We start from the raw sequence: 56,244 nt of genomic DNA, 5'->3' as shown, positions 1-56,244 counted from the left end.
GGCACCGCGAAGCGGGCGCGGAACGACTGTGGACTGCCGAGCACCTTCGGCATCGCGAAATCCATGATCGAGCGCAGTTCTTCCAACCGGTTCTCCACCGGAGTGCCGGTGAGCGCCAACCGATGCCGCGCCCGCAGCGACCGCGCCGCCCGCGCCTGCCGCGTTCCGGCGTTCTTGATGTGCTGCGCTTCGTCCAAGACGACGCGGTTCCACTGCTGCTTGCCGAGTTCCTCGGCGTCGCGGACGAGCAGCGCGTAGGTGGTGATCACCAGATCCGCGGCGGCGACCGTCTCGTCGAGTTCGGCGCCGGTCCGCCGTCCCGCGCCGTGGTGCACCCACACCCGCAGGTCGGGGGCGAAGCGTTCCGCCTCGCGCTGCCAGTTGCCGACCACCGACATCGGGCACACGAGCAAGGTGGGGCCCGGCTCAGCAGCATCGGGCGTAACGGTCGGCGACGAGTTCTCGCGCTCGTGTACCAGCAACGCGAGCACCTGAACGGTTTTGCCGAGTCCCATGTCGTCGGCCAGGATTCCACCGCACCCCATCCGGCTCATCGTGACCAGCCAGGACAGGCCGCGTTCCTGGTACGGGCGCAGCTCGGCCTTCAGGCCGACGGGCGGGGCGACCGCCGCCGGCTCGTGCGTGCGGTCGAGCAGGTCGGCCGCCCACCCCGAGGCCGTGACGTCGGTGATCGGCACCTGCGGCACGCGCGAGACCGCGATCTCGCCGAGCATGTCCGCGAAGGTGACCGGCGAGTCGTCGGCATGCGCGGCGACATACCGGGCCGCCGCGGCCAGCGCCTTGTGATCGGCCTGCACCCACTGACCGCGCAGCTGGACCAGATCGGATTTGCCGCGCACCAGGCGTTGCATCTCGGCCGCGGTCAACACCATGTCGCCGAGCGCGAGCTCCCACCGGTAGGAGACCAGGCCACGCAGACCGACCGCGCTCTCCGCCGCGGGCACCGCACTGTCCACGCGCAGCCGCATACTCGGTTCGGCGACGCTCCACGCGCGCGGCAGCAGCAACTGGACTCCGGCGGCGTGCAGGGCGTGCGCGCCGTGCGCCACCAGGTCCAGCACCACCTCGGTGGGCAACAGCAGATCCAGGCTGCGCGGATCGCTCGGCAGGTCGCGCAGCCTCGGATACGCGCGCTGCGCCGCGCCGAGCTTGTCCACGGCGATCCGTATCAGATTCGGATCTTCCTGCAAGACAACCGTTTTCGGCGCCTCACCGGTGACCCGCAGGCAGACCTCCAGTCGCCACAGCGCCACCCCATCGTCGGCCACGCCGATCTCGCCGTCCGGTTCCAGCAGGCGCAGCACCAGCTCCGGCTCGTCACCGGTCAGACTGGCCCGCCAGCGCTCCAGCACCTCCGCGACCTGGTAGCTGCCGTTGTCCAGCGCGGTGTCGCCCACCAGCGCGGCCAGCAACGGATGCGACGCGCCCGGCGGGTCGGCCAGCGCCCGCGCGATCGGATCGGTGAGTTCGGTGACCATATCGTCGAGCAGCGCGCCCGGACGCCCGGCCACCCGCAGGGCCTGCGGCATGGCGACCGCCAGTTCGGCCAGCCACGCACGTTGCCGCTCCCCGCCGACCAGCCGCCAGCGCACCCACCACTGCCCGTCCTCCCTGCGCAGCTCCGGCACGACCCGCCCGGCGCGCACCCAGCGTTCGATGCCATGGGCGACGTGCGCGAGGAAACGCAGATCGCCCGACACCAGCTCGGCGGGAAGCCGCTGCCGAAGGGCCTCGGCCGCCGCCACGGGGGCCAGGGCGTGCGCACGCACCCGCTCGGTAGCGGTGACGCCGCCCGCGACGACCAAGACTTCGGCCCGGTGCCGGAATTTCGACGCCCGCAGCACGCGGCCCAGCGGATCGGGAAGCTCGGCGGACGCGGCAGCGACCGGCGAGTCGTGCCAGAGCAGCAACCCGGATCCCGGCGACCACAGTCCGTGCAGCATCAACCCATCCAAGCAGGCGGCCCCGACACGCCCGCGCACCCCGTGGTCGGCAGGATCGTCGAGCAGTTCGATCGGGGTGGCCGGAACGCGCCGAACGTGACCACCGCACCGAGCCGTCACACCGCGCCGACGTCCGGGTTTCCACGCCGAGAACACCCGACCGGCGCGCCTTCGGCCCGGTCGAACCGACTCCGCTGCCGTGGCACGAGCACCGGATGTCACCCGAGGCGGCACGAGCGGGACTCGCCGCCTGCCGTCAGCCGGGACGGTGCAGGTCCTTCGGGATGTCGTACCGATGATCCATGCGAAACCCCCAGTTCAGGAGCAGTATGGACGGTACCGACAGTGTGCTGGACCACGCGAATTCGAGGTGGACCACGTGTACCGGGAAGACATCGCAATGTCGCGGCCGGACGAATGGACGTGTCACTACCGATCGGCGCCGGTTCGGCACATACTGGGTTATTCGCAGGTCATCGCAGAGAAACCGCAGCTTGGTGTCGAGGAAGCGGAGGAAGCAGCATGACGATCCTGCTCCAGGTTCTCGAGCAGAGCTTCACACCGACGACCGCGTGGGAACGGCGCAAGTGGACCTTCGTGCACGCCGACAAGATCGTCGGCATGCGGCTCGACGGGCAGTGCGGCGTATGGCTGGACCTGTCGCGGCCCGGGGAATCCCAGTGCCTGGCCCGCACCACCCACCCGAGCGAGGCGATCACGTTCCTGCTCACCACGTTCGCCAAGATCGCCGAATGCGAGGAGCAGGGCGGCTCGTGGCTGATCGGGCACGACGGCACGCATATCGAGTCGATCGCGGCCACTCGGTTCCCGCCCCGGGCGAGCGAGGTCACCGACGACGATCTCCTGGCCCGCGCCTGGCTGTAGGTCCCCCGCTGGTCAGCTACCTGTCGCGACCGGTCGTTTCGGATCGTTCGACCATTGCGACCACGACCCGGGATACAAGGCCGCCTCCACTCCCACGATGGCGAGGGCCGCGACCTGGTGCGCCGCTGTCACGCCGGAACCGCAGTACACGGCCACCGGCCCGGACCCGAAACCGGCGAAACGATCGCGCAATTGCTCCACTGCGCGGAAGCGGCCCTTGGCATCGAGATTGTCGGCGGTCGGCGCGCTCAGTGCGCCGGGTATGTGGCCGGCGCGGGGGTCGATCGGCTCCACGTCACCGCGGAAACGCTCCGCGGCCCGGGCATCCAGGAGTACGCCCTTCCAGCGAGCCGCCGCGTCGGCATCGATCACCGGCAGATGGCCGGGGCTCAGGTCGACGTCGCCGGGCTCGGGATCGGGTTCGGCGCCGGTCGCGACGGGTTCACCCGCCTCGATCCAGCCGGGCAGCCCGCCGTCGAGAATGCGCACGTCCGCGACACCCGCCCAGCGCAGCAGCCACCAGGCTCGGGCGGCGGCCATGCCACCGGTGGCGTCGTAGACGACCACGGGATCGCCGTTGCGCAGACCCCAACTGCGCGCGCACTTCTCCAACTGCGCGAGGTCCGGCAAGGGATGCCTGCCGCGCGCGGGTGAGGGCGGCGCGGCCAGTTCGATCTCCAGGTCGACGAACACCGCACCCGGGATGTGGCCTGCGAGATAGTGCTGCGGCCCGTCCGGGTCGCCCAGCGCCCATCGGACATCCAGTAGGTGAAGCCGCTTGTCCGCCAAGGCGTCCCGAAGCTCTCCCGGTGAGATCAGTACCGCGCTCAACTCAGCTCCTCGTCCCGAATCGCGTCCTCGCGCACCGACTCCCCTACCCTACGCATCCGGATGTGCCGATGTCGCCATACTCTCGTGTCCCATGTCACCCGCCGGTCCAAGTCAGGCCAGTTTCCGGGCACTGGCAGGCGACACGCCCGCGTGACCAGGGGCAATATCCGACCGGTGTCGAATGTTTCCACCGACCCCACCCCCGTGACGCGGGAACCCGAACGGTCGAAGACCGGGCTACTGCCCCCGCTGGGCGCGGGCGCGGTGACGGCGCTCGTCGGTTTCACCAGCTCGTTCGCGGTGGTGCTGAGCGGATTGACCGCGGTGGGAGCGAGTCCCGCCCAAGCCGCGTCGGGCCTGCTCGCGCTGTGCCTCACGCAGGCGGTCGGCATGATGGCGCTGAGTTACCGCTACCGGATGCCGATCACGCTGGCCTGGTCCACGCCCGGCGCGGCGCTGCTGGCCGGGACCGGCGCGGTGGCGGGCGGCTGGCCCGCCGCGATCGGGGCGTTCGTGGTCGCGGGGGCGCTGATCGTGGTCACCGGACTGTGGCAGCGGCTGGGCACGCTGGTCGCCGCGATCCCGGTGGAGATAGCACAGGCCATGCTGGCCGGTGTGCTACTGCCGTTGTGCCTGGCTCCGGTCCGGGCCGTGCAGACCAGTCCGGCGGTGGTGGTGCCGGTGATCCTGGTCTGGCTCGTGCTGCAACGGTATGCCCAGCGCTGGGCCGTGATCGCCGCGTTCGCGACCGCGGCGCTCGGCGCCGCGATCAGCATCATGGCGCAGCACCGGCACCTCGACGTGGCCGCGATGGCCCCGCGGCTGGAACTGACGCTGCCGCACTGGAGCTGGCAAGCGCTGATCGGCGTCGCGATCCCGCTCTACGTCGTGACCATGGCGTCGCAGAACATCCCGGGGACCGCGGTACTGGCCTCGTTCGACTACCGGGTGCCCTGGCGCGCGGCGATGACCGTCACCGGTCTCGGCACCGTCGCCGGGGCGCCCGCGGGCGGGCACGCGATCAACCTCGCCGCCATCAGCGCCGCGCTCTCGGCAGCCCCCGCCGCGCATCCGGACCCGAAGCGGCGCTGGATCGCGGCGTTCACCACGGGCGTGATGTATCTGGCCCTAGCGCTGGGTTCGGCCGCCCTGGTGACGTTGATCGCGACCGCTCCGGCGGGAACGCTGGAAACCGTCGCCGGCCTGGCCCTGCTGGCGACCCTGGCGGCGGCGCTCGGCGCGGCACTGCGCTCCGAGCACCGCGAGGCAGGCGTCGTGACCTTCGTGATCGCCGCCTCCGGGGTCGGGTTCGCCGGCATCGGCGCCGCTTTCTGGGCGCTGCTCGCCGGGCTCGTGGTGCGCAAAGTGCTGCCTCGGTCGCAATGAGCCCGGCCGAGGAAGTGCGTCCACGGCTCACCGGGTCGAGCGAAGGCTCGGCAGCCGCCTACGCCTGCAGTGCGGCCTGGAAGCGGCGCATTCCGTCGAGCCAGCGATCGTAGTCGGAGCCCTTGTGGCGGTACATCTTCAGCACCTCGGGGTGCGGAAGGATCAAGAAGCGCTCGTCGGCCACCCCGGTCAGCACGACCTCGGCGACCTCCTCCGGGGACAGCACCGCACCCGCGCTGGTGACGGCCTTCACCGCGAGTTCCGCCTCGGCGGCGTGCTCCGGCGGAACCAGGCCGCCCTGCAGCAACCGCGTGTCCACGCCCATCGGGCACACGCAGCTCACCCGGACCCCACGGTCGCCGTAGGTGACCGACAGCCATTCCGCGAACCCGACGGCCGCGTGCTTGGACACCGCGTAGGGCGCCGAACCGAGCTGGGTGAGCAGCCCCGCCGCCGACGCCGTGCCGACGAAGTAGCCGCCGCCGCGCGCCAGCCATCCGGGCACCAGCATCCGCGCGGCGCGGACGTGCGCCATCACGTTGACCTCGAGCGCGGCTGCCCACTGCTGGTCGGTGCTGTCCAGGCCCGCGCCGCCGCCGATGCCCGCGTTGGCGAAATACAGGTCCACCGGCCCGAATTCGGCCTCGGCGCGGTCGATCGACTCGCGGATGACCGCCTCGTCGGCCACATCACCACCCACCGCGACCGCACCCGGCCCCAGAGACTCCGCCACCCTGGCCGCACTCGCACCGTCCAGATCGGCCAGCACCACGCGCGCGCCTGCCGCGACGAGCCGGGCGGCCAACGCCGCCCCGATCCCCGCGCCCGCCCCCGTCACAATGGCCACTTTGCCCGAAATCTCCATTCCCGCACCCTAGCGGGACATCGCGCTGTCCCGGAGCCATCGCGGCCGCCGCGAGCCGCGTCGGGGAATCGGTCGCGCGGTGTAACCGGGCGGCCCGGAAGTTCGAGCCGACGCGCACAACCCCCGCTATCCCACTCGTCTACTTGGCGAACGGCGACGACTCGAACCTCAGCACAGTCGAGGTCAGGGGCGTTCACCCCGAGTTCGCCAGGCGATCGAGCAGCGGTGCGGTGCGCGGACCGACCAGCTCGCGCATCACCAGCGCCATGTTGGTGCGCTCGACGCCGGGGATCTTGAGGATCTGCCCGGCGATGCGATACAGGTCGTCGGCGTCGCGCGCGACCACTCGCACCGTCAGATCGGTGAGTCCGGTCATGCCGCACACCTCGGTCACCTCGGGCACCTCGGCGAGTTCGTCGACCACCGAATCCAGCCGGTGCTGGTCGACGACGACTGCCACGAACGCGGCGAGCGGATAACCGAGCGCGCGCGGCTCGACTCGACGCTCGAAGCTGCCGAGCACGCCACCGGCCTCCCAGCGGGACAACCGAGCCTGCACGGTATTGCGGGACAGGCCGAGCCGCGCGGCCAGCTCGACACCCGTTGCCCTGGGATTGGCGACCAGCTCCAGGAGCAGCCTGGCGTCGGTGGCATCCAGGCTCACGGCGACGTTTTCTCTGGTCATACCACGCAGTATGACATCAGCCCGCCAGTCGCAATTGAGCATTCTGCCCATCCATCGGCCGACCGCTTGCGCAGTTCGCATTGAGGTGGATGCTGTGAAGTAGGGCACATTCCGGTGTGTCGCTACGGCCTGGTGAGGAGGCGATCGTCCATGCCCGGCAAGTCCGAGTATCCGGTTCAGTTGGTGCAGCCGGATGGTCGCCGTGTCCTCGATCCAGCGCATGCCGCGCTGGTCACCGACATCGGGCCGCAGCAGCTGCGGGCGTTGTACGCGGACATGGTGGTCACCCGGCGGATCGACGTCGAGGCCACCGCGCTGCAGCGGCAAGGCCAGCTCGGCCTGTGGGCGCCCCTACTCGGACAGGAGGCCGCCCAGGTCGGCTCGGCGCACGCGTTGCGTCCCGACGACTACGTGTTCTGCAGCTACCGCGAAACGGCGGTCGCCTACTGCCGCGGGGTGCCGCCCACCGATCTCACCCGGCTCTGGCGCGGAGCCGCCCACCATTGCTGGGACCCGCGTCCGGTGAACATGACCAACCCGAACATCGTCGTCGGTTCCCAGGGCCTGCACGCGACCGGTTACGCGTTCGCCGCGCACTTGGACGGCGCCGAGATCGCCACCATCGCCTATTTCGGCGACGGCGCCAGCAGTCAGGGCGATCTGGCCGAGGCGCTCGGATTCGCCGCGAGCTGGAGCGCGCCCGTGGTGTTCTTCTGCCAGAACAACCATTGGGCGATCAGCGAACCGGTGCGGGTCCAGAGCGCGACACCGATCGCCCACCGCGCGTACGGATACGGCATGCCGGGCACGCAGGTCGACGGCAACGATGTGCTCGCCGTGCTCGCCGTGACCAGACAGGCGGCGGCCAGGGCGCGCTCCGGCGGCGGCCCGTCGTTCATCGAAGCGCTCACCTACCGGATGGGTCCGCACACCACCGCGGACGATCCCACCCGCTACCGCTCGGCCGCCGAGACCGAGCAGTGGGCGCGGCGCGATCCGATCGACCGTGTCCGCAGGCTGCTCGAGCACGAAGGGCACTGGGACGACGCGTTCGCCGCCCAGGTCGCCGAGCGTTCGGACGCGGTCGCCCGAGCGGTGCGCGGCGCGACCATCGGCATGCCCGATCCGGCGCCGAGCGAGCTGTTCGACCACGTCTACACCGCTCCGCACCCGCTGATCACCGAACAGCGGAGGGCATACGCGCAATACCTGGCCGGTGATCCCGGCGGGCACCGCGCACCAGCAGAAGGAGTCCCGCGATGATCACCACCTTCGCCGCCGCGCTCAACACCGGCTTACGCCGCGCGCTGGAGGACGATCCGAAGGTCTTGCTGATGGGCGAGGACATCGGCCGCCTCGGCGGCGTATTCCGGGTGACCGACACGTTGCAGAAGGACTTCGGCGACAACCGCGTCATCGATACGCCGCTGGCCGAATCCGGCATCATCGGAACGGCTTTCGGCATGGCGCTGCGGGGCTACCGGCCGGTGTGCGAGATCCAGTTCGACGGCTTCGTCTATCCCGCCTTCGATCAGATCGTCTCGCACGTCGCCAAGATCAACTATCGCACGCAGGGAAAGGTCAACGCGCCGTTGACCATTCGCATCCCTTTCGGTGGCGGAATCGGTTCGGTCGAGCACCACTCCGAATCACCCGAAGTCTATTTCGCGCACACCGCCGGGCTGCGCGTCGTGACACCGAGCAACCCCTCGGACGCGTACTCGATGATCCGCCGGGCGATCGCGTTGAACGACCCGGTGATCTTCTTCGAGCCCAAGCGCAGGTACTGGGACAAAGCCGACGTCGACTTCGTCGCGCTCGACCGCGACGGCGGCCTGGCACTGGACCGCGCGCGCGTGTGCACCACGGGTTCGGACGCGACCGTCGTCGCCTACGGCGGCACCGTGGCGACCGCGCTGTCGGCCGCGCGGATCGCCGCGCGGGAGGGACGCGCACTCGAGGTGATCGACCTGCGCAGCCTGTCTCCGATCGATTTCGACACCATCGAGGAGTCGGTCGCGAAGACCGGACGGCTGGTCGTCACGCACGAGGCGCCGGTATTCGCCGGGCTCGGCGCCGAGATCGCCGCGCGAATCACCGAGCGCTGCTTCTACCACTTGGAGGCGCCGGTGCTGCGCGTCGGCGGATTCGACATCCCCTACCCCCCGGCTAAGCTCGAGAAACACCACCTGCCCGACCCCGACCGCATTCTCGACGCGGTCGACCGTTCCCTCGCCGCGTGAGGCGGGCTCGCCGTAGTGAGAGGTGCTCCCGTGGACAACTCGGCCCGTCAAGACTTTTCGGCGTCCGTGTTGGAATTCCGGTTGCCGGACCTCGGGGAGGGCCTCGCCGACGCCGAACTGGTGGCGTGGGAGGTGGCCGTCGGCGACACGGTCGAGTTGAATCAGGCCATCGCCGAAGTGGAGACCGCCAAAGCGGTCGTGTCGTTGCCGTCGCCGTTCGCGGGCCGGGTGGTGGAATTGCTCGCGCGGCCGGGCGACACCGTCGCGGTGGGGGCGCCGCTCATCCGCGTGGAGCAGGCGGCCCGGCCGGAAGAGACCACGAGGGAAACGGGCCGTGCGTCGGTCTTGGTGGGTTATGGCCCCGAAGAAGAGGCCACATCCCGGCGGCGGCCTCCCTCGGAACAACACCGCGTCTCGCCGCCCGCCGAGGCGGATACCGAACTGCGGGAACCGGAACGGCCGGGCAAAGCGCTCGGCGAAACCCGCCCGGCGGCTACACCCGCCGCACGAAAACTCGCTCGTGAACTCGGCATTGACCTGTGGTTCATCGCGGGCTCAGGTCCGGGTGGCGCGGTTACCCTCGATGACGTCCGCGGCGCGGTGCCCGTCTCCCAGCCGCGTCCGGTCGGACCGGCCGACGCGCCCGCCGGGACGGCCCTCCCGTCAGCGCGCGAGGAACGCACTCCGATCAGTGGCATCCGCAAGCGCACCGCGGCGGCGATGACGAACAGCGCGCGCACCATCCCGCAGGCCGGGGCTTTCGTCACCGTCGACTGCACCGCCTCGATGGAACTCCTCGACCACCTGCGCAGCACCAAACCGTTCGCGGGCCTGACCCTGACGCCGCTACCGCTGGTCGCCAAGGCCACGCTCGCCGCGCTGGCCGACCCTCCCGGCATGAACGTCTTCTGGGACGAAGCCTCCGGAGAAATCGTCACCAAGCACTACGTGAACCTGGGCATCGCGGTGGCCACCGAGCGTGGGCTGCTGGTACCGAACATCAAAGAAGCGCAGACCTCGAGCCTGCGCGACCTGACCCGCGAGATCGGCTGGCTGGCCGAGACCGCCCGCGCGGGCCGCGCGACGCCCGCCGACCTGCGCGGCGGCACCTTCACCATCACCAACGTCGGCGTCTTCGGCGTGGACGCCGGCTTCCCGCTGGTCAATCCGGGCGAGTCCGCCATCCTGTGTCTCGGCTCGATCAGCAAGCGGCCGTGGGTCGTCCGGGACGAGATCGCCGTCCGGTGGGTGACAACCCTCGGCGTCAGCTTCGACCATCGCGTGATCGACGGCGAGCTCGCGGCCCGCTTCCTCACCACCACCGCGGGATTCCTGGAAGACCCGCTCACCCTGCTCAGCCGCGTGTGACGCCGTCCACCCTCGGCGCTCAGTCCGTGACGAGCGCCGCCGCCGCAGTGCGGATGACCCCCGGGATCTCGACCGGCTTGCGGGTCTCGGCGTCCACGTAGACGTGCACGAAGACGCCGGTGGCGGACAATTCCAGCGCGCCGTCGGCCTCCCGGAAGATGGCCAGGTCGTAGGTGATGCTGGAGCGGCCGAGCCGGGAGATGCGCAAGCCGACCTGCAACTGGTCCGGGAAACTGATCGAGCCGAGGTACTGGCAGGAGGTCTGCGCCACCACTCCGAGCGCGGGCAACTCGCGGATGTCGGTTCCGGTGGCGTGCATCAACCACGCGTTGACCGCGGTGTCGAAGTACGAGTAGTAGGTCACGTTGTTCACGTGCCCGTAGTGGTCGTTGTCGGCCCACCGGGTCGGCACTGGCCAGAGCACCGGATACTGCTGCGTCACCCGGCCGACGATAGCTCAGTGGGAATGCGGCTGTATCCATCGAGCCGCGTGCGGGGCCCTACGTGGCTACGCAAGCTCCCTCCTCCGGGCCTGACCGCACGCGGCTGTATCCATCGAGCCGCGTGCGGGGCCCTACGTGGCTACGCGAGCTCCCTCCTCCGGGCCTGACCGCACGCGGCTGTGCCGGTGGTCGCGCGGGGAGACGCCGAAGTGCCGCTTGAACGCGGTGCTCAGCGCGAAGGCACTGCCGTACCCGACCTGACGGGCGATGGCCTCGATCGTGGCGTCGGACTCCTGCAGCAGGTCGGCGGCCAGTGCCAGCCGCCATTCGGTGAGGAAGGCCATCGGCGGCTCACCCACCAGGTCGGTGAACCGGCGCGCCAGGGCGGCCCGCGACACCCCCACCGCCTCGGCCAAGCCCGCGACCGTCCACCCGTGCGCCGGATTGTGCTGGAGCAGGCGCAGGGCTCTGCCGACCAGCGGGTCACCGTAGGCGTGGTACCAGGCGGGCGCGTCGTTGCGGGCGAACCAGGCGCGCAGCGCGGCGATCAGCACCAGATCCAGCAGGCGATCCAGCACGGCGCTCTGGGCGGGCTCGTCCTTGGTCACCTCGTCGACCAGGATGTCGAGCACCCGGCTGTCGAAGTCGTCGCGCTGCAACACCAGCGCGGGTGGGAGCGCGCGCAGCAGGCGCTGGCTGGCCGCGCCCGCGGACTCATAGGTGCCGGTGACCATCAGGGTCGCTCCGTGCGGATCGGTCCCCCACTGCCGGACACCCAAACTGAGTGTTTCGCAAAGAATTTCGCCGTCCGGCGTCTTCGTCACCTGGCCGGGATGGATGACGATCTGCGGTTCGGTGGTCGGGTCGTCGGCCACCGTGTACGGCGCGGGCCCGCGAAAGATCGCGACATCGCCCGCGCCCAACTGCCGCGGCGCGCCCTGATCGGTGACGATCCACCCGCCGCCGCGGATCATCGACAGCACGGTCAGCGGCGCCTCGTCCTCGATGCGCAGCGACCACGGCGGATTCAGCAGCGAGCACATCAGGAACGCGCCGCGAGCGCGAGGGCCTTCGAGCAGACTGGCGAGCGCATCCACGCCTCCAGAGTAGACGATCACGCATGATCATGAGCCGCTGAACCATGTTCCGTCTCAGCTGCGGCGGATGTACTTGGATCCATGACAAACACCACCACTGACCACCACCTCATCCTCGTGACCGGCGGCACCGGCAAGACCGGCAGCCGTGTCCTCACCCGGCTCCGCGCGGCCGGGCATCCGGTCCGCGTCGGCTCGCGAGCCGCGGACATCCCGTTCGACTGGGCCAACCGCGGCACCTGGCCCGCCGCGCTGACCGGCGTGCGCGCCGTCTACGTCGCGTTCCAGCCGGACCTCGCGGTCCCCGGCGCGCCCGAGGTAATCCGCGCGTTCGCCGGGGCCGCCGCGCAAGCAGGCGTGCGCAAGCTGGTGCTGCTGTCCGGGCGGGGCGAGCCGGAGGCCGTGCAGTGCGAGCAGGCCGTGCGGGACTCGGGCCTGCACTGGACGATCATGCGCAGCAGTTTCTTCGCGCAGAACTTCAGTGAGGGCGCGTTCACCGATTACATCCTGGCCGGGGAACTCGCACTGCCCAATGGCAGCGTGCCCGAGCCGTTCGTGCACGCCGACGACATCGCCGACGTAGCCGTCGCCGCGCTCACCTCGGACCGGCACGACGGCGAGATCTACGAACTGACCGGGCCGCGGGCGATCACCTTCGGCGAGGCGGTCGCGGAGATCGCCGCGGCCACCGGGAGGCCGATCGCCTTCGTGCCCGTCTCCCGAACGGATTTCGTCGCCGGACTGACCGAATCCGGAGTTCCCGCCGACGTGGTGAGCCTGCTCGACTACTTGTTCGGCACGGTGCTCGACGGGCGCAACGCCGAGCCGGGCGAGGGCGTACGCCGTGCGATCGGCCGCAGTCCGAAGGATTTCGCCGACTACGTCACGCAGACGGCGGCCACCGGAATCTGGAATGTCCCGGCCGCATGAGGCGTTGAGAAGATAAGCGGGCTCGCTCGCGGACGCGACGCGCAATGCCGAGCGTCACGCACGGTCGCACGACCAGGTCGACGACGCCCTGGACCGGTTCCGCGGGCGAGGCCGGCCGAAACGGACCATTTATCGGTACCGTCGAAGTGGTGTTGAGCCCGACGGTCGATCGTCCGATCCGCGTCGCGCGCGCCGCGGTGTTCACCGTTTTCGCGTTGAACGGCTTCCTACTCGCCATGTGGGTGGTGCACATCCCGGTGGTCATCGACCGCACCGGGATCTCGAAATCGACACTGGGGATGTTCATCCTGCTGATGTCCGGTGCGGGCATCGTCGGGATGCGGCTGGCGGGTCCGCTCGCCGATCGGTTCGGCAGCAGGACGCTGGTCGGCGCGGCCGCGTGCATCGGGTCGGTGGCGATGATCGGGCCCGGCCTGGCCACCGGCCCGTTCACTTTGGCGCTCGCTCTGATGTTCTTCGGCTTCGGCAACGGAGCGCTGGACGTGTCGATGAATACCCAAGCGGTACTGGTCGAGCGGGCCTACCGGCGTCCGATCATGGCCGCCTTCCACGCGCTGTTCTCCGGCGGTGGCTTGCTCGGTTCACTGCTCGGAGCCGCCGCGCTCCGGGCGGGCTGGGATGTGCGGGCGACCCTGACGCTCGCGGCGCTCGCCTGTGTCGCGCTGACGCTCGCGCTGGTGCCGCGGCTGCTGCGGGAAGTCTCCCCCTCCGCGCACACGGCCACCCACGGTGTCGCGTCAGTGCACGCGACCGAGCTCGACGCCACGCCGCTCGGCCACGACGCGATGACACCCCGGCACGAGGCCGCCGGGTCCGGGCACGACGTCACGCCGACCGCGTACGACGGGACGGCGACGGCACAGCCGCTGGACCGACCTCGCGATGACAAGGCAGGCGGGCAGGTGAACGCCCGCGATCGCGCCCGAAAAGTTCTCGCTCTGGCGGCGATCGCCTTCGCACTGCTCCTGGCCGAGGGCGTGGCCGCGGACTGGAGCGCGTTGCAGATGCGCGAGCATCTGGGCGCCGACGCGGCGACCGCCGCGCTGGCCTTCGGCGCCTTCTCCACCACGATGACGATCGGGCGTTTCGGCATCGACCGGGTCAGCCACGTCTTCGGCCGGGTCGCGGTGGTGCGCTACGGCTCGCTGATCGCCGCCCTCGGCTTCGCGGTGATCATCGTCTCGCCCTGGATTCCGCTGACGCTGCTGGGCTGGGCAATGACCGGGATCGGACTGGCCGGTGGCGTACCGCAGATCTTCACCGCGGCAGGCAATCTGGGCTCCGGCACAGCCGCGACCGACATGTCCCGGGTGTTCAGCGTCGGCTACGTCGGATTGCTCGCCGGTCCCACGGTCATCGGCTGGCTCACCGCCGTGGTGTCGCTGACCACGGCCATGGTCGTACCGATGGTCGCCATACTGCTCTGCTGCTGGTTCGCGAGCGTCGTCGCCGAGCCCGGTAGGCAGGCGGCCTGACCGCCTCGGTGCCTCGCGGCTCGACCATCGGCACTCACTCGATGGCCGAGCCCCGACTTCCTCGACTATCCACGAACCGCTACTTGGGCGGCGCCAGGCACAGGGTTATCGGCTCGGGCTTGGGGTAGACGATCGTGTCGTTCTCGGTCGCCTTCGCTCCGCACGCGGATTTGTCCGCGGTGCCGCGCACGATCCGGCCGATCTTGAAGTCCGCCGCCGAACCACACGCGACCTTCGTGCTGGCGCCGAGGAAGCCGCCGTCGATACAGTCGCCCTCCTTGACGTTCAGCCGCAGGCACAGCGTGTAATCGTTGCTGCCGGTCTGGTAGTAGCTGGCGTAATCCTTGGTCGGGCAGTCCGCGTTCGAGCCGTCGAGCCGTTGCGCCACGACGTAGTTGGCTTCCGGATCGGAGCATTCCTTGGTGGCGAACTCGGCTTTGATCGTGGTGCCCGACAACTTCGCGCACTGACCGATCTCGATCTTCTCCCCGTCCGAGCGGAACACGGTGCGGGCCCCCACGACCAGCAAGCCGAGCACCACGACGACACCGAGTACGGCCAGGATCTTGCCGACGCCACCGCCGCCCCTGTTCTGCCGCGGTGGTGGCCCCGGCGGCGGGAACCCGCCACCCGGGTAGCCCGGCTGCTGCGGGAAGCCACCCTGCGGCGGATAGCCCGGCTGGCCAGGGTATCCGGGCTGGGGGTAGCCCTGAGGCTGCCCCGGGTAACCCTGTTGCCCCGGAAAGCCTTGCGGAGCGGGACCGGGCGGCTGCTGTGGGTGGCCGGGCGGGCCTGGATTCGGATAGTTCGGTGGTGTGGTCATGGATCCCCTCCCCGGGTCTCGCGTGGTTCCGTGCGCACAGCGCGACGGGCGAACCCATGGAATCTAGCCGATCGGTATGAACACCGCCGTGCGAGATACCGCGTGGTTCTTTTCACTCACTCGTAATGACGCGCGCTGCAAAGGTTCCGCTCAGCCGAGCCCTTCCGGCCGGTTCACAGATACAGTCCCGGACTAACCGTTTTCTCGGTGACGGAGTCGATGCGGGCCTCGCCGTCGCGCACCGCGACGAGTTCGGCCAACGTCGCTCCGTCCGGATACGCGCCGGCCTCGGAGCGCTGCTCCCGGTCCAGCCAGGCCGTCGCCTCCGTGCCCGACAGCCGCCCGATCTCGATTCGCGCCAGGCACCGGCCCGGCCGCGTCACCGCTGGGTGCAGGCGGGACAGGTCCTCGTTGGTGGTGATGGCGACGAGCACGTCCCTGCCCTGGCCGAGCATTCCGTCGGTCAGGTTCAGCAGCCGCGAGAGTCCCTGCCCCGCAGCCTCCTTCGCCTCACCGCGGATCAGCTCGTCGCAGTCCTCCAGAACCAGCATCCGCCAGCGGGGCGCGCCTTCGTCGGGGTTGTCGACACCCGCGGCCACCTCCATCAGATAGCCCGGCTTGCCGAACATCACCTCGGGGTCGAGCACACAGTCGAACTGGCACCACGCGCCCCAGGCCCGTGCCAGTGCGCGCAGTGCGGTGGTCTTCCCGGTGCCGGGAGGCCCGTGCAGCAGTACCAGCCGGCCGCGCACGTCGTCGGCGGTGATCGCCATCAGGCGATCCATCGTGGCGGCCACCTCGCCGGCGTAATTGCCGCGGATCGAGGACCACTCGGGCGCGGAGATGGAACGCGAACGCCGTTGCGGGCCATGGGTGTGCATGTGCCAGAAGCCCATCTCCACGGTGTCGCCCGTCTCCGGCGGCGCTGCCGCGTCGCGCACGGCCTCGGCGAGCAACTCGTCCGCGAGCGCGTCGGTGACGGCGGTGACCTCGACCATCGCCGAACCACCCGACCAGCGCACCGACCGCAGCGACCAGCCGTGCCCGACCACGAGCGTGGCCCCGCTGTCGTTGTCGCGCACCGTGCGCACCACGCGGCCGCGTGCGGGACGCAGCGGCGCGTCCGGCCGCACCCGCTCCAGATGCGCCGTGCGCGCGCACGGCTGATCGCCGCGCAGGAACGGATTGAGCGCGAGGGCATCGATCGCGTCGCGAATCGAGTAGGTGGAATCGACCGTGACGGTCCACGGCAGCCGCTCGGCGGGATCGACCGAGGGCTCCCCGGGACCGATCAACCGAAGGGGCTCATGACGTGCGGACACTCCGAGAATGATCCGGGGCGGCCGACCGCGCTGTCCATCGAATTACGAAAGCGCCCCTCCACCGGAAGTGGAGAGGCGCTTCGCGCGAAACCTCTGGCCTACAACGCCTTCAGTTCCTCGGTGACCGCTCCGACGGACTTCTTGGCGTCGCCGAACAGCATGGAGGTGTGGTCGGCGTAGAACAGCGGGTTGTCGATGCCCGCGAAGCCGGAGTTCATCGAGCGCTTGAGCACGATCACCGACTTGGCCTGGTCGACGTTGAGCACGGGCATGCCGTAGATCGGGCTGGAGGCGTCCTCGCGGGCGGCGGGGTTGGTGACGTCGTTGGCGCCGATCACCAGGGCGACATCGGTGCGATTGAATTCGCCGTTGATGTCGTCCATTTCCTTGAGCGCGTCGTAGGAGACCTCGGCCTCGGCCAAAAGCACGTTCATGTGGCCGGGCATCCGACCGGCGACCGGATGGATGGCGTATTTGACCTCCACGCCCTTGGCCTCCAGCAACGACGCCATCTCCTTGACCGCGTGCTGCGCCTGGGCGACGGCCATGCCGTAGCCCGGGACGACGATCACCTGGTTGGCGTACGCCATCTGGATCGCGGCGTCCGCGGCGGAGGTGGCCTTGGCCTGCTTCTGCTCACCACCGGAGGCGCCCGGCGCGGTCCCGCCGCCACCGAAACCGCCCGCGACGATGGCCGGGATGGACCGGTTCATCGCCTTGGCCATCAGGTTGGTCAGGATGGTGCCGGACGCGCCGACGATCATGCCCGCGACGATCATGGCGGTGTTGTTCAACGCCAGACCCGCGGCCGCGGCCGACAAACCGGTCAGGGCGTTGAGCAGCGAGATGACCACCGGCATGTCCGCCCCGCCGATCGGCAGCACGACCATCAATCCGAGCACACCGGCGGCGAGCAGCAACAGCACCATCCACCACCACGGCGCGCCACCATCGGCGGCGCCGATGCCGATCACCACGGCGGCGACCACGGCGACGACGAGCAGCAGCAGGTTGAGCGGCTGCTGCAGCTTGCCGACCCCGATCGGTTTGCCGGGCAGGATCTCCTGCAGCTTGCCGAAGGCGATCAGCGAGCCCCAGAACGACACCGAACCGATGATCGCGGCGAACAACGATCCGACGATGATGTGCACGGTCGGTTCCTCACCGTGCTTGAACGCGGAGAAGCCGGTGGTGTCGAGGAATTCCGCCCACGCGATCAACGCGACCGTGCCGCCGCCGACGCCGTTGAACGCGGCCACCAGCTGCGGCATCGCGGTCATCTTGGTGTAGCGCGCGGGCGGCACGCCGAGCACGACACCGAGCACGAGCCCGGCGACGATCAGGATCCAGTTGCCGGTGTCGCGGACCGCGATCAGCGTCGCGACCACCGCGAGGCCCATACCGATCGCGGCGATCCAGTTGCCGCGCACCGCGGTCTTCGGTCCGGTCAGGCCCATCAGGCCGTAGATGAACAGCGAGAACGCGATGATGTAGAGGATGTTGACGAGGTTGTCCATGGCTTACTTCCCCGCCTTCGCAGAACTTTCGGCGGCGACCGGCTTCTTGCCCTTGAACATGCCGAGCATGCGGTCGGTGACCACGAAACCACCGACCACGTTCAAGGTTCCGAAGACCAGCGCCACGAACAGGATGATCTGGATGCCGATCGACGGGTCGTCCATCTTGCCGAGGGTGACCAGCGCACCCAGCACGACGATGCCGTGGATGGCGTTGGTGCCCGACATCAGCGGCGTGTGCAGCGTGTTCGGGACTTTGGAGATCACGGCGAAACCGACGAACCCCGACAGCACGAGGATCGCGATATTCGCCAGCAGTTCGGTATACATCAGTTCTCCACCTTCGCCTCGGTCGTCTCCGCCACCTCAGCCGTATTCGTTCCCTCGGTCGACTCCGCGACCTCAGCGACAGTCGACTCCGCCGCCGCAGCGGCCGCGGGCGACTCCACCGTCTCGGTCGCGGCGGCCGATTCGGTCGCATCACGAGTGACGCAGGAATCAGCGAGCACCTGATCGCTGAAATCCGGTGCGAGCTCGCCGTCGACCAGCATCAGTTCCAGCAGCGCCGCGATGTTCTTGGAGTACAACTCGCTCGCGTGCTCGGGCATGGTGGCGGGCAGGTTCAACGGCGAGGCGATGGTCACCTCGTGCTTCACCACGGTCCGGCCGGGTTCGGTCAGCTCACAGTTACCGCCGGTCTCACCGGCCAGGTCCACGATCACGCTGCCCGGTTTCATTCCCGCGACCGCTTCGGCGGTCACCAACCTGGGCGCGGGACGCCCCGGCACCAACGCGGTCGTGATCACCACGTCGAAGCCCTTGATCGCGTCCTCCAGAGCCTGCTGCTGAGCGGCCTTCTCCTCGTCGGTGAGCTCACGGGCGTACCCGCCCTCACCCGCGGCATCGATACCCAGGTCCAGCCACTGCGCACCCACCGACCGCACCTGATCGGCCACCTCCGGCCGCACGTCGTAACCGGTGGTCCGCCCGCCCAGACGCTTCGCGGTCGCGAGAGCCTGCAGGCCGGCGACGCCCACACCGAGCACCAGCACCGTCGCGGGCTTCACCGTGCCCGCCGCGGTGGTCAGCATCGGGAAGAACCGCGTCGACTCCGACGCGGCCAGCAACACCGCCTTGTAACCGGCGACGTTCGCCTGCGAGGACAACGCGTCCATTACCTGCGCACGGGAGATCCGCGGAATCGCCTCCACGGCGAACGCCTGCACCCCCGCCGACTTCAACGCGGCGATCTGATTGTCGGCGTTGCGCGGCGCGAGGAATCCGATCAGCGTCTGCCCCGACGACAGCTTCGCGACCTCGGCGTCACTGGGCGGGGCCACCTTCACCACCACGTCCGCCGACCACGGATCACCGATCGACGCGCCCACCTCCACGTAGGCTTCGTCGGGGATCAGCGCACCCTGCCCGGCCCCGGACTCGATGACGACCTCCACGCCCTGCTTCAACAGCGACGGAATGATCTTCGGCACCAAAGCGACACGTCGCTCGCCCGCGTTGGATTCGCGGACGACACCGACACGCGCGCCGCGCGGCGATGGATCGCCTACGCTCTGCGTTGTCTCCACTTGTCAGACTTCCTTCTCTTACTGAGCTTCAGGCAACGGGTAGACGTCCGGACGATGTTACCGCTGAGTAAGTTCGTCCAAATCCTCGCCACTGTACCTGGCCCGCGGTGAGCCTAGCTGAGATGCCCGTCACACACGCCGGACGAATCGCGCCGGTAAGCCGGATGTCCCGGTCGCCTCGGAGCGCGCCGCCCGCCGCCGAGCAACGAGTTGCTCGTTTTCCTTCTCGATGTGTGATCGTTGTCGCCGCCGGTGAACACAGCAAGACCGTACGAAGAAGTTCGTTACCAACCTCGAGGTTCGATACCTGGTCTCGGCCTCGCCGGGACGGGCGCGGTGACCCGCGTCATGCCGATCGCCCGTCCGGGCTGTTCCGGTCGGCTCGTACGCCGTATGGTCCAGCGTGTGAACGACTGCGTCTTCTGCCGCATCGTGGCGGGCGAGGCACCGGCGGCGAAAGTGTACGAGGACGACACGCTGTGCGCGTTCCTCGACATCCGGCCGGTCGCCCGCGGGCACACGCTGGTCATACCGAAACGGCACGCCGCCGAACTGGAGGACCTCGACGCCGAACTCGGCGCGCAGATCTTCCGGGCCGGGCATCGGCTCGCACTGGCCATCCGGCGCAGCAGCCTCGCCGCCGATGGGGCCAATCTGGTGCTCAACGACGGCACCGCCGCCTTCCAGACCGTCCCGCACGTCCACCTGCACGTGATCCCCCGCCGGCATGGCGACACGCTGAAGTTCGCCAAGGGGTTTCTGCTGCGTCGCCCGCACGACCCCGTCGCCACCGCCGCGGCCATCCGGGGCGGCATCGCGGCATTGGACAACGAGGGCGAAGGCCCGGAAAAGGAAACCGACGGATGACCGAGACGCTGGACCGCACCGTGCTGATCGACCTGTTGTCCCGGCAATGGGGCGCGATCGACGCGCTGGTCGCTCCGCTGGACGAGGACCGTTGGCGTACTCCGTCGTCGCTGCCCGGCTGGACGGTGTTCGACCTCGTCGCCCACGTCATCGGCACCGAGTCGTGGCTGCTGGGTGATCGCCCGCCCGCGCACGACCCGACCAGGGCCAAGACCGACGTGCGCACCCTCCCCTACGTGCGCAACGAGACCGCGGTGCTCAACGAGATCTGGGTGGACCGGCTGCGCCCACTGCCCGGCGCCCGGCTGCTCGAGCTCTATCGCGACGTCGTGGACCGCAGGCGTGCGGCGCTCGCCGCGCTGGGCGATGCCGAGTGGCAGAAGGAAACGGTGTCGCCGATCGGGCAGATCACCTATGGCCGCTTCATGCGAGTGCGGTTGTTCGATTGTTGGATGCACGAACTCGACATCGCCGACGCGCTCGGGGTCACGGTCGAGGAGGGCGGCCTACGCGGCGAACTGGCATTCCTCGAGTTCGGGCGCAGCATCCCGCGCGTGGTGGTCAAGAAAGGCGGTGCGCCCGACGGCGCCCGGATCACCTTCGCGCTGAGCGGTCCGCTGGCCAGGACGTTGCACATCCAGGTGGCGGGCCGGGCGAGCTACGTGGACGCCTTCGACGAACCGGCTACGGTCGAGATCGGTCTGGACTCGCGGCTTTTCGTGCGTCTCGGTGGCGGCCGGACGACCGCCGAGGAGCACTGGGACGAGATCACCATCGACGGTGACGCCGAACTGGGGCAGCGCGTCATCCGCCACCTGGCCTTCACCATCTGACGCGATGCGACTCTTCCTCTCCAGCTACCGATTCGGGGCGCACTACGACCGGCTCGTCGCACTCGCGGGCCCGCCGGGCCGGGTCGCGGTGATACCGAATGCCTGCGACGCCTGGCCGGAGGCGTGGGCGGGCGCGGTGACCAGCGACGTGACGCCACTGCGCCAGCTCGGCTACACGCCGGAGGTGCTCGACCTGCGCGAGTACGCCGGGCGGGAAGCCGAGCTGGAGCGGAAGCTGGCCGAGTTCCCGCTGGTGTGGGTGCGCGGCGGCAACACGTTCGTTCTGCGCGCCCAGTTCGCCCGCAGCGGAGCGGACCGAGCTCTTCCCCGGCTGCTCGCCGCCGACGCGCTGGTCTACGCCGGTTACAGCGCCGGGGCCTGCGTACTGACCCCGGACCTGCACGGCCTGGAGTCGGTGGACGACCCCGGCGAGGTCGCCCCGGCGTGCGGAGTGCAACCGCGGTGGGATGGCCTCGGATTGGTCGACCGCCGGATCGTGCCGCACATCGATTCGGCCACCGACCCCGAGGGTGACTGCACTCGGCTCGCCGCCCGTTACCGCGCCGAAGGCGTCGCGCACTGGGCGCTCACCGACGAGGACGCGATCGTCGTCGACGGCGCGCGCACCGAAGTGCTGATCAATCCAGCGAGGTCATGAACGGAGGGGTGGCACGCAGCGCTTCGACTCACGTCGCGTCAGGTGCGAGCGCCGGTTCCGGCTCGGCGGCCCGGCGGAAGACCACCCAGCGCATCGCGCTGTACATGTAGACGGCTTCGCACGCGCCCGCCAGCAACCGGGACAGGTGGTACTGCAGGCCCAGCGCGGTCAGTCCGCTGCCGACGCCGAGGATGAACGCGAGGTAGTTGACCACGACCACCACCACATACACCGCAGCCTGCCTGCCCACCGGCGCGTGCGAATGGAAGTTGAACGTGCGGTTGAGCACGAAGCCGAGCCCGAACGCGCACACATAGGCCACGGTCACCGACAGCCACACCGGCAGATCGAACCACCCGTGCAAGATCGTCAGCAGGGCCAGGTCGACACCGAAGGTGCCGCTGTTGATCAGCCCGAAACCCAGGAAGGTGGGCGGCACAAGACGGTTCAGCCCGAACGGAAGCCGGTCCACGACGGCCTCGCACCAGTGGGTGAACCGGTCGGCGATCGTGTCGGCGGTCTCGGACAGCTCATGCACGCGACCAGGGTGACAGCGGCAGGTGTCCGTCAGATGAGCGGACGGCGACCGGCCGGTGGCTCAGCCGGTCTCCCTCGGTCGCACACGCGCAGCAGTCGGCCGGTCGGCGGAAATCGGGCGCGGGGCGCTAGCGTGAAGGTTGTGGACCTGGATGATCTGATGGCGGCTCTCCCCGACGGCACGGTGCTCACCGACGCCGACCTGCTGGCGGGCTACCGGCAGGACTGGGCGCGCGATCCCGAGGCGGGAACCGCCCTGGCCGTGGTACGCGCCACCAGCACCGACGACGTGGCCGCGACGCTGCGGTGGGCCACCGCGCAGCGCGTCCCGGTGATCCCGCGCGGGGCCGGATCCGGTCTCTCCGGCGGTGCGACGGCCGTCGACGGAGCGATCGTGCTGACCACCGAACGGATGCGCGCGATCACCGTCGACCCGGTGACGCGCACCGCCGTGGTGCAACCCGGCCTGCTCAACGCCGAGGTCAAGCGCGCGGTCGCGGAGTACGGCCTGTGGTACCCGCCCGACCCGTCGTCGTTCGAGATCTGCTCGATCGGCGGCAACGCCGCGACCAACGCGGGCGGGCTCTGCTGTGTCAAATACGGCGTGACCACCGATTACGTGCTCGGCATGCAGGTCGTGCTCGCCGACGGCACCGCCGTGCGACTCGGCGGTCCCCGATTGAAGGACTCGGCCGGCCTGTCGCTGACCAAGCTGTTCGTCGGCAGCGAGGGCACACTGGGCGTGATCACCGAGCTGACCTTGCGGCTGCTGCCCGCGCAACCGCCGCAGAGCACGGTCGTCGCCAGCTTCGCCACGCTCACCGCGGCCACCGAGGCGATCCTGACCATCACCGGCGAACTGCGGCCGTCGATGCTCGAGTTCATGGACTCGGTGTCGATCAACGCCGTGGAGGACGAGTTGCGGATGGGATTGGACCGGCAGGCGGCCGCGCTGCTGGTCGCGCGCTCCGACGCACCAGGCGAATTCGCCCGGCGCGAAGCCGAGATCATGGCCGCGGCCTGTGAGAAGGCGGGCGCGACAGAGGTTTTCCACACCGAGGATCCCGACGAAGGAGAGGCGTTCACGGCTGCCCGGCGTCTGGCGATTCCCGCCGTCGAAAAGCTCGGACCGCTATTGCTGGAGGACGTCGGCGTGCCCCTGCCCCGGCTCGGTGATCTGGTGAGCGGCGTCGCCGAGATCGCCGAGCGCAACGCGGTGACGGTGTCGGTGATCGCCCACGCGGGCGACGGCAACACCCACCCGCTGATCGTGCACGACCCGTCGGATGCCGACCTCACCGCGCGGGCGCACCGCGCCTTCGGCGAGATCATGGATCTGGCCATCGCCCTCGGGGGCACCATCACCGGCGAGCACGGCGTCGGACGTTTGAAGAAGGCATGGCTGCCCGAGCAGGTCGGCCCCGACGTGATGGCTCTGACCCGGCGCATCAAAGACGCGCTCGACCCGGACGGCATCCTCAACCCCGGCGCGATCCTGTAGCGCCACGCCGGAACATTCCCCACCGCCAAGGAGTTCTACCCGATCATGACGACCAGGCTCGAGCACAACGTCGCCGACACCCGTTTCGAGATCTACATCGACGACACCCTCGCCGGGTACGCCGACTACGCCGAACGCGCGGACCTGAAGGTCCGCGACTTCCACCACACCATGACCTTCCCCGAATTCCGGGGCCGAGGAGTAGCCGCCCAAGTCGTCGAATACGCCCTCGACGACTCCCGCAACGCGGGCTTCTCGGTCATCCCCACTTGCTGGTATGTGGAGAAGTACATCGCCGAACACCGGGAGTACGCGGACCTGGTCTCCTGAGCGACGCGCCGCGAGTTGGCCGCTCACCGAGAGGTCCACTCGCGGTCGCGACAGCCATGGGCCGCCCGCGGACGCCCCGTGTAGCGGGGCAAAAGCGAGGTGCCGGATGGGTTCAGGGACGATCGTCGGCAATACCAGTGGTGAAGGCGTCCCACTCGCCGGGCGCGAACACCAGCGCCGGGCCGGTCGGGTTCTTGGAATCCCGCACGCCGACCTGCCCTCCCTCGAGGAAGGCGACCTCGACACATGCTTTGTCAGCCCCACTGTGGCTGCTTTTGAACCATCTCGCCTCGCAGCACTCGATGTTCACGGTGCGTACTCCCTTGCTATCTGCCGGATCAGCTTCTTACTCTGGTCCGGGTCCAGCGCCGCGCGCTCGAACTTCTGGTAGGCATCGACATACCGGCGCACAGCGCCGAGCTTCTCGAGGTACAAATCGCCCGTGAAGCTTTCGACGTAGACAACTGTAGGCTCCTTCGGCTGTCGCTTACCGTCGCCCCCGGACTTCAAAATCACGAACGGCCCGACGGCCACACCCATCGGGAATCCAGCTGAGAACGGGAGCACTCGGATCGTGACGTTGGGCAGGCCCATGAGGTCCACCAGATGTCGGAGTTGGGCGGACATGATGCGATCGTCGCCCACAATTCCCCGAAGCACGGACTCTCGAAGGATGGCGTTCACGGTCACGGGTTTCGTTTTCCGGGTGATCAGCGCTTGACGCTTGCGTCGGAGGTGGACCCGACGCTCATGTTCCAGCGGAGTCTCGTCGGGGTAGCCAGCGCGGATCAGCCCACTCGCGTACGCGGGGGTCTGAAAAATCCCAGGAACAAGTTCGGGCTCGTACCAAGTCAAAGCCCGCGCAGTGGCTTCCAGATCCACGAACACATCGAAGTTCTCAGGGATCAGATCGCCGAACTCATGCCACCACGACTTCACACTGGCCTGCTTCGCGAGTCCGACGAGTGCGGTCGTGTACTCCTCGGTGAAGTCGTAGATCTTGCACAGCGCCTCGATATCGACGGTGCGGATACGCTCGGTCTTGCCGACCTCCATGCGCTGAACGGTGCTGACGCTCCACTGCATCCGTTCCCCCACATCGGCCAACGTCAATCCCGCCGCTTCGCGTCCGTTCCGCAGGTGCCTGCCGAGCTGACGACGAGGGAGGGTCGAGCCACCACTTTCGGCCATGCCGGATTCCTGTCCACTCGGGCGGCCCGGGCTTCTCATCTCCGGGCCAATTCTCATTGCAGGATGAAAAACATGCTGGTGGAGCTGATGAGATCTCATCTTCACGTAGTTCATCGAGCACGTCCAGTGATTCGCTGAAGTTGCGCCCGGGAGGGCACGCGGAAACGCGTCCCCCACAACGTTGTTCGCTCCCACCCGTCCCGGTATCGATCAGGGCTGGTCGCGGACCGGGCGCACCTGAACCCCTCCGACGAAGCAGAGGTCTCGATGCGCCACATAGCGTTTGGGAACACACCGTTGTCTCGCTGCCACTACTACCGCCAGGTGTGCGGCCTCCCCGCGACCGTCGACCCTCCCCAGATCGGGCGCATCGTCGTCCGCACCGGGATGGTCTGGGCGATCACCATGCCCGCCGTGCTGGGACAGCACGTGAAGGTGTGGATGCAGAACCACGGCCAAGAGCTGGGGCCGATCCTGTCGCATCCACGGTCGAAACGGTGGACGTACATCATCCGGCCGGATCTGCCGGACGACGTACCACTGTTCGCCGAGATGTTCCGCTTGAACGTGTCCATCATCCGCTACGGCGGGCTGATCGCGATGCCGAGCCCCGCAGATCGAGGAACCAAGTTCCGCGCGTGGATAACGTGGCCCGACACGACTTTTCGGCCCTCCGGTCGTCTCGTCGTCACGGCGATCCGTAGCTGCGTGGCCGAAAAGGCCGCGCGCCGTCGGCGATGGGCGGCATATGCCTGACCGTGCGCCATCCCCCCTCCCCTCCGAGCCGGACGTCCACCTGTCGGTGTTCTGGCACGGAGCCCGCCTCGACTTCGTCGCCTGCGTCACGGCCGCATGCCTCTTCGTCCAGGAATGGCGCGCACACCACTGGCACGACGCCGTGCAGGTATCCACAGACGACACCGACGGCTACCCGCGATTGCCGTGCGAACGCCTGTACTTGGAACCTTGATATCGACCTGCCCGGCTCAACGGTGGTCCGCAGCGACAGGCCCGCCCTAGGGGCGAAGCGAATTAAACCTACCGGCAGTAACATTCGCCGGTCTCGGCCGAAGATCGAACTGAAACAGGAGGAGCTTTCATGAAGAAGACGATTGTCGCCGCCGCACGGGTCGCGGCCGCTGGTGTTTCGGGTCTCGCCTTCGTCGCGATCGTCGGTTCCGGCACCGCCCAAGCCGCGCCGCAGGATTGCGCCGTCCAGCGGGATCTTTCCGGCGCGTCGGCGACTTGCCAACCCGACGGAGGAAGTAACTACGTCCTGCATGTCGATTGCGTCGGCCCCTACGCCAGCGGCCCGTTTCCGCTCTACGGCATCGGGCCCTACCAGGCACTCAGCTATCCCTTCACGCCGAACGGCCAGCGCATCACCACGGGCTGCACGGGAATGGGTCCCGGTGTGTTCGCAGTAGCCACCAACGCTTACGTCGAGATCTACCGCGGCTAGGCGTAGCCGCCAGCCGTTCTGGCATGCTCTCCATAAAACCGTTCGAGCGGCCCGCGGTCTGTGCGGGCGACCGGTAGAGCTGTCCGCCGATTTACCCACCCTCTCCTGTACAGGATCCTGTACAGTGAAGGCATGAAGCCGATGACTTATACCGAGGCGCGAGCCAACTTCGCATCGGTTCTCGACAGCGCCACCGAAGACCTGGAAGAGGTGGTGATCACTCGGGCGGGCCACGAACCTGCCGTCGTTGTCGCGCTCAGCGAGTATCAAGCGCTACAAGAGACCGCGTATCTGCTCGGCAGTCCGGCTAATGCGCGGCACCTCGAACGGTCCATAGCCGAACATCGCGGCGGCGGCGCAACGCCTCGCGAGCTAGTAGACGTTGACGAGGGGTCCGAAGGCAACGTAACGCCCGGCAAGGCGAGCGCGTGAAACTGACGTTTACAGATCCCGCCTGGGACGACTACCAGTGGTGGCTGGCCAACGACAAGAAGATCTTGCGCCGGATCAACACACTGATTGCGGACATCAAGCGCAACGGCTACGAAGGGATCGGGAAGCCGGAAGCTTTGAAACATCATCTGGCCGGTTATTGGTCGCGACGAATCACGACTGAACATCGGATCGTGTACGCCATCGAGGATGACTCAGTCGTGATCATCGCATGCCGCTACCACTCCGAGTGATCGAAGCAGCCGGGACCGCTGATCGGTGTCGTTGAGCTGAGAGCGAGCGCGGACTCTATCGACAGAATGTTCGAGCGGCCCGCGCTCCTCCACGGCCTGGAGACGGCCGCAGAGCGTGCGCAGGCACGCCCGAACCTCCGGTGATCCAGGAAAAGCTCACTTGAGCAGGGCACGACTCATCACCAGGCGCTGGATCTGGTTGGTGCCCTCGTAGATCTGGGTGATCTTGGCGTCGCGCATCATGCGCTCCACCGGGAAGTCGGTGGTGTAGCCCGCGCCGCCGAACAGTTGGACGGCGTTGGTGGTGACTTCCATGGCGACGTCGGAGGCGAAGCACTTGGCGGCGGCGGAGATGAAGCCGAGGTTCTGCTCGCCGCGCTCGGCGCGGGCGGCCGAGGTGTACACCATGAGGCGGGCGGCCTCGATCTTCATCGCCATGTCGGCGAGCATGAACTGGGTGTTCTGGAAGTCGGCGATCGACTTGCCGAACTGCTTGCGGTCCTTGGTGTAGGCGATGGCCGCGTCCAGCGCGCCCTGGGCGAGGCCGACGGCCTGCGCGCCGATGGTGGGGCGGGTGTGGTCGAGGGTCTGCAGCGCGGTCTTGAAACCGGTGCCCGGCTCGCCGACGATGCGGTCACCCGGCACCCGGCAGTTCTCGAAGTACAGCTCGGCGGTGGGCGAACCCTTGATGCCGAGCTTGTGCTCCAGCGGGCCGACCACGAAACCCTTGTCGTCCTTGTGCACCAGGAAGGCGGAGATGCCGTTGGCGCCCTTCTCCGCGTCGGTCACCGCCATCACGGTGTACCAGGATGATTTGCCGCCGTTGGTGATCCAGCACTTGGAGCCGTTGATGATCCAGTCGTCACCCTCTTGCTTGGCGCGGGTGCGCATGCTCGCCGCGTCGGAGCCCGCTTCGCGTTCCGACAGCGCGTAGGAGGCCATCTCGCCGTTGACGATGTCGGCCAGCACCTTCTGCTTCAGCTCCTCGGAGCCGTTCAGGATCAGGCCCATCGTGCCGAGCTTGTTGACGGCGGGAATCAGCGAGGACGAGCCGCACACGCGGGCGACCTCTTCGATGACGATGCAGGTGGCCACCGAGTCCGCGCCCTGGCCGCCGTAGGCCTCGGGCACGTGCACGGCGTTGAAGCCGGAGGCGTTCAGCGCGGCCAGCGCCTCCTCCGGGAAGCGGGAGTTGCCGTCGACGTCCTTGGCGTGCGGGGCGATCTCCTTCTCCGCCAGAGCGCGGATCGCGGCGCGCAGCTCATCGTGGAAGTCCTCGAGCTTGAACAGGTCGAAATCGGGGTTTCCCGCCATCGGGTTCACTCCTGGTCGTCGGTGGTGATCGCTGATTCCCGCCAAGTGGAGTCAGCGCATCGGCACTCAGTGCCACATCCCGGTCGAGTATACGCGCAAGAACGCTGACCACGTGCAGATATTACGTGGCACTCAGTGTCAGATCGGTCGCAATCCGATCCGCCTCAGAGAGTACCGAGCTTCCGGACCAGCAGGTCCGCGATCTGCCTGGGTGGGACATCGCGCGGGAAGACTGCGACGACCAGATCCTCGGCATTCGCGGCACGCCCGGCACCGCGCGGGATCGCGGCCAGCTCCACCCGCAGGTCGGCGGCGCCCGCGTCCGACTCGCCCCGCACCATCCGGCGCAACAGATAGTTGTGCGTCGCCGTGACGGCCGCGGTGAACTGCACTCGCGCCAGATCCGGGGCCTCCGGCAGCCGCTCCCGCAAGAAGTCGGTGAACAACCGTTCGTAGCGGAACACCGTGACGATCTCCCGCTCACGCAGCGCGGGCACCCGGCGCACCACCTGATACCGCCGCGCCGCGATCTCCCGCCACTGCGTGAACCGCTCGAATACCAGCACCACCGCCGCGCACACCGCCTCCCAGGGGTCCTCGCGCGACGCGGATAGGAATTCCGCCGCCTGCGCGAGCTGCGACTCGTGATCGGCGAAGATCACGTCCTCCTTCGACCGGAACTGCCGGAAGAACGTCCGCCGCGAGATCCCCGCCGCCTCCGCGATCTCGTCCACCGTCGTCGCCTCGTACCCCTTCTCGGCGAACAACCGCAGCGCCTGATCCACCACCGTCAGCCGAAAATGCGCGGTGTCGTCGTCTCCCCGCATCCGAGCGATATCCCCTGTAGTCACGCACCAACCGTAGCCAGCGGCCGAAGGTAGGAATCCTCCTGCCGGTCACCTCAGTGGCGGGAAGTCGCCGACGCTCCGGGCATCGGATGCCACCGCCGGCCGGCTTACCGCTCGATGCGGGTCAGCTGGCGAGGGTGGCGTGCTGTGGGCCGGTGGGTGCGTCGCGCACCGCGCCGTGGCGGCACGACGCGCGCGCGACCCGCCGAACAGGCAGAGTGCGACACCGAGCGCGAGCCAGGCCAGCAGGACGATGACGGCTTGGGTGGCGCCGCGTCCGTCGAAGAAGGCGGTGGAGCGCAGCAACCTGCCGCCCGCGCCGGGCGGCAGCAGCTGGCCGAACGCGCCGGACCAGCCGGGCAGCATCTCCGGCGCGGTCGCGGCACCCGACAGGGGGTTGCCGATGAGCATCATGACCACGGCGCCGATTCCGATTCCGACGTATCCCGACAGGGATTCCAGCCCGAGGACGATCAAGGAGGTGGCCGCGATGCTGAGGGCGACCGCGCCGGAGTTGGCGAGGTAGGAGCCGCTCAGCGAGCCGAACCAGAACTGCAGGATCGCTGCCACGGCCAGGCCGCCGGTGACCGCGAAGGCGAGTGCCCCGGTGACCCGGCGGACGGCGCCACGAACGAGCCTGGTCAGCAGCACGGCGGCCAGCAGACCGCCCATGACAAGGGGCAGGGCGCCTGCGGCCAAGCCCGCGCCGCGTGGGTCGTCGGCGGGCAGGGCGGCGAGATCGCGGACTGCGGGCGGTGTGCCGGTGCTGCCCGCCTGGCCGAGGCCGGTCGCCATTGTCTGCAAGGTCTGGGCGACCGCGGTGCTGGCTGCGGAGGCGAGGAGGACCTGCGGGGCGCCGGAACTCAGGTCGATCGCCCCGTAGACCTGCCGGTCACGGATGAGTTGTTCGGCGGCCGCGGTGTCGGCGACTTCGGTGAACTCGAAGCCGTGCGGGAGACGGTGATCGAGGGCGGCGCGAACCTGCCCGACCACCGTGGCCGGCCCCGCGACGGCGATCGGCACATCGTGTACCGAGGATCGTACCGATGGCCAGGCGAAAGCGATCAGCAGCAGGCTGACGATCGCTGTCAGCAGGGCTACAGCTGCGGCCACTGTCGTCCATCGGGACGGAAGCGGGTCGGTGGCGAGCGGTGCCCGCGTGGTCATGTCTTCTCCTCGAACAGTGGGCCGTGGCTGGTGTTCATCGCAGGGTGAGTGGGGTCTCGGATTCGATGTGGGTCAGTTTCTGCGGGTTGCGCACGTAGTAGAGGCCGGTGATGCGGGCGTCCTCGACGCGCATCGCGATGACGCCGTCGAGCGCTCCCTCGACGTGCAGCGCCAACGCGGGACTGCCGTTGATCGAGGTCGGCTCGACGGTGAGCGTGACCTTGTTCTTGGTGAGGCCGCCGACGATGAAGCGCGCGACCTTGTCGGCGCCGATGACCGGCCGTGGCGTGGCCTGTTTGATGCCACCTCCGTCACTGATCGCCACGACGTCGGGGGCGAGTACGTCGAGCAGGCCTTGCAGGTCCCGTGTTTCCAACGCCCGGCGGAAAGCCTCGGCAGCCGCCTCGGCCTGGCGCGCGGTGACCGAGCGACGTGGTCGGCGGGCTTCGACGTGGCGGCGGGCGCGGTGGGCGATCTGGTGCACGGCCGCCGGGGTTTTGTCGACCGCCGCGGCGATCTCGTCGTAATCGATCCCGAATGCCTCACGCAGCACGAACACCGCGCGCTCGGTCGGGCTCAATGTCTCGAGGACGAGCATCAGAGCCATCGACACGCTTTCGGAGAGCTCGACATCGACGGCCACGTCCGGAGTGGTGAGCAGCGGCTCCGGCAGCCAGGAGCCGACGTACGACTCTCTGCGGCGCTTCATCGACCGCAGCCGGTTGAGCGCTTGGCGAGTGGTGATGCGAACCAGGTAGGCGCGTGGGTCGTCGACGTTCGTCGCGTCGACCGCGATCCAGCGCAGCCAGGCTTCCTGCATGACGTCTTCGGCGTCGGCCGCTGACCCGAGCATCTCGTAGGCGACGGTGAACAGCAGCCTGCGGTGGGCGACGAACGTCTCGGTCGCTTCGATGGTGGCGTGGTCGCCGCTGTCGCGACCCGCTGCCGTGTCACCGGCCCGCCGATGCCCACGGGGTTCACTTGTTGTGTCCATGGGGTCCTCCCCAGTCGGCCATTGTCAGGTCCGGCTCCCGGTAGCCCGGTGGCGCCCAGGGCGGCAGCGTCCGTACTTCAGGCGCTGCCGCACCCGTGCAGCCGAGATCACCGGCCCGACCACGATGGCGGTGTCCTACGCGACCCGTGCCGCCGCGTCGTCGCGCTGAGCCTGCAGCAGCGCCGGCCTGTGCTTGCCGTCCTTGGGCCAGGAGTGCGAGCCGGGTTTGTGCGCTTCCTCCACCAAATGTTCGACGCTGGCGGCGCAGGAGAATTCCTTGAGCTTCTTGCCCACGGGTCCGGTGAAGTAGAGCCGGATCGCGGTGTCGTCCTTGTGGGCGAGCTGGAAGATCCCGGCGCGGCGGCCGAAGCTGATGCACATGGCGGGAAACGACAGATCGACCGGCTCCGGCTGCTCACCGGCGATCCGGTGCAGCACCGTGTCGGCGGCGTGGGCGCCCAGGCATCCCGCGGCGTAGGCGCTCATCCGGAACGGCAGATCCGACGGTGCCGCCGAATCGCCCGCCGCGACGATGCGCTCGTCATCGACGCTGGTCAGCGTCTCATCGGTGAGCAGCCGCCCGGCGGTGTCGGTGCTCAACCCGCTGCGGGCGGCCAGATCGGGCACGCCGAAGCCAGCCGTCCATATGGTGACCTGACTGTTCAGCGTGCGGCCACCGCTGAGTCGTACGGACTCCGGGGTCACCTCCGTGACCGACGCGTCGGGGCCTTCCAGCACGCTGACGCCCAGCTTGGCGAGGTACTTGTGGGCGGTGCGCCGGGCCTTCGGATGCAGGTACGGACCGAGCACCCCGCCACAGACCAACGTGACCCCGCGGCCCTGCTCCGCCAGCTCCGCGGCGGTCTCGATACCGGTCGGACCACCCCCTACGACCGTCACCGCGGCCGTGATCGGCGTGTCGAACAGCACCGATCGCAACCGCTGCGCCGCCTCCAAGGTGGCGATCGGGTAGGCGAACTGCGCCGCGCCGGGCACCCGCGGGCCCGCGCTGCCGCTGCCCACCGCGTAGATCAGGTAGTCGTAGCCGAGCTCGCCACCCTCGGCCAGCGTCACCCTCCGCCCGGCCGCGTCGATCCCGGTCACATTGTCCACGACCAGCCGGATGCCCTCGGCCAGCACTTCTCGAAAGTCGACGACCGCGTCGTGGGTTCCGCCCACCAACTGGTGCAGCCGCAACCGCGGAACGAACGCCTGGCGCGGATTGACCACCGTCACCGCCACGTCCGCACGCTGGGTCAAGCGGTTGGCCGCCATCACACCGGCATATCCCCCGCCGACCACGACCACTTCGGTCTTCTCGCTCATGGTGTCTCCTTCGCTCCGAGAGGCTCGAGCACAAGACACCGCGGGGACGAACATCCTGACACGATGTGATGCAGATCACCATTCGATCCGTCCGGCCGGCCCGCTCGAACCGGGCGAGCGGTTCGCGCGCGAACTCGGCACGCGCGACCGGACGGCGGCGAACGGTGTCGCCTACGCGGACGACCACGTTGACGGAGCCCCGCCCAAGCGGGTCTCCCGCATCCTGGACCGCTCAGCCCAGCAGCTTGGTGCGCAGGGCGTCGTCCTTTTCCAGGACCATCTGTTCGAGCCCGGCCTGGAACTGTTCCATGCGGGTGCGCAGGGCGGGGTCGTGGGCGGCGAGGATGCGGGCGGCGAGCAGGCCCGCGTTGCGGGCGCCGCCGATGGAGACGGTGGCGACGGGCACGCCCGCGGGCATCTGGACGATGGACAGCAGCGAGTCCATGCCGTCGAGGTACTTGAGCGGGACCGGCACGCCGATCACCGGGAGCGGGGTGGCGGAGGCGACCATGCCGGGGAGGTGGGCGGCGCCGCCCGCACCGGCGATGATGACCTTCAACCCGCGGCCGGCGGCATCACGCGCGTAGTCGAGCATGCGCTGCGGGGTGCGATGCGCCGAGACGACGCCCACTTCGAAGCGAATCCCGAACTCCGCCAGCGCTTCCGCGGCGGCCTCCATGGTCGGCCAGTCCGAGTCGCTGCCCATGATCAGGCCGACCGCCGGGGTCATGGCCACTGCTTCACTCATGCGGATCCCATCCGTCGGTCCAAACCGCGTGCGACATCCAGTGCGCCGCCCGCTCCGCCTTCTCCCGGACCTCGGCCACGTCGTCGCCGAGGATGTTGATGTGCCCGATCTTGCGGTCGGGGCGCTCGCCCTTGCCGTACAGGTGCACTTTCGCCTCGGGGAGCCTGGCGAACAGGTGGTGCAGCCGCTCGTCCATCGACATCGCGGGAGCCTGCGGCGCGCCGAGGATGTTCGCCATCACGGTCACCGGGGCCAGCGGCGAGGTGTCGCCGAGCGGGTAATCGAGCACGGCCCGCAGATGCTGCTCGAACTGCCCGGTGCGAGCGCCGTCCATCCCCCAGTGTCCGGAGTTGTGCGGGCGCATCGCCAGCTCGTTCACCAGCAACTTCCCGTCCGTGGTCTCGAACAGCTCCACCGCCATGACGCCGACGACGCCGAGTTCACCGGCGAGGTTCAACGCCATGGTCTCCGCCGCGGCGGCCGTATCCTCCGGCAGGCCGGGGGCCGGCGCGATGACGACCGCGCACTGGCCCTTGCGCTGCACGGTCTCCACCACCGGCCAGGTCGCGGCCTGCCCGAACGGCGAGCGGGCCACCATCGCCGACAGCTCGCGTGCCAGGTCGATCTTCGCCTCGGCGAGCAACTGGACGCCGTGCGCCAGCTGATCGGTGACGATCTGTTCGGCCGCGCCGGCGGATTCCGGCATCCAGACGCCGCGGCCGTCGTAACCACCGCGCACCGCCTTCAGCACGATCCGCCAGCCGTGCTCGTCACCGAACCGCACGGCGTCGTCCACCGAGGTCACCGGCGTGAACGCAGGCACGGGCAGCCCGAGTCCGCTCAGTTTGGTGCGCATGGCCAGCTTGTCCTGCGCGTAGACCAGCGCCTGTGGGGGCGGCTGCACGTTGACGCCTTCGGCGACCAGCGCCTCCAGGTGCTCGGTCGGCACGTGCTCGTGGTCGAAGGTCAGCGCGTGCGAGCCGACCGCCGCCTTGCGCAGGGCGGTCAGGTCGGTGTGGCTGCCGAGCACCACCTCCGGGCTCACCTGCGCGGCCGGGTCCTCGGGGTTCTCCGCGAGCACGCGCAGCCGCTGGCCCAGCGCGATCGCCGCCTGGTGGGTCATGCGCGCCAACTGGCCGCCACCGATCATGGTGACGGTGGGCATTGCCGATGGATCGAAGGAACGTGCGCTCACGTCGGACAATATTGTCATGTCCGGCGCAAATGATGGGTACCGGTACACTCCGGTCTTGTGTCATTCGTCGACGACGTGGTCAGCGTCCTCCCCAAGCCGCTGCAAGATATCGCGTACCGGCATCGGGAACTGATCAAGTTCGCGATCGTCGGCGCCACCACGTTCGTGATCGACAGCGGCATCTTCTACGCGCTGAAGTGGACGGTGCTCGCGGAGAAACCGGTGACGGCCAAGATCATCTCCGGCGTCATCGCCGTGATCGCGTCCTACATCCTGAATCGGGAATGGTCGTTCAAGCACCGCGGCGGGCGGGAACGTCATCACGAAGCGCTGCTGTTCTTCGGCGTCAGCGGCGTCGGCGTCGTCCTGGCCTTCACGCCGTTGTGGATCTCCAGCTACATCTTCGACCTACGCCAGCCCAACGTGAGCTTCACGGTCGAGAACATCGCCGACTTCATCAGCGCGTTCATCATCGGCAATCTGCTGCAGATGGCGTTCCGTTTCTGGGCGATGCGCCGCTGGGTCTTCCCGGACGAAATGCGCGAATTGGAAGCGGAATTCGTGGACTTGGTGGAAGAGGAACTCGGCCGCAGCTGAGTCACCGCGGTTCGGGCACCGCCGCGTTCGGCGAACGCCCCTTCGAGGACCCGAGGAACACCGCGAACAGCGCGGGCCTGCGCCGCTGCAATTCCAGCCGCCCGCCGTCCGCCTCGACCAACGCCCGCGCCAGAGCGAGCCCCACGCCGGTGGAACCGCCCGCGGAGAAGCCTCGATCGAAGATGTGCGGCGCGAGTTCGTCACGCACCCCCTGCCCCTCGTCGGCGACCTCGACGCACACCAGCGGCTCCCGGTCGGCGCCCGGCCGCACCTCGCGCACCGACACCGTGCAGGTGCCGCCGCCGTGCATGAGCGCGTTGTCCACCAGCACCGCGACCGCCTCGCGCAGCCGCGAACCCGTGAGCGGCGCGCGCAGCGACTCGTCGCCGGTCAGCGTCAGGGTGCGGCCCGCCTCGGTGAACGGGTGGGTCCACTCGGCGACCACGCCGCGCAACTCGTCCATCACCGGTACCGGATCGCGATCGGCCGCGTCCTCGTCGCGAGACGCGCGCACCAGGTCGTCGATCGCGTCGGTGAGCCGGTCGACCTGGGCCATCGCCTCCTCGGCTTCGTGCACCACCTCCGGATCGGCATGCGCCGACAGCTCGTCGAGGCGCAACCGCACGGCGGTCAACCTGCTGCGCAACTGATGGGAGACGTCCGCCACCAGTGCGTGTTCGCGCTGCAGCCGTCCGGCGATCTCCACGGTCGCGGAGTCGAGCACGTCGGAGACCCGATCCAGTTCCGCGATGCCGTGCCTGCGCGAATCGGGCCGGAAATCGCCCATCGCCAGCCGCGCCGCCCGTGCCGCGACATCGCGCAGCGGATCGGCCACCCGCCGGGCGGTGACCACCGCGACCGAGACCGCCGCGCCGAGCGAGGCGAGCACCGCCAGCGCGACCACCGCGACCGCTTGGCGCTGCATGGCGTGCATCGGCGCCGAGGGCACCTCCAGGCGCAGCGAACCGGACGTGCCCATCGACAGCGATTCGACGAGCGGATCGTGCACCTGCGCCACCCCGATGTCGCGGCGGAGGGCGTTGTCCTTCTGCGAGGGATAGACGATGGTAAGCCTGCCGTTCTCGGGCACCAGCGGCGCCACCGACCGGATGTCCAGCTCGCCGAGCACCATGCCGTCGCGCTCCTGCGCGATGATCTCCGCGGCGATCCGGTCCAGCCGGTTCTGCAGGTCGTTGCGGGTGATGTCCTCCACCCACAACCACGCCGTGTAGATGAGCGGCACACCGAGCACCACCGTGGTGAGGGTCAGCACGGTGAGCATGGAACGCAGGATCCGGCGGCGCACGTCAGTCCGTGTTCAGCCGGAAGCCGACACCGCGGACGGTGACGATGCGCCGTTCGGCCATGGGCCCCTCGTCGCCGATCTTGCGGCGCAGCCAGGACATGTGCATGTCCAAGGTCTTGGAACCGCGCAATTCCGCGTCGCCCCACACTTCGCGCAGGATGGTCTCGCGCGGCACCACTTGGCCCGCCCGGTCGATCAGCACCTTGAGCAGCTCGTATTCCTTGTTGGCCAAACCGATTTCGACGCCGTTGACCAGCACCCGCCGCGCGGCGGGCTCCAGGCGGATGCCGCCGACCTCCACCGTGTCGTCACCGATTCCGCTGCGCCGCAACAGCGCTCGCACCCGGGCGAGCAGCTCGGCCAGGCGGAACGGTTTGCCGACGTAGTCGTCGGCGCCGGCGTCCAGCCCCACCACGAAATCCACCTCGTCGGTGCGAGCGGTGAGCATCAAGACCGCCAGATCCGCTCCGCGGGCACGCACCTGGCGGCAAACCTCCAGCCCGTCCATGCCCGGCAGGCCGAGGTCGAGGATGAGCAGGTCATGACCGCCTTCCAGGGCCCGCTGCAACACGGCCGGGCCGAAACTCTCGACGGTCACCGAGTAGCCCTCGCGCCCGAGCGCGCGCGACAGCGGGGCGGCGATGGCCTCGTCGTCCTCGGCCAGCAGTACAGCGGTCATACGCCCAGGTTACGGGCTCAGCGGTAGCTGCGATGGTCGTCCCAGCGCTCGTCGCGCCCGTCGCGATGGCGTTCCACTTCGAAAACCTGGTGGTACAGCAGGGCGTGCACCTGCTGTACCGACGGGATGTCGTCGTACTCCAACGGCTCCGAGGAGGACGACTCGATGATCAGCGTTCCGGTGCCGAGCAACCGATCGAACAGCCCGTGCCGGAACTGCACACTGGAGATCCGGCTCATCGGGATGTCGATGCCGCTGTGGGTGATCACGCCCTGGCGCACGAGCACACGCCGGTCGGTGACGATGAAATGCGTCGACTTCCAGGTGACAATCGGTGCGACACAGCGCCATAGGAGAATCCCCAGGTAGACCACGAGCACCGTGACGAGCAGCGCCGACAGTGTCGTGCCCTCGGCCTTGCGTGAGACGAGTCCCCCTGCGAAACCGGCGAGCGCCGTGGCGGCGATGAGCGTCACGATCGGCCAGAAGAGCATCTTCCAATGCGGATGGCGATGGAGCAGCAAGTGTTCCTCCGGCGCCAGCACATCCTCCGGATAACCCATGTCAGGAACACTACCGCCTGAAGATGCCCGAACGGCTGACACCGCAGCGCGTCATGCTGCACAATCGGCAGCCTGCGTGTGACTATTCCGCGCAGGTGCTTCTCCGCTCGATCTGGCTCTGTCCCGCCCGAAGTGCACAGCACGACGCCCGGCTCAGCATCATCGCCGATTCCGACTGTGGAGGAACGCGTGACCGAAGACCTGACCCCGCTGCAAATACTGGCCGAGCTCGAGCCGGTCGCCGAAGAGAATCTCGATCGGCACCTGTCCATGGCGAAGGACTGGAATCCGCACGATTACGTCCCGTGGAGCCAGGGCCGCAATTTCGCCGCCCTGGGCGGCGCGGACTGGGAGCCGGATCAATCGAGACTCAGCGAGGTCGCCCGGGTCGCCATGATCACCAACCTGCTCACCGAGGACAACCTGCCCTCCTACCACCGGGAGATCGCGCAGAACTTCTCCGAGGACGGCCCGTGGGGCGTTTGGGTGGACCGCTGGACCGCCGAGGAGAACCGCCACGGCATCGCCATGCGGGACTATCTGGTGGTCACCCGCGGCGTCGATCCGGTCGCCCTGGAAGAGGCCCGGATGATCCACATGAGCACCGGTGTCCAGTCGCCGGACGGGTGGGGCGGATTCCTCGCGAGCATCGCCTACGTCACCTTCCAGGAACTGGCCACCCGCGTCTCGCACCGCAATACGGGCAAGGCGTGCAACGACGCGGTTGCCGATCGAATGCTCCAGCGCATCGCGGCCGACGAGAACCTGCACATGATCTTCTATCGCTCGGTGTGCGGTGCGGCACTGGACCTCGTGCCCGACCAGGCGATGCCCGCGATCACCAGGATTGTGACGAACTTCGTGATGCCCGGCGCCGGGATGCCCAATTTCCGCCGCTACGGCGTGCTCATGGCCAAACACGGCATCTACGACCTGCGCCAGCACTTGGAGGAGGTGCTCCAGCCGGTGTTCAAGCAGTGGAACGTCTTCGACCGCTCCGATTTCGGACCGCGCGGCGAGCAGGCGCGCGACGAACTCGGCGAGTACGTCGAGAAGCTGGGCAAGGACGTGGTCAAGTTCGAGGAGCAGCGCGACCGTGCTCTGGCCCGTGATGCCGCGCGCGGCGTCACCCAGCACGCCTGAGCGCCACTACGCGCGATCCGATCGACAACGGGCGATCCGGAGGAGGCGCGGTCGTGCCGCGCCGCCGAGCGAACCGGGTCAGTATTGGGCGCGCAGGTGCGTCACGTCGCCCGCGGACACCGCTTGGTCGCCGATGAGCAGGCGGCCGTAGTCGTCGACGCCTTCGGCGACGCCGGTCAGCGTCCGTCCCCCGGGCAGCTCGGCGCGCACTTCGGTGCCGATCGTCGCGCACCGTTCCCGGTAGGCGGCGGCCAGCTCGTCGGTCGCCCAGTCCGCGTCGCGCCACGAGGTGAAGCGGCGGGCGAACTCCGTCAGCACCGATCGCACGAGCACCGTGCGATCGGTCTCGCGCGCGCCCGCGATGGTCAGTGAAGTGGCGTGCGGCACCGGCAGTTCTTCTTCGGTGAGACTCACGTTGAGCCCGAGCCCGATCACGACGGCGGGCGCGCCACCCGCGTTCGACGCGACCTCGGCCAGGATGCCCGCCACCTTGCGGCCCTCGATCAGCACATCGTTGGGCCACTTCAGCTCCGCGGCCACGCTCGCCGTCGTCCGCAGCGCGTCCACCACGGCGACGCCGGTCAGCAGTGCCAGCCAGGCGAGCGAGGCCGGCCCGATCCCGGGCAACCGCACCAGCAGCGACATCGCCAGCTGCGCCCGGGGCGGGCTGACCCAGGTGCGCGCGTGCCTGCCGCGCCCCTGCACCTGGGTCTCGGCCAGCAGAACCACGTGGTCGGCGCCCGGATCGGCCGCCTGGGCGATCAGGTCCGCGTTCGTGGACCCGGTCGACTCCACCACGTCGATCCGTGCGAAGAACGACAGCTCGGGCAACTCGAGGGCACTGCGCCGCAACTGCTCTGCATCCAAAGGTGGCCTCTGCACACCGGCAGGCTACTCGCCGCCGGAGCGCTAACCGGCCAGGTCGTATTCGAATACGATCGGGTCGGACGACGCCATGCCCGCACGGTCGCCGCCCTCCCCCTCGGCTTCGGCAGTCTCGGCCCAGTACTCGGGCTCGCCGTATTTCGGCGCCGTCTCGGCGGTCCGCGTCCACGCCGCCGCGGCGGCGTACTCGGGGGCCGCCGCGGCGGCGTACTCGGGGGCCGCCGCGGCGGCGTACTCGGCGAAGGCCCTACCCCATTCCCACATGACGGGCTCCTCCCCTGAGCTCGAAAATCCGTCGCCTCGAGGCTATCCGGAACCCGCCCGTGAACGATACTTGTTTTCCGCCCCGTCAACCCGGCTACCGACCAGGAAGTTTGCGTCGGAAATATGATCTAGCTGCGGTTTTCTACTCATGGGTAGCCCGGACTTGGTTAGAAGGAAATGGCTGGTACTGGTTACACTCCGATGCCATGACGAGTGTCCAGCAGCAGCCCGCATCAGGTCCGGCGGGCGACCCCGATATCCACACCACTGCCGGGAAGCTGGCTGACCTGCGGAATCGGCTGGAAGAGGCCAAGCACCCGATGGGTGAGGCCGCGGTCGACAAGGTGCACGCGAAGGGCAAGATGACTGCCCGCGAGCGCATCCTCGCCCTGCTGGACGAAGGCTCCTTCGTGGAACTCGACGCCCTGGCCCGCCATCGCAGCGTGAACTTCGGGCTGGAGAACAACCGCCCGCTCGGCGACGGCGTGGTGACCGGGTACGGCACCATCGACGGCCGCGACGTCTGCATCTTCAGCCAGGACGTCACGGTGTTCGGTGGCAGTCTCGGCGAGGTCTACGGCGAGAAGATCGTCAAGGTGATGGACCTGGCTCTGAAGACCGGCCGCCCGTTGATCGGCATCAACGAGGGCGCGGGCGCGCGCATCCAGGAGGGCGTGGTCTCCCTCGGCCTCTACGGCGAGATCTTCCACCGCAACATCCAGGCCTCGGGCGTGATCCCGCAGATCTCGCTGATCATGGGCCCGGCCGCCGGTGGGCACGTGTACTCCCCCGCGCTGACCGACTTCGTCGTGATGGTCGACGGCACCAGCCAGATGTTCGTCACCGGCCCGGACGTCATCAAGACGGTCACCGGCGAGGACGTCACCATGGAGGACCTGGGCGGCGCGCACACGCACATGACCAAGTCCGGCGTCGCGCACTACGTCGCCTCCGGCGAGCAGGACGCGCTGGACTACGTCAAGGACCTGCTGTCCTACCTGCCGAGCAACAACCGCGCCGAGGCGCCGCGATTCCCGGCCACCGACCCGATCCCCGGCGCGATCGAGGACTCGCTCACCGAGGAGGATCTCGAGCTGGACTCGATCATCCCGGACTCGCCGAACCAGCCCTACGACATGCACGAGGTCATTCGTCGCCTGCTCGACGACGACGAGTTCCTCGAGGTGCAGGCCGAGCGCGCGATGAACGTCATCGTCGGCTTCGGCCGGATCGACGGCCGCAGCGTCGGCATCGTGGCCAACCAGCCCACCCAGTTCGCGGGCTGCCTGGATATCGACGCTTCGGAGAAGGCCGCGCGCTTCGTGCGCACCTGCGACGCGTTCAACGTCCCGATCATCACCCTGGTCGACGTGCCCGGGTTCCTGCCCGGCACCGGGCAGGAGTACAACGGCATCATCCGGCGCGGCGCGAAGCTGCTCTACGCCTACGGTGAGGCCACTGTGGGCAAAATCACGATCATCACCCGCAAGGCCTACGGCGGCGCCTACGACGTCATGGGTTCCAAGCACATGGGCGCCGATGTGAACCTCGCGTGGCCGACTGCTCAGATCGCTGTCATGGGCGCTTCGGGCGCTGTCGGATTCGTCTACCGCAAGCAGCTGCAGCAGGCCGCCAAAGACGGCCAAGACGTCGATGCGCTGCGGCTCGAGCTCCAGAACGAGTACGAGGACACGCTCGTGAACCCGTACGTCGCCGCCGAGCGCGGTTACGTGGACGCGGTGATCCCGCCGTCGCACACCCGCGGCCAGATCGTGTCCGCGCTGCGACTGCTCGAACGCAAGATGGTGACCCTTCCGCCGAAGAAACACGGCAACATCCCGCTGTGATCGAGCGATACGCTCGATAGGCCGCGCACAAAGGGTGGCGTCGGACTCGGTAGCACTTACCCTGGCGTGTACCGCCTTGTTGCAAAGACGCAACGAGTGAATCCGAGGATGATCGCTTCATCCATAGCTTGTCGGAAAACGGGAACAGCCTGATCAGTTCATCTGATTCGAGGCGAAGAGAGGACCTGGCACTGTGACGACCGTGGCAGAAGAAGATGTGTTGAGCGCCGTCGAACTGGATCTCACAGTCGACCCGATCACGGACGAGGTCGGTGCGCCCACCTCGAACGCGGCCGCGCTACCCGCCGAGGCCACCGCTGAACCGTTCTTCCGCGTCGTGAAGGGCTCGCCCACCGACGAGGAACTCGCCGCGCTGGTGTGCGTGCTGTCCGCGGCCGCGAACGGCACCGCGCAGACCGGCCCCGCGGGCCCGCCCGACATGTGGGGCCGTCCCACGCTGATGCATCGCGGCGCGTCGCCGTTCTCCCCGTACGCCTTCCCGCAGCTGTCCCACCTGCGCGGGTGACGCGGCTGATCCTGGCTTCCGCGTCCCCGGCCCGCCGGGAGGTGCTCCGTTCGGCGGGCATCGACCCGATCGTCCGGGTCTCCGCCGTGGACGAGGACGCGGTCGCCGCCGCCCTCCCGGAGGGCACGCCACCCCAGGTGGTCGTGGTGGAACTCGCGCGTGCCAAAGCGGCCGCCGTGGTCGCCGGCATCCCGGAGTCCGCCGCCGATTGCGTTGTGGTCGCCTGCGATTCCATGCTGCTCGTCGACGGCGAGTTGCAGGGCAAGCCGCACACACCGGAGGTCGCCCGCGCTCGGTGGGGTGACATGGCCGGGCGCAGCGCTGATCTCGTCACCGGTCACTGCGTGGTGCGGATGCGCGACGGGCAGATCACCGCCGAGGCGGTCGACTGCAGCAGCACCACCGTGCATTTCGCCAAGCCGGAGCCGGACGAACTGGACGCCTACATCGCGACCGGAGAGCCGCTCCAGGTGGCGGGCGCGTTCACCCTCGACGGGCTCGGCGGCTGGTTCGTCGACCGCATCGATGGTGACCCGTCCAGCGTCATCGGCATCGGGCTACCACTGCTGCGCCGACTGCTTGGCGATGTTGGGATCAGCGTTACGCAACTGTGGGGCCACACGGCCTGAGGGCGGCGCGGTGACGGTCTCGGCGTCGCCGCCCGCGGGCACCGTCCTTTCGTCGAGCCTGGCCGCCCCGGCGGTCGCCTCGCGCTGCGCGGCGATGAGTTCCAGTCGGGCCACGCACAATTCCGGCTCGACGAAAGGATGCATCCGCACGTCGATCGCGCCGCGCGCGCCGCCCCGGTCGAGCACCTCTTCGAGCAGACCCAGGTGCACACCGCACACCACCTCGGAGTGCGTCCGCGCGAGCTCGCGCAGCGGACACGCCGTCAACCGGATCAGCACCTTCCCCTCGGTCTCCGGGGACGGATCGCGCTCGGGCGCGAAACCCAGTTCCGACATCAACGTCATCGTGAGGTCTTTGGCGTCCTCCAGCGACTCGACCCGGTGGTCACCGACGTCGAGTCTCGTGCCCCAGGCACGGCCCGCCGCGATCGCGGCCTCGGATCTGCGCCGCGGATCAGGGCCGAGCTGATCGGCGAGCACCTGCGCCAGATCCTGGTAGCCGACCGATCGCTGCACCGCGCTGTACCCGATGCGCGGACGTCCGCGACCGCGCGGCGGCTGCTGGAACTGCCGGACGAGGGATTCCCTGGTGAGCACGTCGAGATGGAAACGAACCGTCGTGACGTGCTGTCCGGTGATTCTGGCCAGTTCCTGGGCGTCGAGAGGCTCGCTGGCGCCACGTAGGATCGCGAGCAGTCGCCGCCGCGGCCAAGAATCGGACATAGCTCACCCCTCCTCCCGGGAGACTTTATCGGATGTAGGTGCCCTTTATTCGGCCCTCATCCGATTTGTGATCTGAAACGACAGTCACTAACGCCTCACACCTACCATCGCTGTGAGACCTCGAACCGTGCCACCGCCGTCCACCCATGCGTGAAGGAACCGACACCGTGCCCGTCGCCCCGGACCCTCATCCCTCGCTCGGTCTCTACGCACATCCTCACCGACTAGTAACCACGGAGTGGCTGTCGGCAAACATAGGCGCGCGGGGACTCAAGATCATCGAGGCCAACGAGGACACGCTGCTCTACGACATCGGGCACGTTCCGGGCGCCACCAAACTGGATTGGCGAAGCGATCTGAACGATCCGGTCACGCGCGACTATATCGACGGAACCCGCTTCACCGAACTCATGCGCGCCAAGGGGATAGAACTCGACGACACGGTCGTGATCTACGGGGACCGGAGCAACGCGCAGGCGGCGCACGCGGCGTGGGTGTTCACCCTGTTCGGGCACGAGGACGTGCGGCTGCTCGACGGCGGGCGCGCGGCGTGGATCTCCGAGGGGCGCGACACGACTTTCGAACCGGACTATCCGGTGCGCAGCGCCTACCCGGCCGTACGCCGCGACGACGGCACCTACCGGGCCTTCCGGGAGGACGTGCTCGCCCACCTCGGCAAACCGGTGATCGACGTGCGCTCGCCCGAGGAGTACTCCGGCGCGCGCACCATGGAGCCGGCCGATCCCGAGGACGCGGCGCTGCGCGGCGGCCACATTCCCAGCGCGTCGAACGTCCCGTGGAACGAGGCGCTCACCGCCGACGGACGCTTCCGTGCGCGGGACGAACTCGACGCGGTCTATAGCGCGTTGACCGGCGCGGAGGCCGTGATGGTCTACAGTCGAGTCGGCGTGCGATCCAGTCACAGCTGGTTCGTCCTGACCTATTTGCTCGGGCGCCATGGCGTGCGCAACTACGACGGTTCCTGGACCGAGTGGGGCAACTCGGTGCGGATGCCCATCGCCAAGGGGTACGACCCCGGCGAGGTACCCGCGCGCGGTGGTACCCGGCGCACCCGGAGCAGGTAGTCGGGGTGCGGTCCCAAACACAGATCGCGTACGTTGTGATCTGCGACCTACTGTTGAGTAGGTCTAGCCGAGTTCGGCGTCTGTTGGCAGACTGCCTACACTCGCCCGAGACGTAAGTTTGTCGATTACGGGAGCGGAGCCCACGCAGCGACCATCCCCGGCGAAGCGACCAGAAGAATGCACACAGGAGGCTCAGTGCCCAGCCATGCCAGCGCGCGGATCACGAAGGTACTCGTAGCTAACCGAGGCGAGATCGCCGTGCGCGTTATCCGGGCGGCCAAGGACGCCGGTATCGGCAGCGTCGCGGTCTACGCCGAGCCGGACGCCGACGCTCCGTTCGTCAAGCTCGCCGACGAGGCCTTCGCCCTGGGTGGGCAGACCTCGGCCGAGTCGTACCTGGTGTTCGACAAGATCCTCGACGCCGCGGCCAAGTCCGGCGCCGACGCCATCCACCCCGGCTACGGCTTCCTGTCCGAGAACGCCGACTTCGCCCAGGCCGTCATCGACGCCGGGCTGATCTGGATCGGCCCCTCCCCCCAGTCCATCCGCGACCTCGGTGACAAGGTCACCGCGCGGCACATCGCCGAGCGCGCGAAAGCGCCGATGGCCGCGGGCACCAAGGACCCGGTCAAGGACGCGAACGAGGTCGTCGAGTTCGCGAAGACCTACGGCGTGCCGGTGGCCATCAAGGCGGCCTTCGGCGGCGGCGGACGCGGCATGAAGGTCGCGCACTCCATCGAGGAGATCCCGGAGCTGTACGACTCGGCCGTGCGTGAGGCGACCGCGGCGTTCGGTCGTGGCGAGTGCTTCGTCGAGCAGTACCTGGACAAGGCCCGCCACGTCGAGGCGCAGGTCATCGCCGACAAGCACGGCAACGTCATCGTCGCGGGCACCCGCGACTGCTCGCTGCAGCGGCGCTTCCAGAAGCTCGTCGAGGAGGCCCCCGCGCCGTTCCTGTCCGACGAGGTCCGCGCGAAGATTCACGCCTCCGCCAAGGCCATCTGCAAGGAAGCCGGCTACTACGGCGCGGGCACCGTCGAGTACCTGGTGCAGGGCGAAACGGTCTCCTTCCTCGAGGTGAACACCCGTCTGCAGGTGGAGCACCCGGTCACCGAGGAGACCGCGGGCATCGACCTGGTGCGCCAGCAGTTCCGCATCGCCAACGGCGAGAAGCTGGAAATCACCGAGGACCCGACGCCGCGCGGTCACTCCTTCGAGTTTCGCATCAACGGCGAGGACGCCGGCCGCGGCTTCCTGCCCGCCCCCGGCCCGGTCACCGTGTACAAGGAGCCCACCGGTCCCGGCGTGCGCGTGGACTCCGGCGTGGTGGCCGGCAGCGTGATCGGCGGACAGTTCGACTCGATGCTGGCCAAGCTCATCGTCACCGGCGAGAACCGCACCCAGGCGCTGGAGCGGGCGCGGCGCGCACTGGCCGAGTACGAGGTCGACGGCCTGGCCACGGTCATCCCGTTCCACCGGGCGATCGTCGAGGACCCGGCGTTCATCGGTGACGGCGAGAAGTTCGACGTCTACACCAAGTGGATCGAGAACGAGTGGGTCAACACCGTCGAGCCGTTCGCGGGCGCGGGCGCCCCGGACGACGAGGACGAGGACCTGCCGCGGCAGAAGGTCGTCGTCGAGGTCGGTGGACGCCGGGTCGAGGTGTCGCTGCCCGGTAACTTCACCGTCGGGGCCGGTGCGGCCGGCGCGGCGGGCAACGGCGCGGGTGTGATCCGCAAGAAGCCCAAGCCGCGCAAGCGTGGCGGCGCGGGCGGCGGCGCGGCCTCCGGTGACGCGGTCACCGCTCCCATGCAGGGCACCGTCGTCAAGGTCGCCGTCGAAGAGGGCCAGACGGTCGAGGCGGGCGATCTGATCGTGGTACTCGAGGCCATGAAGATGGAGAACCCGGTCAACGCCCACAAAGCCGGCGTCGTCACCGGCCTGTCCGTCGAGGCGGGCGCGGCGATCACCCAGGGAACGGTTCTCGCGGAGATCAAGTAGCACCTGGCGTAAAGCGTCGCGGAGCGGGCACAGGACGACGAGGTCCGTGCCCGCTCTCGCTGTTCACGCGGCGGTCCCTCCGTCGTCATGCGAGCTGCCTCCGCCGGACCGGATCCGCACACCAGGGTGTCGTATCGTGATCCGGTGACCAGCTCGACAAGCGTCTCCCCCGTCGCGGAGGTGATCCGCGCGCGCCGCGCCACCGGCGGCCGCGCCGACGGTCACCGCCTGGCGCTGGTGGTGGAGGGCGGCGGCAGCCGTGGGGTGTACTCCAGCGGCATGGTGTCCGCACTGGAGGAACTCGGCCTCGCAGGGGTGTTCGACGCGGTGTACGGCACGTCGGCGGGCGCGATCAACGGCGCCTGGCTGCTGTGCGGGCGCGCGATCCCCGGCATGCGTTCGTGGACCGATCCGACGATCATGCGCCGGGCCATCGACCCGGCCCGTCTCCTGCGCGGACGTCCCGCGTTCGATCTGCGGTATCTCGTGCACCAGGTGTACGACGGCATCGAACCGATGGATTTCGACGCGATCCTGGCCAACTCCACGACGTTCCATCCGATCGCCACCGACATCCGGACCGGGCAGGCGGTCGACCTGCATCCGCACATCACCGACAAGCGCACGCTCATGCGCGCGCTGCGGGCGTCGGCGGGCCTGCCCCTTCTGGCCGGGCCGCCGGTCGTTCTGGGGGCCTCGGCCTACTTCGACGGCGGTCTCTCCGAGACGGTGCCGATCCGCACCGCGGTCCAGGCGGGCGCAACGCACGCCTTGGTCCTGCGTACCCGGCGGGTGGACGAGCGGCGCCCGCCCGCTTCGCGGCTGCATCAGATCGTCGGCGGCGGCTATCTGCGCGCCGTGGCCCCGGGCGCGTACCGGGCCTGGATCGAGCGCCCCGGCCAGCAGGACATCGAGGACCGGGCGCTCGCCGCACTGGGCGAGTCCGTCCTCCAGATCCACCCGCCGCCCGGCTCTCCCGACATCGACAGCGCCGCCCGCGACACCACCCTGCTGGCCGCGGCTCTCCAGATCGGCCGTCGAGCCGTCCTAGACGCGCTCTCCGCGGTCCTCCCGGCCGTCTGACCTGACTTTGCGTTCGGCGACTCAGCCCAGGTGGACCCGGACGCCGTTCGACAGGACGAAGTCGTGGAGTTCGAGGTGGTCGGGCGTGGCGGACGGGGGCAGGTCGAAAACGAGTTTCGTGGTGGCGGACTGGCCCGGACGCAGCTCGAAAGAGTAGCCGAGGCGCTGCTGGGTGTTCTGCCACATGGTTGCGGTGGCGTTGTGGTCGAAGGGCGTGTTCTGCTCGTCCACGAGGCGCTGGCCCAGGGGCAGAAACCACTTCGTCTCGTCGGAGATATTGCGAACGTCCAGCGTGACGATCAGGAACGAGCCCGCGGCCGTTTGCAGTCCGATTCGGGAAACGCCCGTGTCGACCTTCGTCACGACGAACTCGAATTTGCCGTCGCGCACGGCACTGCCCACCGGCGCTACGGCCGCCGCGTCGGGCAGGGGCTCGTCCCGGCCCGGTCCCGGATGCTCCACCGCTACTGCCGAGGGCGGCGACGTGGGAGCGGGTGAGCCGGAGTCGCCGGTCCTGGTACCCGCCGCGATCAAGGCGACGCAGCCGGCCGCGAACGCGAACGGCGCGAGGAACACGACGATCAGCGCGCTGATCATCTTCGACAGGAGACTTCGGCGGCGTCGCGGCCGCCGACGCGGGACCGGGCTGCGGGGACGCCGTTGCGCGATCGAGGAATACCCCGGAGGTTGGACCGCTGGAAAGACCTTTCGCGCCGGCGCGCCGTTCTGCCGAGACGGCGGCGCTAGGGGTGACGGGACGCGTGACCGCAGTGCGAGCAACCGCCCCTGCCGACCCTGCTGTCCGCGCCAAGCGGTTCCAGCGGCGTACACCCCGTTCTGATACCAGCGCCGGACGGCTGGATACGGCTGCGGCACAAGGGGATAACCGCTGGCCGCGCGCACCTGCTGCTGAGGGGCAGGTCCGTGCACTGACGAAGCCGGATTCGGAACGCGCTGTCCGGGAACAGGGCTTGGTAGGGCCGCGGCTTGGGGCCAGTCGAGCCTCGTCGCCACGAGCGTCGGGGTCGGACCTGGCTCCGGCATCACTTCGGTCGGGGCGGGCGTCGGCTTCGGCTTCGAATCCGCGGGTTCCTGGGGAGCGACGGGCCGAGGACCCGACTGCTGCGAGTAATCGCTCCGCGCAGCCGGATTCGCCGGACCACGGTCCTCGGAACGATGCGCGTTTGCCCGTGGGGCCTCAGGCTCTGCGGACGCCCCGGCGGTCAGTGGCTTCGTGGACGGTCGGCCCGATCCGGAGGGCGGCGGCACGGCTCGGGACTCCGCGACGCCGATCGCGAGGCGGGCGGCCGCGGCGAATTCCCCTGCTGTGGGGAATCTTTCACTCGGCTCCTTGGCCAGACCGCGGGCGATGACGGCGTCGAGCGCGGCGGGCACCCCGGCGCGCACCGAACCGGCCCGTGGGGCAGGCGCCATCAAATGGGCGTGCATCTGCTGCGCGGGATCGGTGTCGCCGTAGAGCCGGGAGCCGGTGAGGCATTCGTAGAGCACGCAGGCCAGCGAGTAGACGTCGGCGCGCCCGTCCACCGCCCCGGTGAACCGTTCCGGGGCCATGTACGCGAGGGTGCCGATCGCCATGCCAGTGGTGGTCACGGCCGTCCGGCCGAGCCCGTGCACGATGCCGAAGTCGATCAGATAGGTGAAGCCGCTCGGGTGGACGACGATGTTCGACGGTTTGACATCGCGGTGTACCAGCCCGGCCCGGTGCGCGACGTCCAGCGCGGCGGCGACGTGTCCGATGATGCCGACCGCCACGGCCGGCGGCATGGGGCCCTCGGCCACCAGCTTGCCCGCCAAGTCGGAGCCCTCGACGAACTGCATGTCGATGTAGAGGCGGCCGTCGATCTCGCCGAAGCGGTGGATGCGCGGCACGTGTGGGTCGCGCAACCGCGCCACCGCTTCGGCTTCGCGCTCGAAGCGCTTGCGGTATCCCTCCGCGGCCGCGAGTTCGGCGGGCAGGAGTTTCAACGCCACCCGGCGCGCCGCCACCGTGTCGTACGCCAGCCACACTTGACCCATGCCGCCCTTGCCGAGCAAGCGCTCCAGCCGGTAACCCCCGAATCGCACCTCCCCCATCGCGAACCTCCAGTCACCGTTGACGTCCGGTCGACCCGGCCTCCACCTGCGGCGGGAACTCCGGGAAACACCAGATCACCGCGCGAATGCCGAAGAACGTGGCCTCTTTCGGAGCGTAACCGCACCCCGCGTCGCGCACCACTGTGTGCTCGACGACAGTCCGTCAAGCCCGCCTACTTGCCGGGTTTGGGCTTGTTTTTGTCCCTGCCGTTGCCCTGGTCCGCATTGCCGGGCTTGTCCCGGTCACGCTTGTCGCCACCCGAGCTGTGCTGCTCGGGAGCGTTCTCGACGTTCCCCACGGCGACACCGCCGGGAGCCGGAAGCCAACTGGCACGGCCCGTCGCCAGCGGAGTACAGGTCAGCAGGAGGCCGTCCACGGTGACACTGTCCACGTCCGCCACCGGATCACACGGCTGCCCGGCGCCGGGCAGGACCAAGGTGGGCGCCGAGATCGGCACAGGCGCCCGCGTGGCCGGGACGTGCGACGGCAATGTCGATTGTGTCGCGTGGTCCTGTTCGGAAGGGGGAGCCGAAGCGGTTGCCGAGCCCGCGTCGGCCATTTCCGGCCGTCCGAGCCACAGCGCCCCGGCCACCGCCACGACGAGCGTCCCGAAAGCCGCCAGAGCCAGACGCGGTCCGATGGACGTGCGCGCCTCGGACGAGACGCCGGTCCTGGCCGTCGCACGCGGCGGCGGCAGCACGAAAGTCGGCGACGAAGGCGCGAGTTCGACCGTGGTCGCGTCTCGACCTGTCACGGCCGCGTACCCGGCCGAGGCCAATTCCCCCGCGCTGGAGAACCGCCGGCTCGGGTCCTTCGCCATACCGCGTGCGATCACAGCGTCCATTTCCGGCGGCACGGCGGGGTTGAGCGTGGAGGCGAGCGGTGGGGTCTGCATGAGGTGGGCGCGCAACAGCCGCGGTGGGTCGCCGTCGTCGAACGGTCGTCGTCCGGTGACGCACTCGTAGAGCACGCAGGCCAGCGAGTACTGGTCGGACCGGGGCACCGCCGCCCCCTCGAACCGCTCCGGCGCCATGTAGGCAAGGGTGCCGACCACATTGCCGGTGGCGGTGATCGCGGGCTGGTCGCTGCGGTGCGCGGTGCCGAAGTCGATCAGGTAGACCGCGTCGTCGGGGGTCACCATGATGTTGGACGGCTTCACGTCGCGGTGCACCAGGCCCGCACGATGCGCCGCGTCGAGCGCGGTGGCGGTCTGCGCCACGATCTCGATCGCACGCTCGGGTTCCAGCCGCCCCTCGCGCCGCAGCAGCGCGGCCACGTCACAGCCTTCGATGAACTCCATATCGATGTAGAGGCGACCGTCGAGTTCGCCGAAGGAATGGATCGGCACCAGGTGCGGCCCGCGCACCTGGGCCGCGAGCCGAGCCTCCCTGGTGAATCGCTGTCGGAATCTCGTATCCGCCGCATACGCGGGGGCCAAAACCTTCAATGCGACGGCACGGTCGGCGGTGGTGTCGTGCGCGAGCCAGACCTCGCCCATGCCGCCGCTACCTAGCAACCGATCGAGGCGGTAGTGGCCGAACCACAGCTCGCCCATGTCGACAGAACCTCCCGCTAGCCTCTTCCTCATGACCGAACTACCCGAAATCCGCATCGGCACCCCGAATGGCGCGAAATTCGCGCCGCGGCCATCCGATCATGTCGCAGCGAGGCCGCCGCGCGTCGCGGAATTCGACCGAGCGGTCACGGGGGCGCCGGTCTCATCGGGTGGCGGGCGCGGCGCAACGGGCGGATGCTGATGGAGCCGGTCGAGATCAACGCGGGTGCCTGGTATCTGCGCGCCCTGCGTGCCGACGACCGGCTCGATGACCGTCCCGCTCTGGCCGCGGGCGGGATCACCGAGCCGGACTACGTCGCCCGGCGCAGTGCCGGCTGGGCGGAGGAGACGTGTTTCTCCTGGGCGGTGTGCGAACCGACGACGGCCGAGCTGGTGGCCGAGATCGCGGTGACGCCGATGGGCGACGGCACCGCGAACGTGACCGGATGGGCTCGCCCCGCCTACGAAACCGCCCTGGACGCGGGACTGGCTTCCGTCCGCCGTTTCGTCGAAGGCGGTTTGGGGCTGCGGCCGGTCGTCGCTTGACCACGGACCGGCGTGTCCGGCGCGCTCTACTCGCGCGAAAGGCGCACCGAAAGACGGACGAGGTCAGCGCATGACACCGGTGTGCCCGGTGGAATAGCGTCCTGGTTGCGGCCAGATGGTGAGCCCGTGCGGCCCCTTGCCGACGGGAATGCGCGCCAGCAGCGTCCAATTGACGATGTCGATGGCGTACACCTCGCCGTGGTGGCGGCCGGACGCCCAGAAAACACGCCCGTCCGCGGAGATATTGCCCATGTCGGGACTGCCGCCCGCGGGCACGAACCACTTGTACACCAGCCCGTTCGCCGCGAAATCCCACACCGAGATGCTGCCTTCGTGCCGGTTGGTGATGAGCATCTGCGTGGAGTCGCGGGTGACGTAGAGCCCGTGGGTTCCCTTACCGGTCGGCACGAACCCGGTGTTCTCGAAGGTGTGCGCGTCGAAGAGGTAGATGCCGTCGGCGGCCATGTCGGCGACGAAGAAGGTGTGCCCGTCCGGAGAGAGCTTCACATCCTGCGGCTTGCCCGAGGGTCCGCCCGGCAGGTCGATCACCTTGACGATCCTGCGCTCGGCCACGTCGAAAGCCAGCATCCGGCCGATGAATTCGCACGACGCGAGGGCGAAACGGCCGTCGGCGGTGAAGTCCATGTGGTCGACGCCCGCGCAGTCGGGGACCGCCAAAGCGTGCATCTTCTGCCAGGTCCGCGGGTCGTAGAAGTCCAGCGACTTGTCCGCCTCGGCGACGACGAGCGCGTACCGGCCGTCCGGGGTGTAGTACATGTTGTACGGATCGCGCACGGGGAAGGGTTCGCCCGGCCTCCCCGTCCGCGGATCGATCGGCAGCAGGCTGCCGCCGCCCAACGGCAGGTCGTTGGTGACGTAGAGCGTCTGCATGTCGTAGGAGGGGACGACATGCTGCGGCTCCGAACCGCCCGCGGGGAAGGTGTCGATCACCTGGAAGGTGTCCGGATCGATCACCGAGACCGTGTTCGACTGGCTGTTGGGCACGTAGACCAAGGGGCGATGGTCGGCCACGGCGGGGCTGAGTTCGCGGTTGGCCGCGTACACGTCGTTCGGTGAGAGCGGGGGCGGCATCCCGGGCAGCAGATCGGTCATGTGCGGTGGGAACGCGACGGTGGTGGGTGCGGCCACGGTGGTCGTGGCCGCCCGGCCTTCCTCGGTGCCCACCGTGCCCGCGTCACTGGCGGCGCAGCCCGCCACCGCCGAGAGCACGACGAGAGGGATCACGAGGTGGGGCGCGCAGCATCGATACGTGCGCTGCCGGTTCACGCGCCGCACCTGCTCGCAGAGTGGTGAAGACGATCGGCCATGGCTGGGAAGCCTAGGAGGTGGATCCGGGATTTCGGCGTACCCCGCGCCGGGGATACCGGAATGCCCGGATCATCCCGTTCGCGACTATTCGATGCTGGTCAGGACCCGATCCAGCGCGTCGACGGCCTCGTCCAGCTCGGGGCCGGTGACCGTGAGCGGGGGACGGAACCGGATGCCCCGCTCGCCGGTGCCGAGGATCAGCACGCGCTCGCGCTCGCGCAGCGCGGTGAGCACCTCGTCGCGCAGCCGGGACGACGACAACGTGATCGCGCACATCAGTCCGCGCCCACGCGGCTCGCTGACATCGGCGTGCCGGGCGGCGAGCGCGCCCAGCCGTTCGAGCAGGTGCGCACCCAGCGGCCGGGACCGCTCGATCAGCTGGTCCCGCTCGAGCACCTCCAGGATGCGCCGGCTGCGCACCATGTCGCCCAGGTTGCCACCCCAGGTCGAGTTGAGCCGGGAGCTGACGGCGAACACGTTGTCGGGTACCTCGTCCACGCGCCCACCCGCCATGACGCCGCAGACCTGGGTGCGCTTACCGAAAGCGACGACGTCCGGCTCCAGGCCGAGTTGCTGGTAGGCCCAGGCGGTTCCGGTCATGCCGACTCCGGTCTGCACCTCGTCCAGCACGAAAAGCGCATCGTTGTCCTGACACAGCCGCTGCACCGCTTGCAGGAACTGGGGGCGCAGATGCCGGTCGCCGCCCTCGCCCTGAATCGGCTCGGCGATGAAACACGCTATGTCGTGCGGGTTTTCCTCGAACGCGCGCCGCGCCTGGGTGAGCGTGCACGCCTCCGCCTCCTCGACGTCGAAGGCGTCGGTGAGATAGGGCGACTTGATGCGGGGCCAGTCGAACTTGGGGAAACGCGCGGTCTTCACCGGATCGGTGTTGGTGAGCGACATGGTGTAGCCGGTGCGGCCGTGGAACGCGCCGGTCAGATGCAGCACCTTGGTGCCGAGTTCCGGTGCGCGGTCGTGGGATTCGTTGTGCCTGCTCTTCCAGTCGAACGCGACCTTGAGGGCGTTCTCCACCGCGAGGCCGCCGCCGTCGATGAAGAACAGGTGCGGTAGCCGCGGATCACCGAGCACCCGCACGAACGTCTCGACGAAGCGGGCCATCTCCACGGTGTAGATATCGGAGTTGCTCGGCTTGTTCAATGCCGCGGCGGTGAGCTCGGCACGGAACTGCGCGTCGTCGGCGAGGGCGGGATGGTTCATGCCCAGCGCGTTGGAGGCGAAGAAACCGAACATGTCGAGGTAGGGGCTGCCGTCGCGTTCGTCGACGAGGCGGCAGCCGCGGGAACGGTTGAGGTCGAGTACCAAGTCGAAGCCGTCGGCCAGGATGCTCACCGACAAGATCTCATGGACCCGGGCGGCGGGGGTGACCGCCGGGCGGGTGCGTTCCAGTTCGATGGTCACGCCCCGAGGGTACGTAAAAATTTACGGAACCTCTACAGCGAAACGGATTAATTCCGCGAAATCGCTACCTGTCATAGAATGTCTGCAAGATGATGGTGCTCCGGGTACGCACGTTGGCGGTGGCTCTGATCTCTTGGAGCAACTGTTCGAGATGCCGCGGGGACGCCACTCGCACCAGCAGGACGTAGCTCTCCTCGCCTGCCACCGAGTGGCACGCCTCGATGCCGGGGATGTGCTGCAGCACAGCGGGCGCGTCATCGGGTTGCGACGGGTCGAGAGGAGTGATTGCGACGAATGCCGACAGCAGTTGACCGAGCGCTTCGGGATCGACATGCGCGGTGTACCCGCGGATCACACCGCGCGCCTCTAGTCGGCGGACCCGTGACTGCACCGCGGACACCGACAGACTCGCCTTTTCGGCCAGGTTCGACAGGGTGGCCCGTCCATCGGCCATCAGTTCACGAATCAGCAGGCGATCGATGTCATCGAGTACGGGTCTTGCCGGTGTATCCGCCATCAGCGAAGGCTAACTCAGGCAGCGCGGCTCGTGTCCGAAACCTCCCCTCCATCCTCCCGCCATGTGGGACATACACGCCGCGACGCGGCCGAAAGGTACGGCGGAACAACAGATGACCGATGTACTCGATGACCGGACCACCCGACAGCTGGCCGCCCGCGCGGAGGCGGTGCTGCGCGAATTAGGCGCGCGACCACCGGAGCCCGGTGACCTGCCCGCACGAACTCCCATCACCGGAGGGCAGTTGACGACCCTGCGGTCCAGCTCGCTCGAGGAAGTGGATGACGCGATCGGACGGGCCGCCACCGCCTTCCGGGCCTGGCGCAGCGTTCCCGCGCCCGTCCGGGCCGGGGT

General features: G+C 68.8%; 59 protein-coding genes (2 of these 59 cut by a window edge). 27 read left to right on the top strand and 32 right to left on the bottom strand.

The genetic code is table 11. From position 1 onward, the window contains the following. Positions 1-1,964: the 5' portion of a DEAD/DEAH box helicase gene (locus M8859_RS10855; RefSeq protein ID WP_159930369.1), read on the bottom strand. The gene continues 868 nt to the left of window position 1, outside the view; only the first 1,964 of its 2,832 coding nucleotides appear in the window; it begins with the start codon at positions 1,962-1,964; its stop codon lies off the left edge, out of view. Positions 1,965-2,486: 522 nt separating this feature from the next. On the opposite strand from M8859_RS10855, the gene M8859_RS10850 reads away from it, so the two are divergent. Further along, a complete protein-coding gene (locus M8859_RS10850) occupies positions 2,487-2,849 on the top strand; it encodes a hypothetical protein (RefSeq protein WP_159930370.1) in 363 nt (120 codons plus the stop codon). 12 nt (positions 2,850-2,861) lie between these two features. Here M8859_RS10850 and M8859_RS10845 read toward each other — a convergent pair whose 3' ends face one another. Beyond that, a complete protein-coding gene (locus M8859_RS10845; protein WP_201295403.1) occupies positions 2,862-3,668 on the bottom strand; it encodes a sulfurtransferase in 807 nt (268 codons plus the stop codon). A 216-nt stretch (positions 3,669-3,884) separates the two neighbouring features. Here M8859_RS10845 and M8859_RS10840 point away from each other — a divergent pair, with 216 nt between their 5' ends. Beyond that, positions 3,885-5,066: a benzoate/H(+) symporter BenE family transporter gene (locus M8859_RS10840; protein ID WP_223521578.1), complete on the top strand. Its 1,182-nt coding sequence runs from the start codon at positions 3,885-3,887 to the stop codon at positions 5,064-5,066. A gap of 58 nt (positions 5,067-5,124) precedes the next feature. Here the strand turns inward: M8859_RS10840 and M8859_RS10835 are convergent, their stop codons facing one another. Next, the gene (locus tag M8859_RS10835; protein WP_159930373.1) at positions 5,125-5,931 is read right to left on the bottom strand and encodes an SDR family NAD(P)-dependent oxidoreductase; all 807 of its coding nucleotides are present in this window, start codon (positions 5,929-5,931) and stop codon (positions 5,125-5,127) included. Positions 5,932-6,124: 193 nt separating this feature from the next. After that, positions 6,125-6,616: an Lrp/AsnC family transcriptional regulator gene (locus M8859_RS10830; protein WP_159930374.1), complete on the bottom strand. Its 492-nt coding sequence runs from the start codon at positions 6,614-6,616 to the stop codon at positions 6,125-6,127. 150 nt (positions 6,617-6,766) lie between these two features. Here M8859_RS10830 and pdhA point away from each other — a divergent pair, with 150 nt between their 5' ends. The 3 genes from pdhA to M8859_RS10815 are packed head-to-tail and all read left to right on the top strand — an operon-like array spanning position 6,767 to position 10,227. After that, complete coding sequence (pdhA, locus tag M8859_RS10825; protein WP_195139547.1) at positions 6,767-7,879, top strand: pyruvate dehydrogenase (acetyl-transferring) E1 component subunit alpha; 1,113 nt, start codon at positions 6,767-6,769, stop codon at positions 7,877-7,879. Continuing rightward, the gene (locus M8859_RS10820) at positions 7,876-8,859 is read left to right on the top strand and encodes an alpha-ketoacid dehydrogenase subunit beta (RefSeq protein WP_159930376.1); all 984 of its coding nucleotides are present in this window, start codon (positions 7,876-7,878) and stop codon (positions 8,857-8,859) included. The genes pdhA and M8859_RS10820 overlap by 4 nt, the downstream gene beginning before the upstream one ends. A gap of 30 nt (positions 8,860-8,889) precedes the next feature. Then, a complete protein-coding gene (locus M8859_RS10815) occupies positions 8,890-10,227 on the top strand; it encodes a dihydrolipoamide acetyltransferase family protein (RefSeq protein WP_249644165.1) in 1,338 nt (445 codons plus the stop codon). 19 nt (positions 10,228-10,246) lie between these two features. Here the strand turns inward: M8859_RS10815 and M8859_RS10810 are convergent, their stop codons facing one another. Together M8859_RS10810 and M8859_RS10805 are read right to left on the bottom strand one after the other, a co-directional pair. Continuing rightward, positions 10,247-10,669 (bottom strand): acyl-CoA thioesterase, encoded by a 423-nt coding sequence (locus M8859_RS10810; protein ID WP_249644164.1) that lies wholly within the window; start codon positions 10,667-10,669, stop codon positions 10,247-10,249. 132 nt (positions 10,670-10,801) lie between these two features. Next, the gene (locus M8859_RS10805; RefSeq protein WP_249644163.1) at positions 10,802-11,767 is read right to left on the bottom strand and encodes an AraC family transcriptional regulator; all 966 of its coding nucleotides are present in this window, start codon (positions 11,765-11,767) and stop codon (positions 10,802-10,804) included. Between the two features lie 81 nt (positions 11,768-11,848). Between M8859_RS10805 and M8859_RS10800 the strand changes: the two genes are divergently transcribed. Next, positions 11,849-12,697: an NAD(P)H-binding protein gene (locus M8859_RS10800; protein ID WP_159930379.1), complete on the top strand. Its 849-nt coding sequence runs from the start codon at positions 11,849-11,851 to the stop codon at positions 12,695-12,697. A 149-nt stretch (positions 12,698-12,846) separates the two neighbouring features. After that, on the top strand, positions 12,847-14,193 hold the full coding sequence (locus M8859_RS10795; protein WP_249644162.1) for an MFS transporter: 1,347 nt from the start codon (positions 12,847-12,849) through the stop codon (positions 14,191-14,193). Positions 14,194-14,272: 79 nt separating this feature from the next. On the opposite strand, the gene M8859_RS10790 is transcribed toward M8859_RS10795, so the two are convergent. From M8859_RS10790 to M8859_RS10770, 5 genes are all read right to left on the bottom strand, one after another. Beyond that, a complete protein-coding gene (locus M8859_RS10790) occupies positions 14,273-15,016 on the bottom strand; it encodes an LppU/SCO3897 family protein (RefSeq protein WP_159930381.1) in 744 nt (247 codons plus the stop codon). A 173-nt stretch (positions 15,017-15,189) separates the two neighbouring features. After that, on the bottom strand, positions 15,190-16,338 hold the full coding sequence (locus M8859_RS10785) for a DUF5925 domain-containing protein (protein ID WP_236565762.1): 1,149 nt from the start codon (positions 16,336-16,338) through the stop codon (positions 15,190-15,192). 98 nt (positions 16,339-16,436) lie between these two features. Beyond that, positions 16,437-17,855 carry an NAD(P)(+) transhydrogenase (Re/Si-specific) subunit beta gene (locus M8859_RS10780; protein WP_159930382.1) on the bottom strand — a complete coding sequence of 473 codons (1,419 nt, stop codon included), beginning with the start codon at positions 17,853-17,855 and terminating at the stop codon, positions 16,437-16,439. A 3-nt stretch (positions 17,856-17,858) separates the two neighbouring features. Beyond that, entirely contained in the window at positions 17,859-18,185 is a 327-nt protein-coding gene (locus M8859_RS10775; protein WP_159930383.1) for an NAD(P) transhydrogenase subunit alpha part 2, read from the bottom strand. Further along, a complete protein-coding gene (locus tag M8859_RS10770; protein WP_159930384.1) occupies positions 18,185-19,441 on the bottom strand; it encodes a Re/Si-specific NAD(P)(+) transhydrogenase subunit alpha in 1,257 nt (418 codons plus the stop codon). Before M8859_RS10770 ends, M8859_RS10775 begins: the two co-directional genes overlap by 1 nt. Before the next feature lie 405 nt (positions 19,442-19,846). Here M8859_RS10770 and M8859_RS10765 point away from each other — a divergent pair, with 405 nt between their 5' ends. From M8859_RS10765 to M8859_RS10755, 3 genes are read left to right on the top strand one after another with little or no spacing between them, the layout of a single operon-like run. Then, positions 19,847-20,308 (top strand): HIT family protein, encoded by a 462-nt coding sequence (locus tag M8859_RS10765; RefSeq protein ID WP_195071604.1) that lies wholly within the window; start codon positions 19,847-19,849, stop codon positions 20,306-20,308. Continuing rightward, positions 20,305-21,141 (top strand): maleylpyruvate isomerase family mycothiol-dependent enzyme, encoded by an 837-nt coding sequence (locus M8859_RS10760; protein ID WP_159930386.1) that lies wholly within the window; start codon positions 20,305-20,307, stop codon positions 21,139-21,141. The genes M8859_RS10765 and M8859_RS10760 overlap by 4 nt, the downstream gene beginning before the upstream one ends. A gap of 4 nt (positions 21,142-21,145) precedes the next feature. Next, positions 21,146-21,799, top strand: a complete 654-nt coding sequence (locus tag M8859_RS10755) for a Type 1 glutamine amidotransferase-like domain-containing protein (RefSeq protein ID WP_159930387.1) — start codon at positions 21,146-21,148, stop codon at positions 21,797-21,799. 28 nt (positions 21,800-21,827) lie between these two features. Here the strand turns inward: M8859_RS10755 and M8859_RS10750 are convergent, their stop codons facing one another. Next, on the bottom strand, positions 21,828-22,337 hold the full coding sequence (locus tag M8859_RS10750; RefSeq protein ID WP_195071606.1) for a GtrA family protein: 510 nt from the start codon (positions 22,335-22,337) through the stop codon (positions 21,828-21,830). Between the two features lie 159 nt (positions 22,338-22,496). On the opposite strand from M8859_RS10750, the gene M8859_RS10745 reads away from it, so the two are divergent. Continuing rightward, positions 22,497-23,837, top strand: coding sequence for an FAD-binding oxidoreductase (locus M8859_RS10745; protein ID WP_249644178.1), 1,341 nt, complete (start codon positions 22,497-22,499; stop codon positions 23,835-23,837). 45 nt (positions 23,838-23,882) lie between these two features. After that, on the top strand, positions 23,883-24,167 hold the full coding sequence (locus tag M8859_RS10740; RefSeq protein WP_195071607.1) for a GNAT family N-acetyltransferase: 285 nt from the start codon (positions 23,883-23,885) through the stop codon (positions 24,165-24,167). 112 nt (positions 24,168-24,279) lie between these two features. Here M8859_RS10740 and M8859_RS10735 read toward each other — a convergent pair whose 3' ends face one another. Together M8859_RS10735 and M8859_RS10730 are read right to left on the bottom strand one after the other, a co-directional pair. Beyond that, on the bottom strand, positions 24,280-24,477 hold the full coding sequence (locus M8859_RS10735) for a DUF397 domain-containing protein (protein WP_159930391.1): 198 nt from the start codon (positions 24,475-24,477) through the stop codon (positions 24,280-24,282). Next, on the bottom strand, positions 24,474-25,472 hold the full coding sequence (locus M8859_RS10730; RefSeq protein WP_236565764.1) for a helix-turn-helix domain-containing protein: 999 nt from the start codon (positions 25,470-25,472) through the stop codon (positions 24,474-24,476). Before M8859_RS10730 ends, M8859_RS10735 begins: the two co-directional genes overlap by 4 nt. A gap of 183 nt (positions 25,473-25,655) precedes the next feature. On the opposite strand from M8859_RS10730, the gene M8859_RS10725 reads away from it, so the two are divergent. The 5 genes from M8859_RS10725 (at position 25,656) to M8859_RS10705 (ending at position 27,506) form a co-directional block, all read left to right on the top strand. Further along, positions 25,656-26,114, top strand: a complete 459-nt coding sequence (locus M8859_RS10725; protein ID WP_249644161.1) for a DNA-directed RNA polymerase subunit beta — start codon at positions 25,656-25,658, stop codon at positions 26,112-26,114. Beyond that, the gene (locus M8859_RS10720; protein WP_195071609.1) at positions 26,107-26,328 is read left to right on the top strand and encodes a hypothetical protein; all 222 of its coding nucleotides are present in this window, start codon (positions 26,107-26,109) and stop codon (positions 26,326-26,328) included. The genes M8859_RS10725 and M8859_RS10720 overlap by 8 nt, the downstream gene beginning before the upstream one ends. A 129-nt stretch (positions 26,329-26,457) precedes the next feature. Beyond that, on the top strand, positions 26,458-26,820 hold the full coding sequence (locus M8859_RS10715; protein ID WP_249644160.1) for a hypothetical protein: 363 nt from the start codon (positions 26,458-26,460) through the stop codon (positions 26,818-26,820). 132 nt (positions 26,821-26,952) lie between these two features. Then, entirely contained in the window at positions 26,953-27,252 is a 300-nt protein-coding gene (locus M8859_RS10710) for a type II toxin-antitoxin system Phd/YefM family antitoxin (protein ID WP_083887396.1), read from the top strand. Continuing rightward, positions 27,249-27,506, top strand: a complete 258-nt coding sequence (locus M8859_RS10705; protein ID WP_249644159.1) for a Txe/YoeB family addiction module toxin — start codon at positions 27,249-27,251, stop codon at positions 27,504-27,506. The genes M8859_RS10710 and M8859_RS10705 overlap by 4 nt, the downstream gene beginning before the upstream one ends. 156 nt (positions 27,507-27,662) lie before the next feature. Here M8859_RS10705 and M8859_RS10700 read toward each other — a convergent pair whose 3' ends face one another. From M8859_RS10700 to M8859_RS10670, 7 genes are all read right to left on the bottom strand, one after another. Then, positions 27,663-28,820 carry an acyl-CoA dehydrogenase gene (locus M8859_RS10700; RefSeq protein ID WP_159930395.1) on the bottom strand — a complete coding sequence of 386 codons (1,158 nt, stop codon included), beginning with the start codon at positions 28,818-28,820 and terminating at the stop codon, positions 27,663-27,665. A gap of 164 nt (positions 28,821-28,984) precedes the next feature. Then, positions 28,985-29,647 (bottom strand): TetR family transcriptional regulator, encoded by a 663-nt coding sequence (locus M8859_RS10695; RefSeq protein ID WP_159930404.1) that lies wholly within the window; start codon positions 29,645-29,647, stop codon positions 28,985-28,987. Between the two features lie 69 nt (positions 29,648-29,716). Then, the gene (locus M8859_RS10690) at positions 29,717-30,835 is read right to left on the bottom strand and encodes an ABC transporter permease (protein WP_249644158.1); all 1,119 of its coding nucleotides are present in this window, start codon (positions 30,833-30,835) and stop codon (positions 29,717-29,719) included. A 34-nt stretch (positions 30,836-30,869) separates the two neighbouring features. Then, on the bottom strand, positions 30,870-31,829 hold the full coding sequence (locus M8859_RS10685) for an RNA polymerase sigma-70 factor (protein WP_223518569.1): 960 nt from the start codon (positions 31,827-31,829) through the stop codon (positions 30,870-30,872). Positions 31,830-31,964: 135 nt separating this feature from the next. Beyond that, positions 31,965-33,155: an NAD(P)/FAD-dependent oxidoreductase gene (locus tag M8859_RS10680; protein ID WP_195071612.1), complete on the bottom strand. Its 1,191-nt coding sequence runs from the start codon at positions 33,153-33,155 to the stop codon at positions 31,965-31,967. 232 nt (positions 33,156-33,387) lie between these two features. Further along, positions 33,388-33,903: a 5-(carboxyamino)imidazole ribonucleotide mutase gene (gene purE, locus M8859_RS10675; RefSeq protein ID WP_195071613.1), complete on the bottom strand. Its 516-nt coding sequence runs from the start codon at positions 33,901-33,903 to the stop codon at positions 33,388-33,390. Beyond that, on the bottom strand, positions 33,896-35,116 hold the full coding sequence (locus M8859_RS10670) for a 5-(carboxyamino)imidazole ribonucleotide synthase (RefSeq protein WP_372492899.1): 1,221 nt from the start codon (positions 35,114-35,116) through the stop codon (positions 33,896-33,898). The genes purE and M8859_RS10670 overlap by 8 nt, the downstream gene beginning before the upstream one ends. A 39-nt stretch (positions 35,117-35,155) precedes the next feature. Between M8859_RS10670 and M8859_RS10665 the strand changes: the two genes are divergently transcribed. Further along, positions 35,156-35,695 (top strand): GtrA family protein, encoded by a 540-nt coding sequence (locus M8859_RS10665; RefSeq protein WP_372492898.1) that lies wholly within the window; start codon positions 35,156-35,158, stop codon positions 35,693-35,695. 1 nt (position 35,696) lies between these two features. Here M8859_RS10665 and M8859_RS10660 read toward each other — a convergent pair whose 3' ends face one another. The 3 genes from M8859_RS10660 to M8859_RS10650 are packed head-to-tail and all read right to left on the bottom strand — an operon-like array spanning position 35,697 to position 38,243. Then, complete coding sequence (locus tag M8859_RS10660; RefSeq protein ID WP_195071615.1) at positions 35,697-37,001, bottom strand: sensor histidine kinase; 1,305 nt, start codon at positions 36,999-37,001, stop codon at positions 35,697-35,699. A gap of 1 nt (position 37,002) precedes the next feature. After that, positions 37,003-37,680 carry a response regulator transcription factor gene (locus M8859_RS10655; protein ID WP_159929324.1) on the bottom strand — a complete coding sequence of 226 codons (678 nt, stop codon included), beginning with the start codon at positions 37,678-37,680 and terminating at the stop codon, positions 37,003-37,005. Between the two features lie 17 nt (positions 37,681-37,697). Continuing rightward, positions 37,698-38,243 (bottom strand): PH domain-containing protein, encoded by a 546-nt coding sequence (locus tag M8859_RS10650; protein ID WP_195071616.1) that lies wholly within the window; start codon positions 38,241-38,243, stop codon positions 37,698-37,700. A gap of 189 nt (positions 38,244-38,432) precedes the next feature. On the opposite strand from M8859_RS10650, the gene M8859_RS10645 reads away from it, so the two are divergent. Next, positions 38,433-39,386, top strand: a complete 954-nt coding sequence (locus M8859_RS10645) for an acyl-ACP desaturase (protein ID WP_249644157.1) — start codon at positions 38,433-38,435, stop codon at positions 39,384-39,386. Positions 39,387-39,464: 78 nt separating this feature from the next. Here M8859_RS10645 and M8859_RS10640 read toward each other — a convergent pair whose 3' ends face one another. Continuing rightward, on the bottom strand, positions 39,465-40,268 hold the full coding sequence (locus M8859_RS10640; RefSeq protein ID WP_236565686.1) for a biotin--[acetyl-CoA-carboxylase] ligase: 804 nt from the start codon (positions 40,266-40,268) through the stop codon (positions 39,465-39,467). Positions 40,269-40,295: 27 nt separating this feature from the next. Beyond that, positions 40,296-40,535, bottom strand: a complete 240-nt coding sequence (locus tag M8859_RS10635; RefSeq protein WP_249644156.1) for a hypothetical protein — start codon at positions 40,533-40,535, stop codon at positions 40,296-40,298. Between the two features lie 206 nt (positions 40,536-40,741). Here M8859_RS10635 and M8859_RS10630 point away from each other — a divergent pair, with 206 nt between their 5' ends. From M8859_RS10630 to M8859_RS10620, 3 genes are all read left to right on the top strand, one after another. After that, positions 40,742-42,382: an acyl-CoA carboxylase subunit beta gene (locus tag M8859_RS10630; protein ID WP_159929341.1), complete on the top strand. Its 1,641-nt coding sequence runs from the start codon at positions 40,742-40,744 to the stop codon at positions 42,380-42,382. A gap of 202 nt (positions 42,383-42,584) precedes the next feature. Beyond that, entirely contained in the window at positions 42,585-42,908 is a 324-nt protein-coding gene (locus tag M8859_RS10625) for an acyl-CoA carboxylase subunit epsilon (RefSeq protein WP_321212642.1), read from the top strand. Further along, complete coding sequence (locus tag M8859_RS10620; RefSeq protein WP_159929345.1) at positions 42,905-43,537, top strand: nucleoside triphosphate pyrophosphatase; 633 nt, start codon at positions 42,905-42,907, stop codon at positions 43,535-43,537. Before M8859_RS10625 ends, M8859_RS10620 begins: the two co-directional genes overlap by 4 nt. Here the strand turns inward: M8859_RS10620 and M8859_RS10615 are convergent. Then, positions 43,466-44,260: a helix-turn-helix transcriptional regulator gene (locus M8859_RS10615; RefSeq protein WP_159929347.1), complete on the bottom strand. Its 795-nt coding sequence runs from the start codon at positions 44,258-44,260 to the stop codon at positions 43,466-43,468. The two genes, M8859_RS10620 and M8859_RS10615, sit on opposite strands and share 72 nt — an antisense overlap. Positions 44,261-44,427: 167 nt before the next feature. Between M8859_RS10615 and M8859_RS10610 the strand changes: the two genes are divergently transcribed. From M8859_RS10610 to M8859_RS10600, 3 genes are all read left to right on the top strand, one after another. Continuing rightward, a complete protein-coding gene (locus M8859_RS10610; RefSeq protein WP_159929373.1) occupies positions 44,428-45,345 on the top strand; it encodes a sulfurtransferase in 918 nt (305 codons plus the stop codon). Positions 45,346-45,540: 195 nt separating this feature from the next. Further along, positions 45,541-47,346: an acetyl/propionyl/methylcrotonyl-CoA carboxylase subunit alpha gene (locus M8859_RS10605; protein ID WP_195071619.1), complete on the top strand. Its 1,806-nt coding sequence runs from the start codon at positions 45,541-45,543 to the stop codon at positions 47,344-47,346. A 144-nt stretch (positions 47,347-47,490) separates the two neighbouring features. After that, a complete protein-coding gene (locus M8859_RS10600; RefSeq protein WP_223518591.1) occupies positions 47,491-48,429 on the top strand; it encodes a patatin-like phospholipase family protein in 939 nt (312 codons plus the stop codon). A gap of 21 nt (positions 48,430-48,450) precedes the next feature. Here M8859_RS10600 and M8859_RS10595 read toward each other — a convergent pair whose 3' ends face one another. Then, the gene (locus M8859_RS10595) at positions 48,451-50,523 is read right to left on the bottom strand and encodes a serine/threonine-protein kinase (RefSeq protein ID WP_249644155.1); all 2,073 of its coding nucleotides are present in this window, start codon (positions 50,521-50,523) and stop codon (positions 48,451-48,453) included. A 173-nt stretch (positions 50,524-50,696) separates the two neighbouring features. Then, entirely contained in the window at positions 50,697-52,079 is a 1,383-nt protein-coding gene (locus tag M8859_RS10590) for a serine/threonine-protein kinase (RefSeq protein WP_249644154.1), read from the bottom strand. Positions 52,080-52,280: 201 nt separating this feature from the next. Between M8859_RS10590 and M8859_RS10585 the strand changes: the two genes are divergently transcribed. Beyond that, positions 52,281-52,625, top strand: coding sequence for a hypothetical protein (locus tag M8859_RS10585; protein ID WP_195071622.1), 345 nt, complete (start codon positions 52,281-52,283; stop codon positions 52,623-52,625). A 63-nt stretch (positions 52,626-52,688) separates the two neighbouring features. Here M8859_RS10585 and M8859_RS10580 read toward each other — a convergent pair whose 3' ends face one another. From M8859_RS10580 to M8859_RS10570, 3 genes are all read right to left on the bottom strand, one after another. Then, complete coding sequence (locus tag M8859_RS10580; RefSeq protein WP_249644153.1) at positions 52,689-53,912, bottom strand: YVTN family beta-propeller repeat protein; 1,224 nt, start codon at positions 53,910-53,912, stop codon at positions 52,689-52,691. A gap of 126 nt (positions 53,913-54,038) precedes the next feature. After that, positions 54,039-55,373: an L-lysine 6-transaminase gene (gene lat / locus M8859_RS10575; protein WP_249644152.1), complete on the bottom strand. Its 1,335-nt coding sequence runs from the start codon at positions 55,371-55,373 to the stop codon at positions 54,039-54,041. A gap of 64 nt (positions 55,374-55,437) precedes the next feature. Further along, positions 55,438-55,890: an Lrp/AsnC family transcriptional regulator gene (locus tag M8859_RS10570; RefSeq protein WP_043688065.1), complete on the bottom strand. Its 453-nt coding sequence runs from the start codon at positions 55,888-55,890 to the stop codon at positions 55,438-55,440. 112 nt (positions 55,891-56,002) lie between these two features. On the opposite strand from M8859_RS10570, the gene amaB reads away from it, so the two are divergent. Continuing rightward, positions 56,003-56,244: the 5' end (the start) of an L-piperidine-6-carboxylate dehydrogenase gene (gene amaB, locus M8859_RS10565; RefSeq protein ID WP_195071624.1), read on the top strand. Its footprint extends 1,288 nt past the window's final position; 242 of the gene's 1,530 nt are visible here — the first part of the coding sequence; its start codon is at positions 56,003-56,005; the stop codon falls past the right edge of the window.

The organism is Nocardia sputi, from assembly GCF_023501985.1.
This window is presented reverse-complemented; position numbering and strand designations above follow the sequence as displayed.

Bases quoted from the DNA above. Each gene is read 5' to 3' on its own strand.
- M8859_RS10635 (WP_249644156.1), bottom strand. From the start codon at position 40,535: ATGTGGGAATGGGGTAGGGCCTTCGCCGAGTACGCCGCCGCGGCGGCC.
- M8859_RS10670 (WP_372492899.1), bottom strand. From the start codon at position 35,116: ATGACAATATTGTCCGACGTGAGCGCACGTTCCTTCGATCCATCGGCA.
- M8859_RS10775 (WP_159930383.1), bottom strand. From the start codon at position 18,185: ATGTATACCGAACTGCTGGCGAATATCGCGATCCTCGTGCTGTCGGGG.
- M8859_RS10695 (WP_159930404.1), bottom strand. From the start codon at position 29,647: ATGCGGGGAGACGACGACACCGCGCATTTTCGGCTGACGGTGGTGGAT.
- M8859_RS10690 (WP_249644158.1), bottom strand. From the start codon at position 30,835: ATGACCACGCGGGCACCGCTCGCCACCGACCCGCTTCCGTCCCGATGG.
- M8859_RS10585 (WP_195071622.1), top strand. From the start codon at position 52,281: ATGGAGCCGGTCGAGATCAACGCGGGTGCCTGGTATCTGCGCGCCCTG.
- M8859_RS10655 (WP_159929324.1), bottom strand. From the start codon at position 37,680: ATGACCGCTGTACTGCTGGCCGAGGACGACGAGGCCATCGCCGCCCCG.
- M8859_RS10595 (WP_249644155.1), bottom strand. From the start codon at position 50,523: ATGGGGGAGGTGCGATTCGGGGGTTACCGGCTGGAGCGCTTGCTCGGC.
- M8859_RS10680 (WP_195071612.1), bottom strand. From the start codon at position 33,155: ATGAGCGAGAAGACCGAAGTGGTCGTGGTCGGCGGGGGATATGCCGGT.
- M8859_RS10745 (WP_249644178.1), top strand. From the start codon at position 22,497: ATGGCGGCTCTCCCCGACGGCACGGTGCTCACCGACGCCGACCTGCTG.
- purE (WP_195071613.1), bottom strand. From the start codon at position 33,903: ATGAGTGAAGCAGTGGCCATGACCCCGGCGGTCGGCCTGATCATGGGC.
- M8859_RS10720 (WP_195071609.1), top strand. From the start codon at position 26,107: ATGCCTGACCGTGCGCCATCCCCCCTCCCCTCCGAGCCGGACGTCCAC.
- M8859_RS10850 (WP_159930370.1), top strand. From the start codon at position 2,487: ATGACGATCCTGCTCCAGGTTCTCGAGCAGAGCTTCACACCGACGACC.
- M8859_RS10590 (WP_249644154.1), bottom strand. From the start codon at position 52,079: ATGGGCGAGCTGTGGTTCGGCCACTACCGCCTCGATCGGTTGCTAGGT.
- M8859_RS10740 (WP_195071607.1), top strand. From the start codon at position 23,883: ATGACGACCAGGCTCGAGCACAACGTCGCCGACACCCGTTTCGAGATC.
- M8859_RS10715 (WP_249644160.1), top strand. From the start codon at position 26,458: ATGAAGAAGACGATTGTCGCCGCCGCACGGGTCGCGGCCGCTGGTGTT.
- M8859_RS10730 (WP_236565764.1), bottom strand. From the start codon at position 25,472: ATGAACTACGTGAAGATGAGATCTCATCAGCTCCACCAGCATGTTTTT.
- M8859_RS10755 (WP_159930387.1), top strand. From the start codon at position 21,146: ATGCGACTCTTCCTCTCCAGCTACCGATTCGGGGCGCACTACGACCGG.
- M8859_RS10820 (WP_159930376.1), top strand. From the start codon at position 7,876: ATGATCACCACCTTCGCCGCCGCGCTCAACACCGGCTTACGCCGCGCG.
- M8859_RS10790 (WP_159930381.1), bottom strand. From the start codon at position 15,016: ATGACCACACCACCGAACTATCCGAATCCAGGCCCGCCCGGCCACCCA.
- M8859_RS10615 (WP_159929347.1), bottom strand. From the start codon at position 44,260: ATGTCCGATTCTTGGCCGCGGCGGCGACTGCTCGCGATCCTACGTGGC.
- pdhA (WP_195139547.1), top strand. From the start codon at position 6,767: ATGCCCGGCAAGTCCGAGTATCCGGTTCAGTTGGTGCAGCCGGATGGT.
- M8859_RS10780 (WP_159930382.1), bottom strand. From the start codon at position 17,855: ATGGACAACCTCGTCAACATCCTCTACATCATCGCGTTCTCGCTGTTC.
- M8859_RS10710 (WP_083887396.1), top strand. From the start codon at position 26,953: ATGAAGCCGATGACTTATACCGAGGCGCGAGCCAACTTCGCATCGGTT.
- M8859_RS10685 (WP_223518569.1), bottom strand. From the start codon at position 31,829: ATGGACACAACAAGTGAACCCCGTGGGCATCGGCGGGCCGGTGACACG.
- M8859_RS10650 (WP_195071616.1), bottom strand. From the start codon at position 38,243: ATGGGTTATCCGGAGGATGTGCTGGCGCCGGAGGAACACTTGCTGCTC.
- M8859_RS10630 (WP_159929341.1), top strand. From the start codon at position 40,742: ATGACGAGTGTCCAGCAGCAGCCCGCATCAGGTCCGGCGGGCGACCCC.
- M8859_RS10800 (WP_159930379.1), top strand. From the start codon at position 11,849: ATGACAAACACCACCACTGACCACCACCTCATCCTCGTGACCGGCGGC.
- M8859_RS10700 (WP_159930395.1), bottom strand. From the start codon at position 28,820: ATGGCGGGAAACCCCGATTTCGACCTGTTCAAGCTCGAGGACTTCCAC.
- M8859_RS10570 (WP_043688065.1), bottom strand. From the start codon at position 55,890: ATGGCGGATACACCGGCAAGACCCGTACTCGATGACATCGATCGCCTG.
- M8859_RS10830 (WP_159930374.1), bottom strand. From the start codon at position 6,616: ATGACCAGAGAAAACGTCGCCGTGAGCCTGGATGCCACCGACGCCAGG.
- M8859_RS10760 (WP_159930386.1), top strand. From the start codon at position 20,305: ATGACCGAGACGCTGGACCGCACCGTGCTGATCGACCTGTTGTCCCGG.
- M8859_RS10835 (WP_159930373.1), bottom strand. From the start codon at position 5,931: ATGGAGATTTCGGGCAAAGTGGCCATTGTGACGGGGGCGGGCGCGGGG.